Here is a 50,915-nt window from a genome sequence, read left to right on the forward strand (position 1 = left end):
CCGTGTTCGCGCCCTTGACATAGGTCGCGTGGTGCTTGGAGTGGTGCAGCTCCATGATCTTGCCGGAGATCGAAGGATCCAGCGCCCCGTAGTCGTAATCGAGCTCAGGAAGCGTGTACTCAGCCATGTGGATCATCCCTTCGTCGTGGTGGACGCAGGCCCAGCCGATGCGTGACCTGCCGTGCCATCCATCCTGCCACGACGGAGCGCGTGGTGGCAGGACGGGGAGGTGGGCGGTGCGGTCCACAATGGGGCGATGGACCAGTCCCTCCGGTCGCTCCCGTCGCCCTTCTCCCCCGCCACCCAGGCCTGGTTCGCGGAGTCGTTCGCCGCTCCCACCTCCGCGCAGGTCGCGGCGTGGGAGGCGATCGGGCGGGGCGAGGACACGCTGGTGGTCGCCCCGACCGGCTCGGGCAAGACCCTCGCCGCGTTCCTCAGCGCGATCGACCGTCTGGCACTGCCGCACCCCGCCGGGCCGACCGGTCGGACGGTCCCCGCCCCGGAGGCTCGGCGGGCGGGCACGCGCGTCCTCTACCTCTCACCGCTGAAGGCGCTGGGCGTCGACGTGGAGCGGAACCTGACCTCTCCCCTGGTGGGGACGGCACGCACTGCCCAGAGGCTGGGGATCTCGGCCACCACGCTCAGCGTGGGGGTGCGCACCGGCGACACCCCGGCCGCCGAGCGCAGGCGTCTGGTCTCCCATCCGCCGGACATCCTCATCACGACCCCCGAGTCGCTGTTCCTGATGCTCACCTCCCGGGCGCGCGAGACGCTCCGCGACGTGGACACCGTCATCCTCGACGAGGTCCACGCGGTGGCGGGGACGAAGCGGGGCGTGCACCTGGCGCTGTCGCTGGCCCGTCTCGATGCGCTGCTGGAGGCACCGGCGCAGAGGATCGGGCTCTCGGCGACCGTCGAACCGGTCCAGGAGGTGGCCGCTTTCCTCGCCGGCTCCGGCGGGTCCCGCGGGGCGACGGTGGTGAGACAGGAATCGACCAAGCGGTGGGATCTCACGGTGACGCTACCGGTCGCCGATCTGCAGGCGATCGAGCCGCCTCCCGACGCGGTGGACGACGAGGACGTCTCCGGCACGATCTGGCCGCACGTCGAGCGAGCCGTGCTGGACAGGGTGCTCGCGCACCGTTCGACGATCGTGTTCACCAATTCCCGCAGCCAGGCCGAGCGTCTGACCGGCAAGCTCAACCGGCTCCATGCACGGCGCCTCGCCGCCGAGCCGCCGTCCGGCATCGAGTCCCCGGTCACGGATCCGGCCACGGACCCGGCGGAGCCCGAGCTCGAGGACATCGCCCGCGCCCACCACGGCTCGATGTCCAAGGAGGTGCGCGCCAAGATCGAGGACCAGCTGAAGTCCGGGACCCTGCGCTGCGTGGTGGCGACCTCCTCCCTCGAGCTGGGGATCGACATGGGCGCGGTGGACCTGGTGCTGCAGGTCGCCGCACCGATGTCCGTCTCCAGCCTGCTGCAGCGGGTGGGCCGCGCCGGGCATGACGTCGGCGCGATCTCCCACGGCTCGCTGCATCCGCTGCACGCCGCGGACGTGCTGCGCAGTGCAGTCGCGGTGCAGGAGGCGATGGCGGGCCGGATCGAACCGCTCTCGGTGCCGCGCAACGCCCTGGACGTGCTCGCCCAGCACACCGTCTCCGCCGCGGCGATGGATGATCTGCAGATCGACGACTGGTTCGCTCTGGTCCGCACCGCGCATCCCTACCGGGCGCTGCCCCGCTCCGCCTTCGACCAGACCGTCGACCTGCTCGCCGGGAGGTATCCCTCCACCGCCTTCTCCGAGCTGCGACCACGGCTGGTGCACGACCATGAGACCGGGCTGCTGTCGGGCCGGCCGGGTGCCCAGCACCTCGCGGTCACCAGCGGCGGCACCATCCCCGATCGCGGGCTCTACCCGGTGCATCTGGTCGCGGGGGAGGACGACTCCCAGCCGCGGCGGGTGGGCGAGCTCGACGAGGAGATGGTCTACGAGTCCCGCCGCGGGGACGTGATCACGCTGGGCACCACCAGCTGGCGGATCGAGGAGATCACCGCCTCCCGGGTCACCGTCTCCCCCGCCTTCGGCATGAGCGGGCGGGTCCCGTTCTGGCACGGGGACGGGGACGGGCGCCCGGCGAGCCTGGGCCGGGCGATCGCCGCCGCGCAGGCGCAGCTCGCCTCCGCCGATCGCTCCGAGGCCACTGCGCAGCTGGCCGCACTCGGGCTCGACGACAACGCATCCGCCGTGCTGCTGGACCACCTGGCCGAGCAGCTGGCGGCCACCGGCACGGTCCCCGGACCGCAGCAGCTGGTGGTCGAGCGGTTCCTCGACGAGCTCGGCGACTGGCGGGTGGTGCTCCACTGCGCCTACGGACCGCGGATCACCGGGCCCTGGGCACTCGCGGTAGGGGCCCGGGTGGAGGAGCGGTACGGCCTGGACGGCCAGGTGATGGCCGCCGACGACGGCATCGTGCTGCGCATCCCCCACGGCGAGGAGCCTCCCGGCGCGGACCTGTTCGTCTTCACCCCGGAGGAGATCGAGCAGGAGGTGCGGCGCCTGGTCGGCTCCTCGGCTCTGTTCGCGGCGCGCTTCCGCGAGTGCGCGGCGCGCGCCCTGCTGCTGCCGAGACGGGACCCGACCCAGCGCGCGCCGCTGTGGCAGCAGCGTCAGCGCTCCGCGCACCTGCTCGAGGTGGCCCGCCCCCACCCCGATTTCCCGATCATGCTCGAGGCGGCGCGCGAGTGTCTCCAGGACGTCTACGACCTGCCCGCCCTGATCGAGCTGATGGAGCAGGTGGGGCGCCGCCGCGTCGAGGTGCGGGAGGTCGAGACCCGCTCCCCCTCCCCCTTCGCGCGCTCTCTGCTGTTCGGGTATCTCGCCCAGTTCATCTACGACGCCGACGCACCGCTGGCCGAACGGCGCACCGCCGCGCTCGCGCTGGACCAGGCCCTGCTGGCCGAGCTGCTGGGCTCGGTGAGCCTGCGCGAGCTGCTGGACGCCGGCGTCATCACCGAGGTCGAGCAGCGGCTGCAGGGTCTCACCGCCGAGCGGGCACTGCGCAGCGCCGAGCAGATCGCCGACGCGCTGCGCCGGCTCGGCCCGCTCACCCGGGACCAGCTGGCCGCTCGCGGCGCCGAGGATCTCGACCTCGGGGCAGAGCTCGACCAGTTGCACGGGGCGCGTCGGATCATCCCCGTGCGCCTGGCAGGGCAGGAGCATCTCGCCGCGATCGAGGACGCGGGCCTGCTGCGCGATGCGCTGGGCACCGCCCTGCCGCCGGGCATCCCGCAGCCGCATCTGGAGCCCGTGGACCGGGCGGTGGCCCAGCTGCTCTCGCGCTGGGCGCGGGGCCGGGGCCCGTTCCCGGCCGCGGCACCGGTGGAGGCCTTCGGACTGGCCCCCGGCGTCGCACGAACCGCCCTCGAGCAGCTCACCGCCGAGCGGGTGCTGGCCCAGGGCGAGTTCACCCCGGGCCGCGAGGGCGAGGAGTGGGTGGACGCGGAGGTGCTGCGGCGCATCCGTCGGGCGAGCCTGACCGCCTCCCGGCGCGAGATCGCGCCGGTGGCGGGCCCGGTGTACGCCCAGTTCCTCGGACAGTGGCAGCACCTCGTCCCCCGCCGTCCGGACGGCCGACGGGAGAGCGCGCACTGGCGGAGCGGCGACGGACTGCTCTCGGTCGTGGACCAGCTCACCGGCGTCTCCCTGCCGCTGTCGGCGTGGGAGACCCAGGTGCTGCCCGCGCGACTGCCGGAGACGACCCCTGCCCTGCTGGACGCGGCCTTCGCCGCCGGGGAGCTGGTGTGGACCGGGCACGGCCGCCTGGGCCGTGACGACGCCTGGATCCGTCTCCACCTCGCCGACGCCCTGCCGCTGGGGCTGGACGCCGATGTGCTCGAGGAGGCCGCGGCCGAGCTGCCACCGGAGTCCCCCGCCGCCCGCATCCTCACGCTGCTGCGCGGCACCCCCGGTGCGCTGCGGCACGGGGAGATCCTCGCAGCGCTCGTGGCCGACGGCGACGCGGTCGCCCCGTCCGAGATGCATGACGCCCTGTGGGATCTCGCGTTCCGCGCGCTGGTCACCAACGACTCCTTCGAGGCACTGCGCAGCTTTGGCCGCAGCCCGGCTCCGAGCAGGAGGTCACGGGCAGGCGCCCGTTCCCGTCCGCTGACCCGTCGGGGCGCGGCACGACTGTCGGCGGCGATGATGCGCCAGGGAGCGTCCTCGGTCTCCGACCTCGTGCCCGGCCCCGTCGGCGCGGGACGCTGGTCCGCAGTGCGGGTGGAGGGCGTCGACCCGGCGGCGCGGGCAGCGGCACTGGCGACCCTGCTGCTGGACCGGCACGGGGTGGTCACGCGCGGTGCGATGGATATCGAGGAGGTCCCCGGCGGCTTCGCCGCGGTCTACCGCGTGCTCGCGACGCTCGAGGAGAACGGCGCCTGCCGCCGCGGCTACTTCGTCGACGGGCTGGGGGCCTCCCAGTTCGCTCCGGTCGAGGCGGTGGACCGGTTGCGGGACCGGGACCAGGACCAGGCCCAGGAGGCGCAGTCCTCACAGCTCACGGAGCGAGCTGCGAACGGCGCGTCGACCGGCACCGCGACCATCGCGCTGGCCGCGACCGATCCTGCCAACCCCTACGGTGCGGCGCTGTCCTGGCCTCCGCTGACGATCCCACCTCCCGAGGGGGCCGCGGTCCGGCCGGCGCGGCGTGCCGGTGCGCTCGTCCTGCTCACAGGCGGGCAGCCCGGGGCGTTCGTGGACAAGGGCGCCAAGCAGCTGCTGTGGTGGGCCGAGGAGTCGGCGACGCCCGCCCTCGCCGCTCAGCTGGTGCGGGCCATCGCCGAGGACTCCCGCCTGCCCCAGCTGCGGATCGCGAGGATCAACGGCCACCCGATCGACAGCGCCCCGGTCGCCGCCGTCGGAGAGGCCCTGGAGGCGGCCGGCTGCTACCGCTCCCCGCGATCGCTCCGGCTGCGCGCAGGAGATCGCTGATGCCGGAAGGGGACACCGTCGCCCGGCAGTGCCGGGTCCTGGACGACGCCCTCGCCGGCGCCGTGCTCACCGCCTGCGAGCTGCGGGTGCCGCGCGCCGCGACCGCGGACCTCCGCGGCTGGACCGTGCGCGAGGTGCGTCCGCGCGGGAAGCATCTGCTGATGCGGCTGGACCCGCCCGTCCCCGGACCGGAACCGCTGACCCTCCACTCACATCTCATGATGGACGGGATCTGGCATGTGGACGGGACGCCCCTGCGCTCCAGCGACACCAGCGCCGGGCCTCGCCCGGCCCACACGATCCGCGTCGCCCTGACCGCCCGCCACCATGACGGGCAGGAGACCCGGGCGATCGCCTATGACGTGAAGCAGGTGCGGCTGGTGCGCACCACGGACGAGGACGCGCTCGTGGGGCACCTCGGTCCGGACCTGCTCGATCCCGAGTGGGGCGAGACGCATCGCGCGCAGGCGGTGCGGAACCTCGCCGGGGCCCCGGAGCGGCCGCTCGGCCTGGCCCTGCCGGACCAGCGCAACCTCGCCGGGATCGGGAACATCTACCGCAGCGAGCTGTGCTTCCTGCACCGGATCCACCCCGCCGCCCCGGTCCGCGCCGCGGGGGACCTCGCGGAGCTCGTCGACCTCGCACACCGACTGCTGGTGCTGAACTCGCAGCGCCCCGTCCGGGTCACCACCGGTGGCATGCTCGGCCGGGACGGAGAGCTGTGGGTCTACGGCCGCGGTGGGCGCCCATGCCGCCGCTGCCGCAGCCGGATCGCGCGCGATGAGCTCACCGAGCCGCGCCTCGAGGGCAGTGAGCCGCGGGCGCTGTGGTTCTGTCCGCGCTGCCAGGCGGGCCCGGGGGCTGCTCCATCGAAGCCCGTGCCTCCAGGGGACGGCCGCAGCGCGGCGCGGAACCGTCCCCTGCACCGACCCTCCACGGATCCTCGGTAGACTTCTGGCCCGTCAGCCTCCATAGCTCAATGGATAGAGCAACGGCCTTCTAATCCGTAGGTTGCAGGTTCGAGTCCTGCTGGGGGCACTTGCCTGGTCGTTCCACCGTGCACCTCGTGCACGTCTCGCGACAGAGGAGAGCGCCCATGGTGTGCGGCGGCCAGGGCCGGGGCGGGGAGCATCTCGGAGGGCCGCTGGCGGCAGTGTGAACGCTCAGCGGGACAGAACCCCACCCCGTGGCCTCGCTTCAGCGTAAAATCAGCGCTCAGGTCAAGGATGCTGCCGCGCCCGCATGCCCGGACGACATCGACGACCACCGGCGTCGTCGGACGCTGAGCAGGGACCCGTGCACTCGCCTTCGCCGACCGCACATCACCGCAGGAGGACCTGGAGGAGACACCATGAGGATCGCGACCATCGACGCCGATACCGGCAGAGCAGTCATCGAGGAGCGGCCCGCGCCGAGGAATGCGGCCACCGTGCTCGCCGCCTCCATCAATCCCATCGACCTCATCGTCGCGACGGGGAACTTCCCGCTGCGCAGCTTCTCGCCCGGCGATGCCCTCGGCTACGGCGGCGTGGCCGAGCGCGCCGACGGCACCCGGGCCTACTTCTACGATCCGCACCCCCCGGCCGGCTCCCTGTCGGAGCAGGTGGACCTCGATGCCGCACGGACCATCGACCTGCCCGCAGGGCTGGATCCGCAGCTCGGGGCGGTGCTCGGCGTTCCGGGCATCGCCGCGTACAGCGCGACGTTCAGCGAGGGGAAGGTCACCGCAGGGGAGACCGTCCTGGTGACGGGCGCCGCAGGATCGGTCGGCATGATCGCGGGACAGGCCGCCCTGGCGCGCGGTGCGCGAGCAGTGGGGCTGGTGGTCGATGAGCGCCAGCGCCAGGCGGTCGAAGCCGTCGGCATGGTCCCCCTGCTGCTGGACGCACAGGAGGAGGATGTCCCCGGCGCCATGGGCCGGGTGGCGCCCGACGGTGTCGACGTGGTCGTGGACAGCCTCTGGGGCGACCATCCCGACCGGTTCGTGCCGGCGCTGAACCACCGTGCCCGCTGGGTGCAGGTGGGCTCGAGCGCAGGCAACGCCGCCTCGATCACCGCTCCCCTGTTCCGCAACAAGCGCATCAGCTTCATCGGTCACACCAACTTCCTGCTCACCGCGCAGGAGGCTGCCGAGGCCTATCGCGGCATCGCCGAACTGACCGCGCAGGGCAAGATCACGCTGTCGTTCGAGTCGATCACCCTCGACGAGGTCCCCGACATCTTCTCCGGCCTGGCCGACAAGAGCCGCAAGGGCAAGTTCGTGGTCGCGTTCTGAGCGGGGAAGCCCGTTCCGAGCTGCGCGGCCGCAGGTCGCGCACAACCCGACCTCGTGCGAGGAGAGCCCCGCGATGCTGAAGGTGCTGTCGTTCGCAGGGATCGCCCTGCTGATCCTGCTGCGCATGGCCCGGACCGGGTTCGGTGCCCGCCTGCTCGGAGTCCCGCTGCGCGTGCTGGACATCACGCTCCTGGTCGTCCTCGTGGTCGCCGGGACCCTCGCCGTGCTCGTGGAGCAGTGGTTCCTGTTGGGCGTCGTGATCATCCTGCTGGCCCTCAGCATCATCGAGGAGCTGCGTCGTCCAGGGAAGCGGAACGGTCGAGGAGGAGGCGGACGGTCCGCGCGTGCGCAGCGGGGCGGTTGAGGCGCCCGGGAGCGCGCATCGGGCAAGAGGGTCCGCTCCTCGGCCTCAGAGCTCGCGGCCGTGGCGCGAGGAGCCCTCGTTCCACTCGGTGACCCACCGAGGCACCTCGAGATGGTCGGGCAGCGGCCCCACCAGGTCCAGCACCTCCTCCATCGGCACTGAACCGCCGGTCCGACGCAGGAAGCGGGCGCGCACGATCGCGTCGGCCACCACCGTCCCGTCGCGGCGGAAGACCTGCTCCAGGTAGATCCAGCGCTCGTCGTTCCCGATCACGCGGGAGGCGAGATCGAACGACTCCCACAGCTGGAGGGACCTGCGATAGGTGATGCTCTGCCCCGCCACCACCGGGTACCAGCCCTGATCGGTGATGCGCTGCCAGAACCCCGACCGGATCATGAGATCCATGCGCCCCAGATCCATCAGGGTGAGGTAGCGGCCGTTGTTCATGTGCCGCTGCACGTCGAGGTCCCCGGGGTTGACCCGGAAGCGCACGTGCGAGGTGCCCCAGAGGCTGAGGCGGCTGCGGAACCGTACCCGGACCATGAGCAGCAGCAGGCGGAAGTAGAGATTCACTGAAGGTCCTCCGGGGGCTCGCGTCGGCTCGTCGAAGAGCTCTGGTGACTGAAGGGTAACCGGTGGCGCCGCTCTCGATCGGGCTCTTCCCCCGCCCCCGCGCTACTGTGGTCCGGTGACTTCCAGCTCCACACGTGCCATCAACGACCGCATCATCTGGGTCGACTGCGAGATGACCGGCCTCGACAAGCAGCGCGACGCGCTCGTCGAGATCGCGGTGCTCGTGACCGACGCCGATCTGAACATCCTCGGGGAGGGTGTCGATCTCGTCATCAAGCCGCCGGCGGAGTCGCTGCAGGGCATGGATCCCTTCGTGGTGAACATGCACACCGCCTCCGGCCTGCTCGAGGAGCTCGACGGCGGGATGACGCTCGAGCAGGCGCAGGCGCAGTGCCTGGCCTACGTGCGCCGGCACTGCCCCGAACCCGGCAAGGCGCCGCTGGCGGGCAACAGCGTCGGCACCGACCGCGTGTTCCTGGACCGCGACGTGCCCGAGTTCGCCCAGTGGCTGTCCTACCGCACCATCGACGTCTCCAGCCTGAAGGAGCTCGCCAAGCGCTGGTTCCCGCGGGTGTACTACAACATCCCCGCCAAGCACGGCGGTCACCGGGCACTCGCGGACATCCGCGAGTCGATCCAGGAGCTGAAGTACTACCGCGAGGTGCTGCTGGTGGACGAGCCCGGCCCCACCACCGCGCAGGCCCAGGTCGCCTCGAGGACCTTCGAGCTGCGCGAGGAGCCGGTCGCCGTCCCGGCCCCCGGCCCGCACCAGCCCTGGCTGCAGCGCGCCTCCCACCGCTCCTGGCTCGAGGGCGAGTCCGACGCGCTGCTCGAGTTCGGCTCCGCCTCCGCCCGCGAGGACGGCGGCTTCGCCTGGCTGGACGAGGTGGGCGCGCCCGACCTCGCCCGGCCCTCGGAGCTGTGGATCACCTCCCGGATGACGCACAGCTTCGCGCTCGGCCATCTGCTGGGCCGCCCGGGTCTCGGCCACCTGGTCGATCACGGCGTGGACTCCCTGCGCGGCGTCTTCCACGACGACGAGCACGGCGGCTGGTTCTCCGCCGTCGCCGGCGGCGCCCCGGTCGACGACTCCAAGCAGGCCTACGCCCACGCCTTCGTGGTGCTCGCGGCCTCTTCGGCCCTGGCCGCCGGGCGCCCCGGGGCGGAGGAGCTGCTGGACGAGGCGCTCTCGGTGCTCGATACCAGGTTCTTCGAGGAGTCCGCGGGCATGAGCGTGGACACCTTCGACCGCACCTTCTCCACCTGCGAGGAGTACCGCGGGATCAACGCGAACATGCACACCGTCGAAGCACTGCTGGCGGCGGCCGATGTCACCGGCGAGCGCCGCTGGCTGGACCGCGCCGTCGGCATCGCGACCCGCGGGATCGATGAGTTCGCCCGCGCCAACGACTGGGCGCTGCCGGAGCACTTCGACACCGACTGGAATCCGCTGCTGGACTTCAACCGGGATCAGCCCGCACACCCGTTCCGTCCCTACGGGGCGACGATCGGGCACTGGATCGAGTGGGCGCGCCTGGTGCTGCATGCCCGGGCCGCGCTGATCGCGGCGGATGGCGAGGCGCCCGAGTGGATGCTGGAGGCGGCAACCGCGCTGATGGAGAAGTCCGCCGCGGCATTCGGCGCCGACGGCAACCCGGGCTGGGTCTACACCGTGGACTGGGACGGCACCCCGGTCTCCACGGAGCGGATGCACTGGGTGGCCGCCGAGGCCGTCGGCGCCGCTGCGGTGATGCATCAGGTGACCGGGGACCGGATCTGGGCCGAGCGCTATGAGCAGTGGTGGGAGTACATCGCCACCGACCTGCTCGACGCCGAGGACGGCTCCTGGTTCCACGAGCTCGATGCCACCGGTGCGCCGCAGGGCGTGACCTGGCCGGGCAAGCCGGACATCTACCACGCCCTGCAGGCCACGCTCATCCCGCGCCTGCCGGTGACGCCGGCCCTCGCCGCCGCGCTGCGCGACGGGAGGCTGGACCGGGACCTCTGAGAGGTCCGCACCGGCCGGCTCAGCGGCCCTCCATCCGGTCGATCGCGGATTCCATGCGCTCGACCTTGCCGTCGAGCTCGCCGGCGCGACCGGGCCGGATGTCGGCCTTCAGCACGAGGGAGAGTCGCGAGCCGTAGCGGCCGGCCTCGGCCGTGGCGCGCCCGAGAACCTCCATCACCTCGTCCCACTCCCCCTCGACCTCGGTGAACATCGCCGAGGTGCGGGTGGGCAGGCCGGAGTCGCGCACGATGCGCACCGCAGCGGCGACCGCGTCATGCACACTCGCATCGTCCGAGCCCTCCGCGAGGTCTCGTACGACAGCGGGATCCGAGGGCTCACCGGTGGGCTGGACGGAGAAGGCGATGATCATGCGGTCAGTCTCCCCCGGTGCCACGGACGGCGCAACGCGCTGTGCACCCCGTCGATGGCCCGGTCCTGCACGCGCCGGGAGGCACCGACCCGTGCGCAGGCTCGCAGCGAGGATCTTCCGTAGGATCGGCCCCGGTGGCCCGGACTCGGGCCGCTGTCACCATCGACCAGAATGAGGGCCATGACTGCGCTCCGGATCGGCATCGTCGGCTACGGGAACCTGGGACGCGGCGTCGAGATCGCCGTCTCCCTCCAGGAGGACATGGAGCTGGTGGGCGTGTTCACACGCCGTGATCCGGCCGCCGTGGACACCGTGCACGCACAGACCCCCGTGCATCCGATGGATGCTCTCGAGTCGATGCGGGGCGAGCTCGACGTGCTCGTGCTGTGCGGAGGGTCCAAGACCGACCTGCCCGAGCAGACTCCGCTGCTCGCGGAGCACTTCACGGTCGTGGACAGCTTCGACACGCACGCCCGGATCCCCGAACACTTCGCGAAGGTCGACACCGTCGCCCGCAGAGCCGGCACGACGGCGATCATCTCCACCGGATGGGATCCGGGCCTGTTCTCGATCAACCGGGTCTACGGGGAGTCGATCCTCCCTGCCGGGTCCACCTACACCTTCTGGGGCCGCGGCCTGTCCCAGGGGCACTCCGATGCGCTGCGCCGGATCAACGGGGTCGCCGCCGCCGTCCAGTACACGATCCCCTCCCAGGAGGCGATCGACCGCGTGCGCGCCGGCGAGCGACCCGAGCTGACCAATCGGGACAAGCACACGCGGGAGTGCTTCGTGGTGCTCCAGGACGGCGCCGACGCCGAGGCGGTGCGCCAATCGATCGTGACGATGCCGCACTACTTCGAGCCCTTCGAGACCACGGTGACCTTCCTCAGCGCCGACGAGCTGGCGCAGGATCACCAGAGCATGCCTCACGGCGGTTTCGTGATCCGCTCGGCGGAGTCCTCCCCCGGCACCACGCAGACCATCGAGTACCACCTGCAGGAGGACTCGAATCCCGAGTTCACCGCGAGCGTGGTGGTCGCCTACGCCCGCGCCGCTGCGCGGATGGCCGCTGCGGGTCAGCACGGCGCATGGACGCCGTTCGATGTGGCCCCGGGCCTGCTGTCCCCGAAGTCCCCCGAGCAGCTGCGCGCCGAGCTGCTGTGAGCGCCTGCGCCCCGAGAGCCCGCTGAGGGCCCGCGAGGAACCGGCCCGGTCCCGGCGCTCGATGCAACGTGTCTCACACCGTCGGGAGCCGGTTCGGACTGGGATGTGCCCTGGCGAACCGGTATATTGTTCTCTCGTTGCGGGTTTCGCCCCGCACATGGTGGTCGTAGCTCAGTTGGTAGAGCTCCTGGTTGTGGTCCAGGCGGTCGCGGGTTCAAATCCCGTCGATCACCCCTTGTGGTGTCTCAGGACATCGTTCGCGGATGTCTTGGGACATCGTTCGTGAGAAGAAGGCCTCGGTGAGTGTTCACCGGGGTCTTCTTCGTTGTGGTGGGTACCCGCGGTCGGGGTCGAGGTGCCGGCGGTCCTCGGCCGGGGCGACGATGTGCTCGTCGACGCCCGGTGCGCAGCAGGCCTCCTCGTCGAGGATCTCGAACCGCGTGCGAGGTCGTCGTCGCGCTCCGTCGGGAGGCCGGCGCACCCCGCCGCGAGCACGGTGCCCAGTCCCCGCTGAGCCGGGACGTGGATACTGGGGTCGACACACCGGGCGAAGGAGGACGTGGCCATGCAGCTGGAGAACAAGATCGTGATCGTCACCGGAGGCGCCGCGGGGATCGGCGGAGCGATCTCACGGGTTCTCGTCCGTCGCGGCGCGAAGGTCGTCGCGGTGGACATCGACGCCGAGGCAGGTGCTCAGCTCGAGACCGAGCTCGGAGAACAGGTGATCTTCCTCGACGGCGACGTCTCCCGCGAGGAGACCGCGCAGTCCGCCGTCAGCACCGCCACCGAACGGTTCGGGGGACTGACCGGACTGGTGAACAACGCCCATGCCTCCCGTCAGGCGCCGTTCCTCGAGCTCACGCCGGACATGTGGGACCTCTCGTTCTCGACCGGCTTCACCGCCACCCGGAACTTCATGCTCGCAGCCCATCGGCAGCTGGCGCGCTCCGGCGGATCGATCGTCAACTTCGGCTCGGGAGCCGCGCTGGACGGACAGCCGACCCAAGCGGCGTACGCGGCCTCGAAGGAGGCGATCCGAGGACTCTCCCGGGTCGTCGCGAACGAGTGGGCGCCGGAGGCCATCCGCGTGAACGTCGTGAGCCCGATGGCGCTGACCGCCGGGGTCGAGTCATGGAGCAAGGCCGCCCCGGAGCTCTACCAGAAATCACTCGCCAACGTCCCCATGGGCCGTTTCGGCGATCCGGAGACCGATGTGGCGCCGGTCGTCGCGTTCCTGCTCTCGGACGACTCGGCATACATGACCGGACAGACGCTGATGGCCGACGGCGGCGCGCACAAGCTCTACTGAGCAGGACCGGCGGCCCAGCGGGCGGCACCGCCGGGCTCGCCGAAGACGTACTCCGCCACCGGGCCCAGGTGGTCCACGGTGCCCGCGGGGTGGCACGCCCCTGCAGCAAGGAGCGAGCAGCGGATGCTCACCATGCGTCGCGCCATCGGCGGAATGGCCGTCCGGGCGGAGCCGGCCGGGAGCACCGCGTGGGCCTGATGCTCCACCCCTGGTCAAACACCCCGTGGAGGTCTAGCGTGAGCGGCCCACGGTGAAGCGGGAGGACCCCATGGCACAGTTGCCTGATCGTGCAGAGATCGTCGTCATCGGAGCCGGGGTGGTCGGCAGCGCCGCCGTCCACCACCTGGCGGAGCTGGGATGGCGCGACATCGTCCAGCTCGACAAGGGACCGCTGCCGGACCCCGGCGGCTCGACCGGCCATGCCTCGAACTTCGTGTTCCCCGTGGACCACTCCAAGGAGATCACCGATCTCACGGTCGACTCGCTGCGGCAGTACGAAGAGCTCGGGGTGCTGTCCGTCTGCGGCGGCGTCGAGGTGGCGCGCAGTGCGGAGCGGATGCAGGAGCTGACGCGCCGGATGAGCTCGGCGCGGGCCTGGGGCGTGGAGGCCCACCTGGTCTCCCCCGCCGAGATCCAACAGCTCGTGCCCTACTGCGACGCGAGCCTGCTGCGGGGCGGATTCCACACCCCCACCGGCGCGATCGTCGATGCCCTGCGCGCCGGGGAGCTGATGCGGGAGCACGCCCAGCGGCTCGGCGCCCTGCGCACCGTCGCCGGGACCGAGGTGCTCGATCTCCGCGTCGAAGGGGGTCGCATCCGGGCAGTGGTCACCGACCGCGGCGAGATCGAGACCGAGCGCGTGGTCATCGCCTGCGGGGTGTGGAGCCCCCGCGTCGCCGCCCTGGCCGGGGCGCGGATCCCGCTGGCCGCCGCGGTGCACCAGATGGTCGACGTCGGACCCATCCCCCAGCTCGCACAGACCGCGGAGTGGATCAGCTTCCCGCTGCTGCGCGACATGGACTGCCTGATGTACGAGCGCCAGCGCGGGCCCGATCTGGAGATCGGCTCCTACGCCCACCGCCCGCTCCTGCACCTGCCGGAGGAGATCCCGCCGGTCGGCGACCACCCCGGGCAGGCCACCCCCACCAGCTTCCCCTTCACCGAGGAGGACTTCGCCCCGCAGTGGGAGCAGGCGAAGCAGATGTTCCCCGCACTGCTCACCGACCCCCAGCCGCCTCGGCGCGCGGCGATCAACGGCCTGCTCGCGCTCACCCCCGACGGCGGGGCGCTGGTGGGCGAGACACCCGAGGTGGGCGGACTGTGGGCCGCTGCGGCGGTGTGGATCAAGGAGGCCCCCGGGGTGGGCCGCATGCTCGCCGAGCTGCTCACCGACGGTGCCAGCGAGATCGACCATCACGGCGCGGACATCGCGCGCTTCACCCCGGCGCAGCGCAGCGCCGAGCATGTGCGGGCGCGCGCCACCGAGGGCTTCCCGAAGACCTACGGGATCACCCACCCGCGGGAACAATGGCTCTCCGACCGGCCCCTGCGCACCAGCCCGTTCCATCCCCGCACCGAGGCGCTCGGAGCGCAGTTCTTCGAGGCCGCCGGGTGGGAGCGCCCGCAGTGGTACGAGTCCAACGCCGGACTGCTCCCGGAGCACGGCGACCGCATCCCTGCCCGCGAGGCCGAATGGGACCGCCGCTGGTGGTCGCCGATCATCGAGGCCGAGCACCTGGCGATGCGGGAGCGGGCGGCGCTGATCGATCTGGGCGCCTTCGCGATCTTCGACATCCGAGGGCCCGGGGCGCGGGAGTTCCTCGAGCAGCTGGCCGTGGCCCGGGTGGATGTCCCCGTGGGCCGCGTGGTCTACACCCCGCTGCTCACCCCGCGGGGCACCTTCCGCTCCGACCTGACGATCGTGCGCCGCGGTCCGGAGGACTTCCGGGTCATCACCGGCGGCGCGGAAGGAGGCCGTGACCTGGCCTGGTTGCGCGCCCACCTGCCCGGCGACGGCTCGGCCCAGCTGACGGAGGTCTCCTCGGCCGTCACCTCCCTCGGGCTGTGGGGCCCGCGGGCGCGGGAGGTGCTGGCCCGGGTGACCGACCATGACCTCTCGGACGCGGCGTTCGGCTTCGGCACTGCTCAGGACGTGCAGCTCGGCTCCGTGCCCGCCTCACTGCTGCGGATCTCCTACGTGGGCGAGCTCGGGTGGGAGATCCATCTGCCCGCCGAGCACGGACTGCGGGTATGGGACCAGCTCTGGACGACGGGCCAGGATCTCGGGCTGCTCGCCGCCGGGATCGGGGTGTACGGCACCACCGGGCGTCTCGAGAAGGGCTACCGCCTGATGGGTGCGGAGCTCACCGGGGAGTACGACCCCGTGGAGGCGGACCTCGCGCTGCCGAAGGTCAAGGCCCATGACTTCGTCGGCCGGGACGCCTATCTCGCCGCCCGGCGGGGCGACCCGGCGGCCCTGCTGTGCACGTTGGCGGTCGATGCGGGCTCCGAGCGTGGGATCGCCCGCTGCATGACCGGCGGCGAACCGGTCCTGTCCCGGGAGGGCGCATCGCTGGTGGATGCGAAGGGGCGGCGTTCCGCCGTCACCTCCGCCGGGCCCGGTCCGTCCCTCGGCCGCTACCTGCTGATGGCGTACCTGCCGCCGCAGCATGCCGTCGCGGGCACCGCGCTCCAGGTCGAGTACCTCGGCCATCGCCATCGGGTCACGGTGCTGACTGTCGGCCGCACTCCCGCCTTCGACCCGCAGGACGCGCGGATGAAGGGCTGATATGTAGGTCTTCCTGTCACGTGGGCAGGGGGAGCCGGGAACGTCAGCCGTTGACCTCGGCGCGATAGCCGAGCCGGCGCGAGATCTGCTCCGCCCCGCGCCGCAGCACCTCGGCCGCCCGCGGCAGATCCTCGGGCGCCAGCCGGTAGGCGGGTCCCGCGACGGAGACCGCCGCGACGACCTCCCCCTCCGGGCCGCGGATCGGGACCGCTGCGGCGTTCAGGCCGTCCTCGAACTCCTCCACCGCCTCGGCCCATCCCCGCTCGCGTGCCTCGGCGAACTGCCTCCGCAGGGTCTCGGCGGAGGTGATGGTGGCTTCGGTGAAGGACTCCCGAGGCGCCTCGAGCGCGGCCTCCAGAGTCGCGGCCGGCAGGTGCGCCATGAGCATCTTCCCGCTCGAGGTGGCGTGCAGAACCGTCCGGTACCCCACCCAGTTGTGCAGGGCGACGGTTCTCCCACCCTGCGCCTGGTGGACGTTGACGGCGGCGCCGCCCCGCAGCACCGCGACGTTGACCGTCTCCCCGAGCTCCTCGGCGAGCGCCTCGCACACCGGTCCCGCCTGGGCGGTCAGATCCATCCCGCTCCGAGCTGCCGCCGCGAGCCTCAGCACCCCCACCCCGAGACGCGACCTGCCGCCGTCCCCGTCGCGTTCCACCAGGTCGTAGGCCTCCAGGGCGGTGAGCAGGCGAGACGCGGTGGACCCGTGCACCCCCAGCTCCCGGGCGATCTCCCCGACCCCTGCCGTCCCCTCCCGCGCGAGGATCTCCATCACCTGCGCGGCCCGTTCGACCGACTGCACCGTCCCGTTCTCGACCATCCCCCATGGTAACCACATCACCAGCTAGTTTGCGCTATACGCAGACCATTGCGTATAACGCGCAGGGGTGGGAGAGTGGGGTACGGACCCGCCCAGGGAGGCCAATGATGACCGTGCACCAGGAACCCCGCGTTCTCCTCTACCCCCGCATCCGCAAGTCGCCGTTCTTCTACGCCTCACGGCAACACGGCGTGCAGATGTACAGCGTCTACAACCACACCTACCACCCCCGGCACTACGGCGACCCGGTCGCGGAGTACTGGGCGCTGCTGGAGGGCGTCACCCTCTGGGACGTCGGCGTCGAACGACAGATCGAGATCTCCGGTCCCGACGCCTTCGACTTCACCAACCTGCTCATCACCCGTGACCTCTCGAAGTGCGCGGTAGGGCAGTGCAAGTACGTCTTCCTCACCGATCAGCACGGCGGGATCATCAACGACCCGGTGCTGCTGCGCCTGGAGGAGAACCGCTTCTGGCTCTCCCTCGCCGACAGCGACGTGCTGCTGTGGGCCCGAGGGGTCGCCAGCCACGCAGGGATGGATGTGCGGATCGAGGAGGTCGACGTCGGCCCCGTGCAGGTGCAGGGCCCGAAGTCCTTCGCCGTGATGCGCGATCTCCTGGGCGCGGAGGTGGCGGACCTGCGCTACTACTATCTGCACGACTTCACGATCGACGGGATCGAGGTGACCGTCTCCCGCACCGGGTACACCGGCGAGATCGGCTACGAGATCTACGTCCATCACGCCTCCCGCGATGCCGAACGGCTGTGGAACCTCGTGCTCGAGGCCGGGAAGCCCCATGGCCTGAGGGTCATCGGTCCCTGCCACATCCGTCGCATCGAGGGCGGCATGCTCGCCCACGGCGCTGACATCACGGTGGAGACCAACCCCTTCGAGGTGGGGATGGGCTACGACTGGATGGTCGATCTCGAGCAGGAGGCGGACTTCATCGGCAAGGAGGCGCTGCGCCGCATCAAGGCGGAGGGACCAGCCCGCCGGCTCGTCGGTCTCGAGCTCGGCGGCGAGCGCCTGGGCAGCTACAACGACGGCTCGATGATCGATGCCTTCCCCGTCCGCCACGCAGGCGAGGTGGTCGGCGAGGTCACCTCCGCCTGCTACTCGCCCCGGCTGGAGAAGAACATCGCCCTCGCGCTGGTGCCGGCCGCGCTCTCGGAGATCGGGACCCGCTTCACGGTCGACGTCGGCGAGCGACTGGGGGCGCAGCTGCCCTCGGGCACGGAGCCGGTCGACGCGGTGGTGGTGCCCAAACCGTTCATCGATCCCACGAAGGAGCAGCCCAAGGGAGATGTCGCGGCCCTCGGCGCGGGCGCCCCGGTCGCGAGCGGCGGTGCCGGGTCCTGAGATGACGGAGTCCCCGCCCCCTGGCCCTGTGCCGCATGCCGCGGCGCAGGGCCGCGAGGTCCAGTTCGAGGTGATCCCGCTGCGCGGCATCATCGACGAGGTGAGCACGCACCTGCCCCCGGGGGCGAGGGTGACCGTGACGGCCTCCCCCGCCCTGGGACTCCCGGCGACGCTCGAGGTCGTCGGGGAGCTGGCACAGCGTGGTTTCCAGGCGATCCCGCACCTGGCCGCCCGCATGTTCCATGGCGCGGGCGAGGTGGAGGAGGTGCTGGCCCGTCTCACTGCGACGGGCGTGCAGGAGGCCTTCGTCATCGCCGGCGACGCCCCGCACCCGGCCGGTGATCTCCCGGGCGCTCTCGAGCTGCTCGAGGCCATCAGTGCGAGCGGATCCGGGATCACGGTGGGGGTCGGTGTGCACCCCGAGGGGCATCCCTTCGTCAGCGAGTCCGAGGCGATGCGGCTGCTGCGAGCGAAGGCGGAGCACGCCTCCTACGCGGTCACCCAGATGTGCTTCGAGGCCGCCCCGCTGCTGGCCTGGGTGCGTCGGCTGCGAGAGGGCGGCATCTCCCTGCCGGTGCGCCCCGGGATCGCGGTCCCTGCCGGCACCGCCCGCCTGCTCCGGATCGGCACCAGGATCGGGGTGGGCCGCTCGCTGCGCATGCTCAGCGGCGAGGATGCCGGCGTGCGGCGCCTGCTGGGGCCGGGACACTGGTCCCCGGGCCCCCTGCTCGAGGAGCTGGAGAGGGCACGTGCCGCGCAGCCCGAGCTGGGTCTGCACGGCCCTCACCTCTACACCTTCAATGCCGTGCGGGTGGCCCGCGAGTGCGCCGCAGGACTCTGACCTGCCGGTCCTCGCCTCCGTGCCTGCGGTCCACGGCGGCCCCACCGTCTCCCCAGCCGTCTCTGGCATCGTGTGGGGTCCTGCCCTTCTCGGAAGGAACCCCGCGACATGGACGACACGGCATCGGAGGAGTCCGCCCCGACGGACACCGGCACCGCGGAGGTGGTCACGGCCCTCGTGGCCGCGCAGCAGGAGCAGCTCATCCGCCCCGATGCCGACCCGGAGGAGCTGGCCGCGCGGATGCGCAGGGTCCATCACGAGCTCACCACGCTGCTGATGCACTACCAGTTCGGTATCGACGAGGTGCGCACGAAGGTCGACATCCTGCGACGCGAGTTCGAGCTGCTCCACGAGTACAGCCCGATCGAGCACGTCCGCACCCGACTGAAGTCCACCGAGAGCCTCATCGAGAAGGCGGTGCGCACCGGTGGCGACATGACCATCCCTGCCATCCGCGAGCGGGTCAAGGACATCGCCGGGATCCGGATCACCTGCAGCTTCGTCTCCGACGTCTACTGGATAGCGGACATGCTCGGCCGCCAGCGGGACCTCGAAGTGCTCACGGTCAAGGACTACATCGCCGCACCGAAGCCCAACGGGTACCGCTCGCTGCATGTGATCGTGCAGGTGCCGGTCTACCTCTCGGAGCACACCGAGCTGGTACCCGTGGAGCTGCAGCTGCGCACGATCGCGATGGACTTCTGGGCCAGCACCGAGCACAAGCTGTCGTACAAGTACCGCAAGAACCTCCCGGCGCCGCTGCGCGGCGAGCTCGACGACGCCGCGCGCGTGGCCGCGGAGCTCGATCAGCGGATGGAGCGGCTGCGTGATGAGATCCGCCCCCGCTCCCCGGGCACCCCGACGGTCGAGGATCCCACCTCCTGAGGGCATCACCGCGACCCGCTCGCAGCCCCGCCGCTCGATCTCGCCGGCGGAGCGCGCCCACGTCTCGCACACAGTGACCGCGGGCACATAATGGAGTCATGACGGACTCGACCATGACCCGACGCGTACTGATCACCGGAGCCGCCGGAGGCGTCGGCTCCCACCTCGCCGAGACCCTGGCCGGCCACTATGACCTGGTGCTCCACGACCGCAGCCAGGACCTCGCCCCGCCGGGCGTTCAGCTGAGGACCGCCGAGCTCGGGGTGTACGACGAGGTGCGCGCCCTGATGGACGGCATCGACACCATCGTCCACATGGCCGGCGCCGCCTCCCCGGAGTCGCCCTGGGACGCCGTTCTGGACGCGAATCTCATCGGGGTGCGCAACGTGCTGGAGGCCGCCCGCGACGCCGGGGTGCGCCGCGTGGTGCTCGCCTCCTCCAACCATGCGATGGGGATGTACGACCGCTACGAGCAGTGGCCGGTCTACCCCGACCAGCTGCCGCGGGCGGACTCCCTGTACGGCGTCTCGAAGATCTTCGGGGAGGCGCTCGGGCAGTTCTACCACGACGAGCACGGCCTGGACGTGATCAACCTGCGCATCGGCTGGTTCACCGATGATCCGCTCGCGGCGCAGGAGGACATCCTGCGCGCCATGTGGCTCAGCCCCGGCGACTGCACCCGGGTGGTGCGGTCCGCGATCGAGGCCGAGGTGACCTTCGGGCGGTACTACGCGATCTCCGACAACCCCAACCGTCGCTGGGCGATGACCAACACCCAGCTCGAGCTGGGCTACCGGCCGCAGGACTCCTGGACCCGCCTGCCCGGTGCCAGGGAGCACGTGGTCGAGGGCGGCGCCGACGTGCGGGACAGCTGGCCTCTCGGGTCGTGAGCCGGACGGCCGTCTCGACCTGCCGGTCGCGGGAGGTCCCGGCCATCGAGGCGCGGCCCGTCCTACGGTGAGGGGATGAGCACTGCGATCTTCGACCCCACGGGCCTCGAGCCCCGCACCGCGACCGACGAGCAGCGCGCCGAGGCGCCACTGGCCAGGACCCCGCAGGGGACCTGGGTGGTGCTCGGGCACGAGGAGGCGGTGGCGGTCGCGACCGACCACCAGACGTTCTCCTCCGCCGTCTCGAGGTTCCTGCAGGTCCCCAACGGTCTGGACGGCCAGGAGCATGCCGCGTTCCGTGCGGCGACGGACCCCTTCTTCAGCGCGGAGCGGATGCAGGCCCTCGAGCCGACCGTCCGAGGGGTTGCCGCAGAGCTGCTCGAGGAGCTGCTCGCCGATGTCGGCGCAGCGGGGACGGAGATCGATGCGGTCTCGGCGCTGGGTGCCGTGTTCGCGGTCCGCGCCCAGACTGCCTGGCTCGGCTGGCCCGCGCGGCTCGAGCCGGAGCTGCTGCAGTGGATGGTCGACAACCATCAGGCCTCCCGCTCCGGGGATCTCGCCCGGACCGCGGAGGTCGCCGAGCGCTTCGACGCGATGATCCGTTCGGTCGTGGCACCGCGCCGGGCGCTCGGCGCTGACGCCCCCGCGGATCTGACCACCGAGGTGATGCAGGTGCGGGTGCCGCTGCCCGATCCCGAGATCCCCGGGTCACGGGAACGCGCGCTGAGCGACGAGGAGATCGTCTCGATCCTGCGCAACTGGACCGGTGGGGATCTGGGTTCCATCGCACTGTGCGTCGGCGTGCTGCTGACGGCGGTGGCCCGTGCTCCCGAGCTCGCCGAGCGGCTGCGTCAGGGGTCGTTCGCCGAAGCCGCGGCGATCGTCGACGAGCTGCTGCGGATCGATGATCCCTTCGTGTCGAACCGGCGGGTCACCACCTGCCCGGTCACCCTCGCAGGGCAGGAGATCGGCGCGGGTGAACGGGTGCTGATCCATTGGACCTCGGCCAATCGCGACGAGCGTGTCGTCCCCGACCCCGACGATGTCGACCCCGAGGGCAATGCCCCGCAGAACCTGGTCTACGGCATCGGCGAGCACGTGTGCCCCGGACGGCCTCTGGCGACCCTGGAGCTGGTGGTCGCGATGCAGGAGCTGCTCGCCGCGGCAGAGGTGCACCCGGCGCCGACGCCCGGCGAGCGGGAGGTCGCCCCGGTGGGCGGCTGGGCCCATGCCCCGGTGGTGCTGGTCCCGCGCCGGTGAGGGCCACCGCCACGGCCGACGTCCGACCGGGCTCCCCGGGCTCACCCCCTGCCCGCGGCGCGATCAGTCGTGGCCTTCGGCGATCAGCGCCTCCAGCGCCGCGATCGCCTCCGGGTCCCCCTGGATGCGGACCGACTGCGCGCCATCGGCGAGGTGCTCGAGAGCCTGCTCGCGCCCCCACGCCCACAGGCACAGGGCGCGGGCGGAGCCACCGACACCGGCTCTCGGCAGCTCCTCCGCGGGCGGACCGTCCAGCAGGCGGCCGACGGGGACGTCGAACTCCTGGCCGTCTCGCGGCCGCGTGCCCGTCCAGCGACTGATGCCGAGCCACCGCGCCGAGCCGCCCTGGGGACGCACCTCGACCGCGGCCACCGGGGTGAGGACCGCCCAGTCGGGGATCCATTCATAGGCGGCCGGCCACATCACCTCCAGCACGTGGTCGAGGCCGGCAGCGGCGATACGGGAGTCGATCGCACTGACGGAGTGGCCCGCCGTCAGCTCGGCGTCCACCCGATGGATGGTCGCCTCGTGGGTCTGCATGCGTCGGGTGATGCCGACGCCCTGCTGCTCGGCGAACCAGAACCAGGCGGGCTCCTCATCGGCCCTCGCCTCGAGCTGGGCGAGCAGTGCCCCGGTCGCGGTGGCCCGCCTCTGCAGCAGGGCCTCGCGCTCGCCGGGACGCGCCGCCCTCGCCGCCCTGATCGCCCTCACCTCGTCCTCGGTGGTGGCACCGGTGGCCAGGATCTCGGCCCAGAACTCGTGGACCTCGGTGAGGTGCCACAGCAGATCGTCGGCGGTCCACTCCGGGCAGGTGGGAACCCGCTGGCCGGGGTCGACGAGTGTCAGTGCGGTGGCCAGCCGTTCCGCCTCATGCCGAATGGTGGTGATCGCGTCGATGTCCATACCCCATGGAAGCACTTTCCTGTGACGAGCAACACCTATCGACCGGATGCCGCCACCCCTTGCACTCCATACCCCTCGGGGGTATAAATGAGGGTAAAGGATACCCTGTTAGGGTATCGCGCCTGCGACGAAGGAGCCCCGATGAGCACGACCACCACCCAGTTCCAGGTGACCGGCATGACCTGCGGCCACTGCGAGATGTCGGTGCGCGAGGAGGTCAGCGAGGTCTCCGGCGTCCAGGCCGTCGAGGTCAGCCACGAGACCGGTCTGCTCAGCGTCTCTGCAGAGCAGGGCGTCGACGAGGCGGCGGTGCTCGCCGCCGTGTCCGAGGCCGGCTACTCGGCGGTCCCGGCCTGATGAGTGCCGCCTCCCGGGTGGCTCTGTACGGGCTGCTGCTGGCGGCGCTGTTCGTCGCCTCCCTGGTGCTGGGCGACCTGCTCGTCCCCGCCTCCTGGGTGGAGGCGTGGTCCAGCGCCACCGCGTCGAACCACTGACCCTCCCCCTCGTCACCGCGAGCATTCCGCTCACGAGAGAGAAGTCCGCACGATGACCACTCCCCCGGCCGCGCCCCAGCATCCCTCGGGCGTCGATATCGAGCTCGAGATCAGCGGGATGACCTGTGCTTCGTGCGCGAATCGGATCGAACGCAAACTCAACAAGCTCGACGGCGTCACCGCCGCGGTGAACTACGCCACCGAGAAGGCGCGGGTCTCCGCACCCACCGGCTACGACCCGCAGGACCTGGTCACGGTGGTGGAGCAGTCCGGCTACAGCGCCACCCTGCCCGCGTCCCGGAAGGAACCCGCCGTCGCGCACGAGGGGACCGAGCCGGAGGACCCGGAGCTGACCTCGCTGCGCCAGCGGCTGCTCGGCGCGGTGGTGCTGTCGGTGCCGGTCATCCTGCTCTCGATGATCCCGGTGCTGCAGTTCACCTACTGGCAGTGGGCGGCCCTCACCCTGACCGCACCGGTCATCGTCTGGGCGGCCTGGCCCTTCCACCGGGCGGCGGCGCTGAACCTGCGCCAAGGGGCGGCGACCATGGACACCCTGATCTCCGTGGGCACCCTCGCCGCCTTCCTGTGGTCCCTGTACGCCCTGTTCCTGGGCACGGCGGGGCAGCCCGGCATGACCCACGAGTTCTCCCTGGCCGTCGGCCCGTCCGACGGTGCGGCCAACATCTATCTCGAGGTCGCCGCCGGGGTGACCATGTTCATCCTGCTGGGCCGCTACTTCGAGAAGCGCTCGAAGCGGCAGGCCGGGGCTGCTCTGCGCACCCTGCTGGACATGGGCGCGAAGGACGTGGCCGCCCTCCGCGACGGCACCGAGACGCGGATCCCCGCCGGAGATCTCGTCGTCGGCGATGAGTTCGTGGTCCGACCGGGGGAGAAGATCGCGACCGACGGCGTGATCGTCTCCGGCACCTCGGCGGTGGATGCCTCGATGCTCACCGGAGAGTCGGTGCCGGTCGAGGTCGGTGAGGGCGATGCCGTCACCGGTGCGACCGTCAATGCAGGCGGTCGCCTGCTGGTGCGTGCGACCCGGGTGGGCGGCGACACTCAGCTGGCGCAGATGGCGAGGATGGTCGAGGACGCCCAATCGGGCAAGGCCGAGATCCAGCGCCTGGCCGACCGCGTCTCCGGCATCTTCGTGCCGATCGTCATCGCGATCGCCGTGGTCGTCCTCGGCGCCTGGATCGGGGCCGGCTTCCCGCTCGATGCCGCGTTCACGGCCGCTGTCGCGGTGCTGATCATCGCCTGCCCCTGCGCCCTCGGTCTCGCGACCCCCACCGCACTGCTGGTGGGCACCGGCCGCGGTGCCCAGCTGGGCATCCTCCTCAAGGGCCCCGAGGTCCTGGAATCCACCCGTGCGGTCGACACCGTGGTGCTGGACAAGACCGGCACCGTCACCACCGGGAGGATGACCCTGAGCGACGTCATCCCGGCCCGGGGCGTGGATCGCACCGAGCTGCTGCGCGCGGCCGGCGCCGTCGAGGACGCCTCCGAGCATCCCATCGCCCAGGCCATCGCGCGCGGCGCCGTCGCGGAGGCCGGCCCTCTGCCCGCCGTCGAGGAGTTCGCGAACCTCGAGGGCCGCGGAGTGCGGGGAACGGTCCAGGGCCGCACGGTCCTCGTCGGCCGTTCCACCCTGCTCGAGGGCGGGGCGCTGCCCGAGGAGCTGGCCGCACCGAAGGCGGCGGCGGAATCCCGCGGCGAGACCGCCGTCGTGGTGGTGCGCGACGGCGCCGCCCACGGCGTGCTCGTGGTCGCCGACGCGGTCAAGCCCACCAGCGCCGAGGCGATCTCGCAGCTGCAGGCTCTCGGGCTCACCCCGATCCTGCTCACCGGCGACCACCGCGCCGTCGCCGAGCAGATCGCCGGCGAGGTCGGCATCGAGGAGGTCATCGCCGAGGTCCTCCCGCAGGACAAGATCGACGTCGTCACACGGTTGCAGGGGGAGGGAAAGGTGGTCGCGATGATCGGTGACGGCGTCAACGACGCCGCGGCCCTCGCCCAGGCGGACCTCGGCCTCGCCATGGGCACCGGCACCGACGTCGCGATCGAGGCCTCGGACATCACCCTGGTGCGCGGCGACCTGCGCAGCGCGGCCGATGCGATCCGGCTGTCGCGTCGCACCCTGGCCATCATCAAGGGCAATCTGTTCTGGGCCTTCGCCTACAACATCGCCGCCATCCCACTGGCCGCGCTCGGGCTGCTGAACCCGATGCTCGCCGGCGCCGCCATGGCCTTCTCCAGCGTGTTCGTGGTGGGCAACAGCCTCCGCCTGCGATCCTTCCGCTCCCGCGCGCACGAGGTCCCTCCGTCGGACGCACCCGCCCCGCAGCCCGTCCCGACAGCCTGACCGCACCGTCCCCAGGAGTGACCACTCATGACGAGCACCGATCCGACCAGCACCGCACCGGCGGCCACCGCTCCCTCGGCCGCACCCGAGAGCGCAGCGCCCACCGAGATGGACACAGAGCACCACCACGGCTACATCTCCGACAAGTCCCGCTATCTCGCACGCTTGAAGCGCATCGAGGGCCAGGCTCGTGGCCTGCACCGGATGGTCGATGAGGAGAAGTACTGCATAGACATCCTCACCCAGGTCAGCGCCCTGAAGAGCGCGCTGAACGGCGTCGCCCTGGGACTGCTCGAGGACCACATGCAGCACTGCGTGCTCGATGCCGCCCGTGCCAGCGGCGAGGAGGGTGCGGAGAAGCTCCAGGAGGCCTCGGACGCCATCGCCCGCCTGGTGCGCTCCTGAGCTCCCCTCGCAGCAGCACCTCAGCTGGACTGGCTAGAGTGCATCCGGTCCGTCCCCCGCGAGAAAGCCCCTGATGCCTGCTTCTTCCCAGCTCACCGCCAACTCCCTGCATGCCGGGTATCCCGGCGAGGACGTGCTCCGCGGGATCGACCTCTCCGTCCGCGCCGGCGACCCGCCACTGGGGCTGCTCGGCCCCTCCGGGGCCGGCAAGACGACCTTGCTGGCGACGCTCAGCGGTGAGCACCGGCCGGATGCGGGCGGGGTCACCTGGGACGGCCGGGATGTGAGGAAGCTGCGAGGCACGGAGAGACGTCGCTTCCGGGCGGCCGTCCGCTTCGTCTCGCAGTACGCGATGACTATCTCCGATCCGCGCGAGACCGTCCGCTCGCGTCTGGAGCAGGCGGCGAAGGTCGCACGCAAGGGTGGGCGCACGCATGCCGTCTCGGCGACGGAGATGCTCGACTCCGTGGGGCTGGCTGAGCATCACCTCGCGCGCACCATGCGCACCCTCTCCGGCGGCGAGACCCAGCGCGTGGCGCTCGCGACCGCGCTCGCCACCCGGCCGGAGATCCTGGTGCTGGACGAGCCGATGACCGCTGTGGACCCGAACACCCGACGACGGATCAGCGACACCCTCGCCGCGACGATCCGACACCTGGGGATCGGCACCCTCATCGCCTCCCATGACGTGGAGCTGCTGCGGCGGCTGTGCCCGCAGATCCTGTTCCTCGGCGAGGGACGGATCCTCGCCCGCGGGAGGCTCGAGGAGATCCTCTCGCACACCGAGCACGAGGAGATCCGCGATCTCTCGGAGAACGCCGCGGTGGCCGTGCAGCACTACCGCTGAGACAGGGTGCTGGGCAGGCCTGTACGGCTCACGTGAGTCGATCGGCGTGAAGCTCGAGGAACTGCCAGGTCCGGCCCGGGGAAGCGCTCGAGCGCCCTGCAGGACCCTCCCGTTGTTCGCTCGCTCACAGCACGGCTCCTCGAGTTGGACGCGAGAGGACTTGGGGGTAAAGTTCTTTTCTGTTCGGCGCCATTAGCTCAGTTGGTTAGAGCGGCTGACTCTTAATCAGTAGGTCCGGGGTTCGAGTCCCTGATGGCGCACCAGCAGTCGAAGCCCCACCGGTCACCCGGTGGGGCTTCTTCGTGTCCCGGAACAGGCCGAGGCCATCGAAGAGGTCGCCCACCGGTACATCGAAGTACCGGGCAAGGGTCGCGACCTCACTGGCTTTCCACGAGGTCTCCCCCTTCAGCTTTGCGAACACGGACGCGCGGTGGACACCTAATACAGGTGCCAGCTCGGCGTTCTTCAAACCGGTGCCGGCGGCCAACGCCCGCACCGCGGCCGAGATTCGGGCATCGTCGTTGGCAGCCTCATGCGCCTGGGGTCGATCATTGGTAGCACTCATGCATAGATGCTACCTCTCAGGACCGCTCACATCCACATCAGTCGTCCTCAGTGGTTGTTAGGTCGTGAAAACACGACTACAGTCACATGCCATGAGAAGCCAGGCGCCGTACGCAGACCTCCTCCTACACCAGTTGGGTCACGGGGGTCTGTGGGAGTGGGCGATGGAGCAGCGTCGCTCTGTCCGGCCGCCGAACTGGGCCGAGCTCGCAGAGCGGCTTGCTGCAGAGACCGATGGTGCAGTGATCGTCAAAGGCGAGATGCTCCGAAAGTGGCTGCTCACCGCTGAGGACGCCCGAACTGACGCGCACGAGAATTTGCGCCGGCATGGGGCGAGATCATGACCGCCCCTTCAGGGACCGAGGCGGCGGAGTTCCGCCAGGTGATGCATGCCCTGGCCTCCGATCCCCAAGGGTGGAGCGGCCCGGCTGGAGACGAGTTCGTTGCTCTGATGAAGCGTGTGTTCGCTCGCAAGATCGCGGGCAGACACCGAGGATCGCGTGGCGGCGCCGTTCTGTTGGATGGATCAGACGCCGCCTCTGAAGCCGTGCTGGTGGTCGAAGGGCCTGCCCGGTTGTCTCTGTCACAGAACGTGCACCGGATCCTGGAGATGGAGAAGCCGCTCGGCTATGTCGTCGGCGCAGTGGCCGCGAACCTCTCGCGAGCCGAGCTGGCGGGTCGCATGGGTGCCGGCTCGAGGCAGGTCACTCGCGGATCAACTCGGGTGCTGCATTTCGATGATCTGGCTCGCTTGCCGGAGAACGACCCGTTGGACCGGTTGGCAGCTCGGCCTGCATGGGCGCGCGAACAGTGCGAGGGCTCCGCGGAAGCGCGCCTTGTCGTGAGCGCATTCGTCGGTGTTCTCGCGCAGAGGTTCCAGGTGCGGCCCGAAAGGGTCCGGCGAGGACTCGAGGTGGCTGCGACGGCTGCGGTGGCGGGAGATTCCGGAGTCGGCATAACGCCGGCGACGGCGCGGCGCAGGGTCGGGCTCTTCATGAAGGAGATGCCTGCGCTGCGGGGGACATTCGATCGGACGCAGGCGCAGGCGTTCGCATGGCTGCTCTTTGGGACGGAGAGGCATCCGGAGTGGTCGATGTTGGCGGAGTGTGCTCGCGCCGTTCGCGAAGGGGACGCGGTGAAGGTCTCTCCGTGGCAAGCCCGGCACGCGCGCACCGTAGCGACGCGTCCGGGCCAGGTCCGGCGCGAACCCGGTCGTCAACCTGCCCTATTCCCCGCCCCTCCCCCGGCGGAGAAGCCCCGGCGCTTATCGGCATAGACAAACGGAGCGCCGGCCCGAGGGCCGGCGCTCCGGAAAAGCGGATTCGGAACTTCAAGGTTTTGGCGGCCTGTTCCGAGTCCTGAACCCCCATCAACCAATGAGAGGTACTTGCTCATGATACGTCGAACGGTGACAGAGGATCAAGAATGCCAGTGGGTGCTGGGTGTGTTGATCGCGGGCCGGTCCCGCGTTCGTATCGGGCGCTGGGACGGCCGTAAGAGCAAGTGGCAGTACTCCACGCGCGACGAGCGGGATCTGACGACTGAGGTCCCGAGCAAGCCTGCCGCGGTGCTGCTGTACAACTCACAGGCGCTGTGCCGGACGCTGGTGGTCGATGTGGACGTGCCCGGCGCTCCCGGCCGCGAGCTGGTGCACCGAGTGGTGGCCCTGCTGGAGCGCTGCGGGGCGCGGGTCGTTGTCGATCGCTCCCCGGCAGGCAAGCACCACGTCTACGTGCCCGTGCGCGACGGGCTGAGCGTTGAGGAGTCGGGGGCGCTGGCGAAGGCGCTGGCGCGCCGGTTCCCGGGCGTTGATCCGCTCCCCCACACCACGGGTGCGACCTCGGGCTGCATCCGCACGCCGGGCTCTCCCTACAAGGACGGGAGCGGCTATCAAGAGCTGGTCACGCCGCTGGACACCGCGCGGCGGGTGCTGATGATGCGCAACGGCTCCGAGGTGATCGGAGCGCTACGGCGGGAGCTGAGCGAGGAGCTGGCCACCGGGGCGCGGGAGGCGATGACGCTGGCGCGGCCTCTGGAGGAGCTGGAAGGGGAAGCAGCGGTGCTCAATGCCCCGTTCGCCGGGCGCGTCATGGCGCCGCGCTGGGTGAACCTCGCGCAGGAAGGGCTGTACCTGGAGGCGGGCTACGGGGACCGGTCCACGGCCCGCATGGCGATGCTGTGCGCTGCTGCACGGGCTGGTATGCGGTTCGAGGATGTAGCGGCGCGCGTGGAGGACGGCCGCTGGGCGGGAGTGGTCGAGCTGTTCCAGAACGCGAACAAGCCGGGGCAGCTGCTCGGGAAGGAGTGGCGCAAGGCGGTCGCCTTCGTGGCGAACAGTCAGCGCATGAAGAAGTCTGTCCGTCACTGCAACACAAGCGAGGCAGTTGAAGTCACGAGGGGGGCACCCCAGGCGCGCACGAACGAAGAAATCACGATTGACGAGCATCGCTTCATCCGCCGCTGGAGAGCTGTCCTGGGAGAGGCTGAGGGACTGGAGCTGTCGGGGCCTCGGGGGATGCACGCACGGTTCCTGCTGCGGGCTCTGGCGGCTGCTGCGCATCAGAAGGGCTCACGACACATCGAGTTCGGCGTGCGGTCCCTGTCCCTGTCTCTGCCCGTCCAGCCTTCAACCGTCTCTCGGGTTCTTGCGGAGCTGCGATCGGCGGAGGACCCGTGGATCGCGCTGGTCCGGGAGGGAGAAGGAACCAGGGCTGACCTGTACGAGCTGCGCATCCCGGAACGCCACATTGAGCGAGCGCAGCGAGTGGAGCTGCCGGGCGGGAAGATCCACGCCCTGCGTCCGGTGTTCCGCGAGCTTGGCGTGGTGGCGGCGCTGGTGTTCGAGGCGATCGAGCTGGGGGCACCCTCGATCGAGACCGCCCGGGTGCGAGCTGCGGTGTCGAGGTCAGCGGCCTACGAGGCACTGGAACTGCTGGAGGCGTGGGGATTGATCGAGCGCGACGACGGGGGCCGGCTGGTCGCGGTGCCGTCCCGCCTCGGGGAGGTGGCCGAGCGTGTGGGCGCGGCCCTCGTCGTCGGGCTGCTGGTCGAGCGGTTCCGTACGGAGCGACGCGCATGGATCGAGCACCTGGCCCGACATGCCGTGTCGGGTGAGTGGTGGGCCGCGGTCATGCGGGATGGTCCGCCGGCTGATGTGGGCCTTGAACCGGAGCTGGTGAGCGTCGCGTAGCGCCATGTCGTGGTGCGCGCGCTTGTCGATGGGGACAGAGAGACGAAGGAGCTGCCATGTGGATTTTCAGGGTGCGCAAGGTGCAGATCGCCTTGGCTGCCGCGGGGGTGCTCGTTCTCGTCGTCGCCGGACTCGCGGTGGTGGGGCAGTTCTCCACCGTGCCGGAGGAGGAGAGGATCGAAGTGCAACCCACGAGCGAGGAACCCAGCGCGGCTGGTGTGGAGGGTCCGACACAGGAGGCGAACCCAGTGGTGCTGCCGCTGCCGAGCACGAGCGAGCCGCAAGAGTTGGCGCCGGCGGTCGCGGAAGTGCTGGGCAGCGCGGATACGGCCCGGTTCCAGGAGGCGTACTACGTGGCGACCATCGCGTCGGCTGCGCCAGAGATCCCGAACGAGGGAAAGGCCGCGACCACGCCGAAGCAGTGGGCGCAGCAGATCGTCGCCACCGCATGGAAGTCGGACCCGTGGGCGGATCGAGCGCAATACACGACGACAGACACGTTCACGGCGCAGAAAGTGACCACGGTCGATGCCGGGAAGTTCCTGGAGTACTTCGCGCCGGCCTCAGCAGAGGGCTCGGCGGAGGCGCGGGAGTACCTGACCAGTGAGGGTCTGGTGGTGATGGAGGTCGAGGGAACCCTCCTGCGTGAGCTGACCGACCCGGAGGATGGGCTGCGCAAGCAGAAGGTCATGGGCACCGTGAGCTGGACAGTGGCGATGCTGTGCGACGAAGGAGAGGACTGCAAGGTGTTCCTCGCGGTCCCCGGCTCTCTTGACGAAGCTGCGGAGGAGGGCTGAGCGATGGGTGATCTGCTAACGGACCTCGCAGAAACGACCTGGAAGGTTGGAACCGGCCCGGCGTCCGCCGGGGTGACTGCTGGCAGTGCAGGGATGAGCCTGGTGGGGGATGCCGCCAAGGACGCGGTGGGAGACGCGATCGAGTCACAGGCCGAGGAGTTCCTGTGGAACTTCGCGCAGAGCGTCGTGGATGGAACACAGATGATCTTCCACCTGGTCATCGACCTGCTGCTCCAGATGACAGAGCCCCAGGTGACGGGTGAGTTCATCTACACGATGGGCGGGAGGATCTTCTTCATCAGCCTTCCGCTGATCGTCGCATTCGCGGCGGTACGCATCATCGCGGCATCACTTCGAGCCCAGGCACTCACCGGAGCACGAGACGCCTTTGTCGGCGCAGCGGCGTCGGTGCTGGGGACCGTGGCGCTGGTGCCCTTGACGGCAGTCGCGGTACGAGCAGTAGATGCGGTAGCGGACGGAATGATCAGAGCGACGCTAAGCGACGGTGACAAGTTCGTTGATGACGTCATGGCAGCGGTCGTCCAACTGGGGACGATCATCGGGAATCGCGCCAGTGGGGAGGAAGTATCTGGCCCGATCGCTCCGTGGGACGTGGCTGCTGGTGGGGTCATCGCCACTGCACTGATCTGTATTGCCGCGGGCTTGTTGTTGCTGGTCGCGTGCGCTGTCATCGGCCTGGCGTTGGTGGCGCGGAACATGCTGCTGTACATCGTGATCGTGGTCGGGTCGCTGTGCCTGTCGGGGCTGGCATGGGGTCCCACTCGGCGGTGGGCGTCGATCTGGATGGGCTGGATGGTGGCGCTGATCTTCACGAAGCTAGCGATCGTGGTCGTGATGGGCCTGGGAGTCCTCGCGGTCACGGCGACGATCCAATCCGGTGAGATCGTTTCCGATCCACTGCCTGGGTTTACCACGGTCCTGTCCGGGATCTTGATGCTGATTCTGGCGGCCTTCATGCCTGTGGCCTGCTTCGCTCTGTTCGGGTGGATGGGCGAGGCCGGCGTGCGAGAGCTCCAGGGCGCTGCCGATGGTGCACAGGGGATGCTGACCTCGACTCCTGCCGCGGCGCTGTCCGCCTCGCAGACCGCGGGCGGACGACTGTCCTCACTGCTGGGGGCCGGGGAGGGCGGCAGCGGCTCGGGTAAGGGCGGCGATGCGGGGCTGGCCAACGCGGAGCCAGGCGGTACTGGTGGCGCTACCGAAGCATCCACAGCGGCGGAGACCGGCGGCACCGGTGGCGCTGCCGAAGCTGCTACAGGGACAGAGACCGGCGCGGCCACCGGTGCGGCGGCTGCGACCGGTGGGATCGCCGCCGGCGCTGTAGCGACTGCCGAGGTAGGAAGCAAAGCCAAGGACGCTGGAGAAGCTGTCGGGGAAGAGGTCAAGGGCAACATCGCCGGCGCGGTCTCGGAGACGACCGACTCGGCTCGTGAGCAGCCCTACTCCTGGGAGCAGCCCGCCCCGGGCGAGAACCCTGGGGACGGTGGTAGCGCCGCTTCCGCGGTCGCCGATGAGTCGATCAACGGTCACGGGCCGGCCGCGGCAGAACCCGCGCCGGTCGATGCGACGCCGGCGGCGGATCAGATGCCCGTGCCTGAGCCGGCGCCGGTCCCTTCGGACACGGGAGCTGCGCCGGAGGTGCCGGTGGGCGAGGCTCCTCCTGCTCCGGTGAACGCGCCGCTGGAGGTTCCGGTGACTGGGGAGAACGCGGACGGGGGTAAGTGACGATGGACCACAACGAGACGGGACCGGCGAGGCCACTGGTTCCTATCAGTGACGGGATGGACTCAGCGCGCGAGCTGCTGGTGTCCGTCGCCGGGACGATCGCCAACGCGGCGATCCTGGCGACGGTCGCGGGGGTAATCGTCGGTGCGGTTCTGTGGGGTTTTGGGATTGCGGTGCAGCGTCCCGGAGTGAGCCAGAAAGGGGTGCAGACTCTTGTCGGGGCGGTGGTGTGTGCGATCGTCGCGACGGGCTTGAACACCTGGATCGCGTGGTTCGGGCAGCAGTCGATCTCCGTCTGGAACTAATGCAGCCCGAAACAGGATTGCTGGGCCTCAGGGAGCCCCGCGACCCCGGGCCCAAGACCGAGCGCATCGGTCTTCCGTCCGCGCCGGGGTCGACCTCGATTCGCTCGAAGTAGACCAGCACGATCGAGGACAGGCCACCCGGACCGACCTGGATGGTCTCCCCGCAGCCAATGAAAGACGGAACACCGTAGTAGCGCGGCCCGAGCACCTGGTGAACGGCCAACGCAGCTACGCACCGCCTGGGGTGCGGAGGCGGAACTCCCGCACGTCACCAACGCCTAAGCCCTCCGCGCGGGTATGCTCGACGACCTGGTGAGTGCCCCGGGGATGCACGGCATAGGTGATGAGCGTGAGCCTCGTCAGCCGGTTGATGCTGAAGGGCTTCGGCAGATCCTCCTGCTTCCGCTCCGGGTCGGCCCCGATCAGCTAAAGGTAGTGCTGGCGCGGCCCGTTCACGTCGACAGCCACCAGCGCGCTGGCGGTGCCAGCGGGGTGGGTACCGCCGAGAGCGGCGGTGTCTACGGCTTCGGCCAGGTCGGGGCCGGCAATGACGACGTCGTCCAGCTGATGGGGACGCTATGGCATCTACTCGGGAGGGGTCGAACCTGGTGAGGAAGCGCCACGGCGCGCGGGTAGCGGGCACCGTCGGCGACGGTGTCGACGGTACCCGCCGATGACGGCCCGCGCAGCCCAAGCCTTCAGCGTCCGCTAGGGTCGCGCCTCAGCTCGCCTGCGCCGGCGCGAAAACGGAGGCCAGCTCCGGCCATGCCGCGGCGCGGACGTAAACTGGGATTACTTCCCGCGGAACCTCGCGCGTGACCAGCAGGCCCTCACCATGCACGGTGCCCGCGGCTAGCTCGCCGGTCCACGCGTCCACCCAGTCCCCAGCCGGGAGGTAGGTGGTCCAGGTGCTCGCGCCCTCCTCCGTGACGGGGTGGATTAGCAAGTCGTCGCCCAGCTGGTACTGGTCGGCGTGCTCCCAAATCGTCTCGTCGTGCGCGTGGTCGACGAACAGGCCGCGCATGAGCGGCGTGCCCGTGGCGATTGCACGACCTGCCTGCTCGGCGAGGTATGGGACGAGCCGCTCGCGCAGCTGCACGTACTCGCGGAACACCTCGACGACATGCGGGTCGTCGTGAGCTTCGGCGACATACCACGGTGTGCGGTCACGCAGCGGGCGCTTGTGGTGGTTGAACTCGGAGTGGTACTGCATGATCGGGCAGAACGTCGCCGCGGCGACGCCGCGCAGGTACAGCTCCGGGCCCGGGACGGGGCCGGAGAAGCCCGCCAGGTCCCAGCCCCAGTAGACGATGCCGCACGCCGAGGCGGTGATGCCGGCGTTCATCGACCAGCGGAATGCCTCCCAGGTGGAGTTCTCGTCCCCGGCCCAGTGGATGCCGTGAGCCTGCGAGCCGGTGAAGCCCGCACGGGAGAAGGTCACCGGGGCCTTCCCGTTGCGGCGCAGCAGGTCGCCGAAGGCGCGCGCGTAGTGGACGGCGTTGAGATTGTTGCCCTCGTCGCCGCGGCGGCCGTCGGCGTAGCGCAGCTCATCGCCCCAGGCGTGCTCGCCACCGTCGGTCTTGAAACCGTCCACGTCGAGGTCCTCGACGAGGTATTGGCGGTGCGCGGTCCACCACTCCCGACCCTCCTCGGTGGAAAGGTCGGCCATGAGCGATTGCGGGAACCACCAACCGCGGTTGTGGTAAGGGCTGCCGTCGGCCTCGCGCACCGCGTGACCTGCGGCGGCCATGGCGCGTCCGTCTTGGAGTACCTGGGCGTCCGAAGGCACCGAGGTGCCGAGGTCGTGTTCGGTCTTCAGCAGCGGAATTTGCCATAGGATCACCTTCACGCCGCGGGCGTGGAGTTCGTCGATCATGCCCTTGGGATCCGGCCAGGCGCCGTCCGCGGGGTAGGTGAAGTCGGCGCCGGTGTGCGGGGCGCCATCGGCGGTGATCTCGTACTGGGCGTCGCGGAAGATCGTGATGCCTTCCTCGTCGCTCCACGCCTCGATGACAACGGCACCCACGGGTACCTCGAGGTCCCGATGCGCGTCCATCTGCTCCATAACGAGCTGCTGGCTGTTCCATTCGTTGCCCGAGGCCCAAAGGCGCAGCACCCAGTCGGGCAGTTCTTCGGCCCGGCCCACCTCGTCACCGAAAGCGCGCAGCACCTCGGCGGGGGTGCCCGAGTAGACGGCAACATCGAGCGCCGGCTGCTTACCTAAGAGTGCCTCGATCACAAGCCGGTCCGGGGTCGAGGCTCCGACGTCATACCAGGTGCGGCGCGAGGTGCGCACGTGGAAGCCCCAACCCTCCCCGCCTACGACGTGCGCGAAGGGCATCGGCAGGTAGGTGCGGCCGGTCGCACCCTGAGACTTGTACTGCTCGAAAACGACCGCGTCGAGGCGTCGACCGCGCTGGTCGACCGCGTCGAAACGCTCACCGAAGCCCACCACGTGCTCGGAGGCGTCAAGTACGAAGGAGAAGCGCACGCGACGCGCGGCGTCGGCGTCGGTCCACCACTGGACTGACTCCGCGTCGACCAGCGGGTGCTCACTCGCAGGGACGCCGCCGACGGTGATGTCGGCGCCGGCAGACGGGGCGGTCGTGGTCCATTCCCCCGCGCTGACCTCGAACCACTCGGTAGAGGCGTCCTCGGCGAGGAACCGATAGCGGACGCGGCGCCCTGCCTCGAGAACGGGGCTCTGGACATGCCAGGCACCGTCGGCCTCGAGCTGGCCAGCCTGGGCCTCGGCGAGGTGACCGTCGCCGCCGGCGAGCGCGGCGGCGTCCGCGGGAGAGGCCGAGCCTGGGGTGGCCTCGAGCACGACTGTCTCTGCGCCGTCGTCCCATTCACAGGTGACGCGGGCGGTCTCCGGAGCGTCTTCGAGCACGACGCCCAGCGTCACGGAGGTTCCGATAGCGGGGTGCACGGGCACCCGCTGGTCCGCGGAGGCGGCGTAGGGGTGGCCGATGCCGGAGGGACGGTGGATAAGGCGGGTCATGAGAGCGTCTCCGAGGTGTCAGGGATGAGGCCGAGCTCGTCGGCGAGGATCAGATACATGCCGTGGGACCAGAGCAGGGGCTCGGCGACCGGGCCCCAACGATCAAGCCACTCCTGGCGGAAGTCGGGATGTCGCAGGTGGTCCGGGACCTGCTCGGGCATCTCCCCGTCATCCGTGGCGTGCGCGGCGATCCAGCGCAGGTGCCGCCAGGCCTCGGCCTCGCGGCCGGCGCGGGCATGGTTCCAGCCGAGCAGCGCGGACAGCAGCAACCACTGACCGCCCCCGTAGAACACGTCTGCCTGGAAGCGGTGCACGCCGCCGTCCACCTCGAGGTCCCGCGCGACCGCCTCGAGGGTCGCCTCGGCGACCGCGGAACCGGGCTCGACTAGCCCGAAGGGGACCACGCACGCGGCAAGGGAGGCGTCGACCATCTCGGAGCCGAACCACTTCGCCAGGTGCGCGGCCGACGGGTCGGAGGCGCGGCCGGAGGTCATGGCCTCCTCGGCGACGAGAGCGCTGATCTGCTCGGCGACGGCCCGGGAGCGCTCGACGCGCTCCCCGTCGAGCAGGGCGGTCCCGTCGGTGCCGTGCGCCGCGGCGACCGCGAGCAGGCCAGCGCGCACGGGGGCGAGGGTCGAGGGATGGCGTTCCTCGACGTGCTCCTCCCACCAGTCGTAGCAGGGCTTCGACCAGGTGGCCAGCAGGTAGTCCACGGCCACCGCGATCGCTTCGCAGTGGGGCTCCAAGGGCAGGCCGTGGCGGCTCGTATGTTCGACCAGCTGCCACAGCCACATGCCGTAGCCATCGGTCTGGAAGTCCCACCACGGGTCCTGGCCGTCGCTGCCGTCGAAGCGGAAGCGGGTGGGGAGCATGTCCTCCACCGGGAGCTCCTCCCCGGCGTCGGCGCGGCGCAGCAGGGCCGCCACCTGTTCGGCGCGCGAGAGCAGGAGGTCCCCCGCCCAGCGGTGGAAGCGGTCCACGGACTCCACCTGACCGGCGCGGGACATCCCTTCGGCGATGAAGGAGCCGTCGCGGAACCACGCGTAGCCCTTGTAGGCGCTGAAGGTGGGCGAGGCCGGGTAGGCCCCTCCCTCATCCTGGTGGCGGGCGATCACCTCCACCGAGGTGCGGACCAGGGAGAGCAGATGGTCTAGATCGGCGGGGGTCGTGGAGGTGGTGGTCATGGCGTCCTGTGGGTGGGGGCGGATGCGGCGGCGGCAGGGTGCCGCCGCCGCACAGAGGGACAGAGGGCTGCTCAGCCGAGCAGCGCACCGACCCGGTCAGCGGCGTCGGCGAGCGCCTGCTCGACGGTCTTGCGGCCGTCTGCGGCATTGGCGAGCTCCTCGTTGATCGCGTCCTGCATCTCCTGCTGGGAGGAGATGACGGGCGGGAGGGCGACGTCCTCGAGCGCGTCGAAGACGGCCTGGCGGTTCGCCGGCAGCGGCTGGTCGATGTAGGGGGCGAGCGCCTCCTCATCGGCGACGGGCGGCAGCTCCCAGGAGGTTGCGAGACGCGTCTCGACGGTGACGTCCGAGGAGGTGAGGAACTGGGCGAACAGCTGCGCGGCCTCGGGTTGAGCGGACTTCGCGGTGACGGCGACGCCGTTGGCGAAGAGCGCGGAGCTCTTGGCGACGTCGCCGGGCTCGACAGCGATGTCCCAGTCCAAACCCTCGGTCTGCGAGAGCACGTCGAACATCCAGATCCCGGAGTGCCACATGGCGAGCTTGCCGGAGGCGAAGAGGTCCTTGTCGAAGTCCGGGGTGCTCGCGCCGTCGGCCTCGGTGGGCATGACGGTGCCGGGCTTCTCGACGAGCCAGGTCGCCGCGGCGATTCCCTCGGGGCTGTTGAACGCTAGGGCGGTGCCGTCCTCGGTGAAGAAGGAGCCACCGGCCTGCTGGAGCACCTTGTAGAACTCGTGGAAGGTGATGGGCTGGAAGTCGCCGAACACGCCTGCGCCTGTGTCGGTGAGCGCGGTCGCGGCCTTCTGCTCGTCCTCCCAGGTCCAGTCAGCGGCGGGGTAGTCGAGGCCGGCAGCGTCGAACAGGGCCTTGTTGTAGAACAGCACGACGTTGGAGAAGGAGGACGGCAGGCCGTACTGGGTGCCCTCGTAGCTGAAGGACTCCACGAGCGACTCCTTGTACGCCGAGGTGTCCAGCCCCTCGAGCGGAGCGAGCGCACCGGACGAGGCGTAGGAGACGAAGTTCTCGTAGTTCAGGTCCACGACGTCCGCGGCTGTGTTCCCGGCGAGCGAGGTCTGGAGCTTGGTGAAGTAGTCGTCGAAGGGGAGGGTCTCGACCTGGACGTCGATGTCCGGGTGCTCCTCCTCGAAGGCGGCGACGATCGTCTCGAGGTCCTGCTCGTGGCCGTCGTTCGCGGTGAAGTTCATGTATCGCACGATGGTGCGGCCGTCGGTGCTCTCCGTCCGGGTCGCCGAGCCCTGGCTGCACCCCGCGAGTCCGGCGGCACCGATGAGGGCGAGGGGGGCGAGCGCCACTGTGCGCCTGCTGAGCTGCTTGGTCATGAGTGTGTTCCTTCGGTGTGAGGGGGGTGAGGGCTACTTGAGGCCGGTGTGGGACATGCCGGCGATGATGTGCCGCTGGGCGAGCATGTAGACGATGGCGATGGGCAGGATGGAGACGACGGATCCGGCCATCACCACGTCCCACTGGGTGGTGAACTGCCCCTTCAGGGTGGCCAGCCCCAGCGGGAGGGTCATCAGCTCCGGGGAGCGGATCACCACCAGCGGCCACAGGAAGCCGTTCCACGAGTTCATGAATGCGAACACTGCGAGGGTCGCGAGAGCGGGCCTCACCAGCGGCATGATGACCAGGCCGAAGATCCGCAGGTGCGAGGCGCCGTCGAGGGTCGCCGCCTCATCGAGCTCGCGCGGCACCCCGTCCACCGCCTGGCGCAGCAGGAAGATGCCGAAGGCGGAGGCGATCGACGGTGCCAGCAACGCGAGGTAGGTGTCGTTCAGGTTCAGCCAGGTCATCTGGATGAACAGCGGCACCACGAGCACCTGGAGCGGGATCATGAGCGTGGCGAGGTACGCGGCGAAGAGGACTCCGCGGCCGCGGAACACCAGGCGGCTGAAGCCGTAGGCGGCCATCGAACCGGTGATCATCTGCAGCACGGTCGCCACTATCGCGATGCCGAAGGAGTTGGCGATGATGCGCCACATCGGCAGGGACTCCATGAGCACCCGGTACGCGTCCAGCGTCGGGTCCTCGACGATCAGCGAAGGCCCGCCCGAGAGCGATCCGCTGGGAGTGATCGAGGTGATCACGGTCCAGAGGAACGGGAACAGCATGAGGAACGCGCCGATGCCGACGCCGGCGTACAACGCGATCCGTCCCAGAAGGCGGCGCTTGGTCGGCGATGGAGTGCGGGGCTCGACGGGGGTCTCGGTGGTCATCTCAGGCATGGTTCACCCACTTGCTCTGGCCGCGCATCTGCACGGCGGTGACGAGGAGGATCAGGATGAACAGGATCCAGGACAGGGCGGAGGCGTCCCCGGCGCGGCCGAAGCGGAAGGTGAGGTCGTAGATCTGGCCCACCACCACCTGGCTGGACCCGGACGGCCCGCCGCCGGTCATGACGTACACCTGGTCGAACACTTGAAAGCCGTTGATCAGCGAGATGACCAGGACGAAGAAGGTCGAGGGGGACAGCAGCGGGAAGGTGATCCGCCAGAAGCACTTCCATGGGCCCGCACCGTCCACCCGTGCGGCCTCGAGGACATCTCCTGGGATCGACTGCAGCCCGGCGAGCAGGATGATCATGATGAAGCCGAGGTCCTTCCACGCCGAGGCGAGGATGATCGAGGGCATCGCCCACTGCGGGTCGGTCCACCAGCCCGGCGCCGTCATCTCGGTGCCGAGGATCCCGTTCAGTGCGGTCAGGACGGGTGTGAGCAGCTCGTTGACCAGGCCCTGGGAGGGGTTCAGCAGCCACTGCCACACGACGGCCACCACGACCCACGAGGTCACGACGGGCAGGAAGTAGGCGGCACGGAAGAAGGTGCGGCCTTTGAGGGAGCGGTTCAACAGCAGCGCCAGACCGAGCCCGCCGAGGTACGCCAGCGGCAGGTAGCCCGCGATGTACCACAGGGTGTTGCCGAGCACGCGCAGGGTGTCCGGGGAGGTGAGCAGGTCGGTGTAGTTCCCGAGTCCCACCCACGTCATGGGCGAGACGAGGTTCCAGTCGTGCAGGCTCACCCACAGCGAGCTCACCATCGGCACGAGCGTGAACACGAGCAGCGGGAGCGCGCTGGGCAGCAGGAAGAGCAGCACCCAGCCGCGGTTGCTCCAGCGCTTTCGGGCGGAGGTGCGGCGCGACGCGCCGGTGCCGGTGCGGGGGACGTCTGCGTGGCTGACGGGTGCCGTGGCGGTTAGTGACATCAGCGAGTCCTCCCCGTTGTCGGTGCGGAGCCGGCCTCGTTCTGCATCCGGGCCATGATCTGGCGGCCCTGCTCCCCCGACCTGTCGCCGGAGCCGAACGGCGCCGCGAGGACGAGAGCGGCCGCTCCGAGGGCCCAGCGGCCCTCGTCCCATGACTCGACTTCGAAGGGGATCGCGCGGCGCGAGGGCAGCAGATGCCCCCGGAATGCAGCCTCGAACCCGACGCGCCAGTGCGGCCAGGCAGGAGTGCCCTCGCCGAGCAGGACCACGAGCTCAGGGTCCACGACGTGGACCACGCCGGCGAGGGTGCGGCCGAGGGTGCGGCCGGCCGCGGCGTAGAGCTCCTGAGCGGAGGTATCGCCGCAGTCGGCGAGGGCGAGCAGGTCCGCGACGGTGCCATCCGCCCCGAGGATCCCTGCGGCGATCGCGCGGTCGCGCAGGGCTGCCTCGCCGATCAGCGACTCGAGGCAGCCGTGGTTGCCGCACTCGCACAGCGGGCCGTCGTCCACCACCGGGACGTGGCCGATCTCGCCGGCGCCGCCGGTGGCGCCACGACGGATCCCCCCGTCCACGACCAGCCCAGCGCCGATGCCGCGGCCGATGGTCAGGACCAGGAACGATGAGTGGCCGCCGCCCACGCCGTAGAGGTGCTCCGCGGTGGCGAGGGTGTTGACGTCGTTCTCCACCAGCACGGGCACCCCGAGGGCGCGGCGCAACGAGTCGCCGACAGGCACTGAGATCCAGCCCAGCGTCGGGGCGGTGACCACGCCCGAGGCCTGGTCGTCCACGGAGCCGGGGATGCCCACGCCCACGCCGAGCACCAGCCCGTCCTCCGCGTCGACGGCGTCTCGGAGGATGCGGCCGAGGGTATCGAGGCTGTCCGGCCTAAACGGGTCGAAGGGGCGCGCGGACTGGACATGCTCGACACCGTCGAGACCGACGGACACTATCGCGACGTGCGCCGCAGTGACTTTCGCGCCGATCGCGCGCACGGCGGCGGGTTTGCGCAACCCGAGCATGCGGGAAGGGCGACCACCACCGCTGGGCACTGACTCAAGCTCGACGACAAGTCCTCGCTCCACGAGGCCCTTGATGATCTGCGTGACCGTCGCGGGGCTGATGCCCAGCTCCCGGGCGATCATTGTGCGGCTCATCGAGCCGCGAGCTCCCAGCAGCGCCAGTGCTGCGGCGGCGCCGGAGGCGGTACGACCAGTGTTCGTGGACATCCGCTCCTCCTTATTTTTGGACTAAATTTAGCTATACAATAAAGAGGAACAGGAGCGGTGTCAAGCGATGCAGGACAGAAATAGCGCGCCCCGCAGGGGCGCGGCGTCTGATCTCCCGTCTAAGGCACAGGGGGCACTGTGGAGCCCAAGAATCTGGGCCGCGAGCCGCCTGGACTCGCACTGAGCAGCTCTCCCTCGGCGGGCTCTCGGCAAGGGCCAGCCAGCTGGTCGACGGCCATGGTCTGCCGCTGGTGATCTCCTGCGGACCCGGCAAGCAAGGAGCTCCCCAATCCTGGGCTCCATATTCGATTGGCTATCCGAGGAGCAACGGGGGTGTCTCGGCGGAAGCCGGGCCCCCCTCGTTGCGTGTCGTGACGGGCTGGCTTGTCCCTTCATGAGCGGTGAGAGGCACCGCTGTTGAGTCGTGAAGGAGCCGGAGATGTTGGACGAGCTGATGGCAGGAACCGACCCGGGTGTCAGGCCAACGTGGGACGCGCTGCCCCCTGGGGTGCGGACGTTCCTGGTCGATGTGGTGGGAACGCTGATGAACATCGGCATCCTCGCGGCCGTGGCCGTGGTGATCGCCGGAGCGATCGTGTGGGGCTTCGGTTCGCTGAGCAATCGTCCTGGCGTCGGCAGCGTCGGCGTGAAGATCCTCGCTGTGGCTGCGGCCGTCGCGATCATCTGCGCGGGTGCCAACGCCCTGATCGGGTTTTTCGCGGGCCAGGGCGCGGCGGTCTTCTCCTGACCGGGAGAGCAGAAGAAGAAGGAGGAGGAGGAGACCGGTATGGCTGTGGATACTAGCGAGGAACACCGGGTCACTGCGCGGTTCCCGAGGTTGTCGGGCCGCGGCATCATCATGGGCCTTGGCAGGGCGCAGCTCGCCTTGGTCGGTGTGGCGTTCGTGAGTCTGATCGCGGCGTTCATGACCGGGTACTGGCTGTTCTTTGCGGCCGTCATCGTCGTGTCGTTGGCGCTGGTGCCCACCTGGTTCACGGGTCGGCCGCTGGTCCAGTGGGTGCCGCTGCTGGGTCAGTGGGTCCGTCGCAATGTGCGGGGTCAGGCGTCGTACCGAGTGCGGCCGCTGGCTCCTCGTCCTGCGGGGACGCTGGGCCTGCCGGGTGATGCGGCGCGGCTGCGGGTGCTGGTCGATGAGCGCACCGGGGCGGGGCTGCTGCATGACCCGAGTACGCGGTCGCTGACGGCGATCGCCAAGGTCGAGCCGATGGATTCGTTCGCTCTGGCGGAGGGGACCCGGCAGGACGTGGTGGCTGGGGCGTGGGGGTCGTTGCTGTCGAGCTTCTGCACCGACTCCTCCAACGGCGTGACCCGGGTCGGGGTGTTGCTGCGGGCCGTCAGCGACGGCGGCGAGGAGATCAATGCGTGGTTCCAGGAGCACGGCAGCGATCAGGTCTCCCCGGCCGCGTACGAGGCGTACGCGGACTATCTTTCGCGCTCGCGCACCGATTCGATCCGGCACGAGTCGTTCATCTCGATCACGCTGGACATGAAGGCTGGTGGTGTGGCGGCGTTGATTCGGCAGGCCGGTGGCGGCGTGAGCGGTGGTGCTGAGGTGCTGCGCAGTCGCATGGAGTACGTGCGGAGCCAGTTCTCGGAGGCGTCGCTGTCGTTCGTGTCCTGGGTGGCCTCTGATGATGTGGCGGTTCTGGCGCGCAGTGCCTATGACCCGGACGTGCAGCCGGAGCTGGAGGCTCACCGGGAGGTCGGCCGGTCCCTGGCCGGCGCCGGCCCGATGGGGCTGGATGAGTCCTTCACCTATCTGCGGACCGAGGCGGGGTATCAGCGAGTGCTGCTGGTGGTGGAGTGGCCGCGGAAGGCGACCACGGCCGGGTTCCTCCAGCACCTCGTGGTCGCGCAGGTGCGTCATACGTTCGCTCTGATCTGTGAGCCGATCCCGACGAGGAAGGCCATGGCGCAGGCGCGGCGTGCCTCGACCTCGGCGGAGACCTCCCGGATGTGGGAGCGGAAGTCGGGAGCTGTGGACTCGGTGGAGCGCAAGCGTGAGCGTTCCGCTCTGGCTCGTGAGGAGGAGGCGTTGGAGTCCGGGCACGGGGCGCTGAACTTCGCGGGCCTGGTGACGGTCTCGGGGAACACGCTCGATGAGTTACGTATGGCGACTGAGCAGGTGCGCACGGCGGCGCTGCGGTCGGGGTGCGAGCTGCGAGTCATTGGTGGAGAGCAGGCGTCGGCGTTCATCGCCGGGGCGCTGCCGTTTGGAAGGGGTCTGTGATGGTGGAGGAACGCACGAAGCGCCGGGTGATGCGATCCCGGTTCGGGGAGCTGTCGAAGCCGGAGCTGCGCGAGCTGCGCAAGGCTGAGCGGCGCCTGGTCACCGATGCGTACAAGGAAGAAGCGGCGCAGCGGTCTCGGGTGGCGGAGCAGGAGAAGGCCGCGTGGAGGTCGCGTGACTTCCTGCCGGCGGCGGGTGAGGCGGGGCCGGCTGCACTGCACACACCGCGGTCGTTCATCGCTCCGTCGCATCGCGCGGATTCGGGGATTCTGGGGCTGGCGTATCCGTTCCTCGCGGACCCGGGCCTGGGGACCAAGGGGACGATGGTGGGTCGGAACCTGCTGGGTGGCAGCGCGTTCGTGTATGGGCCGTTTGAACTGTACAAGGAAGGGATCATCTCTGATCCGAACATCATCATCAGCGGTAAGGTCGGGGAGGGAAAGTCCACGCTGGTCAAGGTGCTGACCTCGCGCGGGGCAGCGTTCAACAATCGCTCCTATGTCCCGGCTGATGTGAAGGGCGAGTGGACCGGCCCGTGCCGTGCGATCGGGGGATCGGCGTTCGAGATCGGTCCGGGAATGTTGGCGAGGATCAATCCGCTGGCCAACCCGATCCGCCGGCCCGCGTCGATCAGCGAGCAGGAGTGGGTGGTCACCTCCCGGAACCGGCGCGCGGTGCTGCTGGAGTCCATCGCGGAGCGGCTGCTGAATCGGGAGCTGTGGGCGATGGAGCGCAGCGCTCTGTCCTTCGCGCTGGAACAGGTCGAGCGGCGCGAGCAGGAGGAGCCGACTCTCGCTGAGGTCGTGCACGAGCTGTTCAACCCGGAGAAGAACAGCCACGGTCGCGTGCCGGAGGGGTTCGGCCGCATGACGGAGGTCGCCGCGCATTCACGCGAGGTCGGCCATTCGTTGGCGCGGCTGACCACCGGGGCGCTGGGCGGTGTGCTGGATCGTCGCTCCGAGGGGGTGCAGTTCAATCCGTCCGACCCGATGGTCTCTGTCGATGTGTCGCGGCTGCGGGGCAGTGAGCTGCTGGACGTGGTGATGACGTGTACCTCGTCGTGGATGGAATCGGCGCTGATGGACGGCACCGATTCGCAGCGGTACATGATCTATGACGAGGGCTGGAGGGTGTTCGCTCGGCCCCCACTGCTGCGGCGGATGCAGGAGCACTGGAAGGTTGCTCGCAACTGGGGCATCTCCAACGTCCTGGTGATGCACGGCTTCGGAGACCTCCAGACCGCGGGCGACGGCGGGGAAGCCTCCCGCGCCATGGCCGCGAACCTGGTCAATGACTCCTCCACGGTCATCTCGTTTCGGCAGTCCGGCAAGGCGGTAGCGGCTGCTCAGGAGATGCTGGATCTGACCGATACGGCGTCGAGCCTGCTGACCCGGCTGCGGCGGGGGCAGTCGTTGTGGCGGGTCGGGCAGCGGATGAGCCTGGTTCAGGTCACTCGTACCGAGCGAGAAGCGGCCCTGTTCGATACCGATGAGCGGATGGTGGCCCATGGCGCGGCGTGACACGAGAGAAGAGATGCGGCGTCGAGCTGGAGGGCTCGAGGCCGCACTGCCGTATCTGCTGCTGGTGGTGCTGGTGCCGCCGGTCCTGCTGTGGGTGGCCGGCTGGATCGTCGCCACGCTCTCGGGGCGTGCGTACAGTGCCGGCCCCGGTGAGCTGTGGGCAGCGGTCACCGGTCCCGGTGGAGCCGGCGCCGCTCTCGGTGCCGGCTCCACTGCGGCCGTGTGGACGGTATTTGTCGTGCTGCTGGTCGTTGTGGGGTTCCTGGCGGTGGCGATGTTCCGCACCGTGCGGGGCCAGCGCGAGCAACAGCGGCAGGAGATCCAGAAGGAAAAGGGGCTACCTGACAAGCGCGTGGTCGCGCGGGAGTACGGGCAGCGGTCGGTCATGGCGCGCCGGAAGCAGATTCGGCCGGACTTCGTGGCCGAGGGGCGGCGCCCCCAGGTCACCGACTACGCCTTCTACGACGGGCGGTGCCAGGGCGTGAAGGTGTACACCACGTTTGAGACGCCGACGATGCTGCTGGCTCCGAGCCGCGTGGGTAAGACCCAGAACGTCATCGCGCCGCGAGCGATCGAGGCTCCCGGCGCCGTGCTGTCCACCTCCACCAAGACGGAGCTGGTGCGATTGACGTGGGCCCAGCGAGCGGAGCTGGGTGGTCCCATGCTGATCTGTGACCCGGAGGGGGTGGGAGCAGAAGCCGGCCTCCCGGGCACGGTGCGTTGGTGCCTGTGGTCGGGGTGCGAGGAAGTGACCGAGGCTCTGTCGCGGGCGAAGGTGCTCGCTGCCGGTGGGGCCAGTGGTGTCCAAAACGGTGATTTCTGGGAGAACGTCACCAAGCGCGTATTCACACCGCTGCTGCACGCCGCGGCCGTTGACGGTGAAGTGAGCATGACCGATTTCCAGCGGTGGTGCTTCGATCCGAAGTTCGCCGAGGACGCGCTGACGATCCTCCAAGACCGGGCGGGCGCGGAGGATCTAGCGGCGATGCTGGAGTCCGTGGTGAAGATGGATGATCTGGAGACCCGCGCGAATATGTGGGCTCCGGCCGCGAACCTCGGCACCGCCCTAGTCGATCCGCGCATCCGAGACACGTTCGGTCCTACCGGCGAGCAGCTGAACATTGATGACTTCCTGCGCCGCTCCGGCACGATCTACCTGATTGCGCAGGAGAACGGCAACGCTTCTGCGCTGGTGCTGACCCTGGTGGATGCAGTGTGGCGGCGGGCGGTTGTCCAGGCCAACAGCGCTCCGGGCGGAAGGATCGAACCTCCCATGCACCTCAGCCTCGACGAGATCGGGAACATCGGCACGCTGCCGGTGCTGCCGCGGATGATGAGCGAGGGCGGCGGAATCGGTGTGCAGACCACGGCCGGGTTCCAGTCCCTCGCCCAAGCGGAGCTGCGCTACGGCGCCGCCGGCGCGCGGGCACTGTGGGAAGCATCCACGCAGCGTTTCGTGCTCGGTGGCGTGGTCGATGACTCGGTACTCAGCTCCCTGTCCCGCATCGCCGGGACTCGGACGATCGTGCAGGAGTCGGTGAGCAGTGGTCGGCGGGGCGAGAAGGCTGGCCGGTCCTACTCCGAGCGCGAGGAGAACGTGCTGGAGAAAAGCCAGATCGAGACCATGCGGCGCGGCCTGGCCTGCGTCGTGGAAGCAACGAAGCATCTGATCGTGGTGGAGATGGAGCCGGCCTTCCGCAGATACGCGAAGCAGAAGGATCAACAGAAGCGGGCCACTGGATCGGTGGGGGCGGCAGCAGTGCCGGAACCTACCAAGACCGCTACCGAGACCGCGAAGGGTGAGCAGTGATGCCGAAGCAATCACGCGAGGACTATCTCGCAGACAGAGCCCAGCGGGTCGAGCAGCTGACCGAGGCTATGGCCGATCGCGTATCTGCGATCGCTACCGGGTCCGAGGCGCGCGAACTGGTGGAGTTCGTGGCGCAGTTCCGCTCCCGGTCTCCCCGAAACGCGATGCTGATCTACCAGCAGTGGGGGGCGCGCTGTCAGGCACAGGAGGACCCGGAACAGCGGCCGGAGCGCCCCAGCATGATCGCGGGATACAAGCAGTTCCAGGAGATGGGCCGGCAGGTCCGCAAGGGCGAGAAGGGCTATCAGATCCTCTCCCCCGTCACGGCAAAGTTCGCCTCGTCAACGCCGAAGGACGCGGACTCGTGGCGGCGCCTGGCTCCCCGTGAGAAGCCAAATCCGGGAGAGCGGGTGGAGTCAAAGATGGTCGGGGTGAAGCCCGCGACCGTCTTTGACATTGCCCAGACGGACGGGCCGGAGATCCCGGCGCTGCCCTCGTGGGAGCCATTGGCTCCCGGTCTTGTCCCAGAAGGACTGCGCGAGGCAGTGGAGGCAGAAATCGCTGAGGAGGGATACACCCTCGCGGGCACGGCTGATGGGCAGACCGGAGAGGAAGGGGCGACGAACTTCCGCACCAAGGTAGTGACCTTCGATGCGAGCCGTGGCGAGAACGAACAGGTGGCGACGTTGCTGCACGAGCTGGGCCACATCAAGCTCCACTCCCCCGAGGCGGGGTCCGACATGCTCGACAGCTCCGCGCATCGAGGGCAGATCGAGTTCGAGGCGGAGACCTTCGCGCACGTCATCGCGGGCCTGCACGGCATGGACACCTCAACCTCCTCCGATGCGTATGCCGCGGGCTGGACGTTCGGCCAGAACCGCGCCGATCCGAGCCTCACGGCAGAGATGACGGTCAATGCAGCAGACCGCGTGATGAAGGCGGTCAACGGCACTGTGGATCGAATGCCGGTAGGCGGCGACCTGGGCACCGGAGCCCCGCCGAAGCCGGAAGGGAAGGAAGCACCCACCAGCGACCAGCGGCGGGTGCGTAATGCGTTGCGTATGGAAGCACAGGTGCCGGCGAAGATCCGCGAGGAGTCACCGGTGGATGAGGGGCCGCGGCCCACGCTGCGCGCCCGGCGATGAAAGTGAGGAGACCGGACGATGAGGATTCCAACAGAGAAGCCTGCCGATACCGCCGAGAGCGTAGGGCAGCGCTGGCCGGCACGCTTTGAGGCCGAGCATCAGGAGCAGTGGGAGGGGTTCAAAGCTCGTTGGAACGACCACAGCGAAGCAGTGTCGGGGCCGCTGGAGGTCCAGTGGGCACAGCTGGATCGTGAGCCACCTTTCGCTGTGGTCGGCCGGGAGGGGTCGGAGGAGAACATCACGGTAGCGCTGGGAAGGAGCGACTCTGCGCTGAAGTTCATCCGCACTGAGGGAGGGCGGAACCTGACGCTCCCGAGCGCTGCCCGCGCCCTTGGAGTTGGTCGTGTCGAGATGGATCGGGCGGCGGCGGCGATACTTGACGGGCTGGAGCAATCAGAGCGGATCGCTGGCCGATCCCCTGCCGATCCCGTGTTGACTGACTGGGTGGACCTGCGGAAGTTCGATCGCTATCTGTATGCGCTGGAGTCGGGGTACATCACGGCCACGAAGACCCTGGCGGACGAGGGCATCAACGCGGACGCAGTGCGGCCAGACTCCCAACTGTCCCTCTCTGATGACGCGGTGCAACGGTTTGCTGTGCTCGGACGTAGCGCGACGGCCAATGCGGCTGCCGTCCTGGCGCGCGGTGACGAGGCCGAGGACTTGATGGTGGCTGTCGAGGTTCTGACCGGGAACCCGTGGGAACGATCGAACGAGCGCGAAGAACTGGAAGAACAGCTCAACACGCGGTTGCGCGGTATCGGGCTCCATGAGATCGCAGAGCAGTCGCGGCGGACCTTCAACCGCGCGAGGGTGCACGGAATCGGGATCGCGGGCGGCCAGATCAGCGGCATGGTCGCTAACGGCGCTGCGCCCCACCGGGCGGCGCGTGAACCGATGAGGAGAGTTCGAGCTCACGCCGTGGTGGGCCGACAGCGGGCACGGCGCCGTACCCAGTACGCCGAGTACATGGCCTCGGGGGCATGGCACAAGCGGCGGCGGCGCTGGATCGAGGAGGAGGAGCAGCGCACCGGAGAGCCGGTGCGCTGCGCCGTGTGCGACAGCGAGGAGTGGGACGACTTGCACCACCTGACCTACGACCGAATGGGCCAGGAGCGCCATGGGGACATGGTGGCGCTGTGCCGGCCTCACCATGACTACATGCACCGGGCCTACGACGCTGGCCGGTGGCGACACATGAGCTACGACGCGGTGATGCGGCGCCTGCTGCGACTTGCGCGCGAGGACCACGAACGGCGGACAGCATGACGCGATGGTGGATGCGCGAGGGGGCGGGTCTGGTCGAGGACCAGGGCCGTCCCGCTGTCCCGTTCCATGCGCTGCACCCTTCCAGCGACATGGCCGATGCGCAGTCATGGCTAGAGGTTCCCGGCACCCGTTCGGGACAGCGGCACCGGGAGCTAGCCGCCCGAGCCAACTTCAACCACCTGGAGAAGGTGTACCCCTTCGTACAGCGTGTGGCTGCTGTTGATGAACAGTGGCGCTGCTTGATCGTGCGCGACGTGGACACCTGGCGGTTGGACAGCATGATGGGGGTTCTGCACGACGGAGGTGCGGTGAGCCAAGCGGCGCTGTCGGCGCTGCTGCGGCGGTTGCTGCGCGCTCAGGTCGAGCAGGGCGAAGCACTGGAAGTCTGCGCTGAGCTGCCGGGACTGCTGAAGCAGGCGGAGGCAGTACGCGCGGCTCGCGCCGTCGAGGGGTCCCTCGATGAGGAAGCGGTGGTGCGCGCGTATCTGACGCTCGCTGCCGATTCCTCCCCGGCGCCGGAGGTCGATGCGCTCGGGGCACGGTTCCCCGCGCATGAGGTCGTGGTGGAGCGGCTTGTACAGGCAGTGACGAAGAGACCGGAACTGGTCATGATGGGCGCATCGTTGGGTGGAGCCCCGTCGTGGCAGACGTACGAAAGGTGGGTGTTGGGATGAGTGACCACGAGGATGACTTCTCGGACGGGGCCTGACCCTTGTTCGTGGACACGCTGATTCCAGCATTTGCTGGGGAAGCGAGATCATGAACCATGGCCAGGA

General features: G+C 69.8%; 40 protein-coding genes, 3 tRNA genes and 2 pseudogenes. 33 read left to right on the forward strand and 12 right to left on the reverse strand.

What is annotated here, in order from left to right:
- Positions 1–127 (reverse strand): annotated as a pseudogene (locus ACHUEU_RS14220) (superoxide dismutase); the annotation flags it as partial.
- Positions 128–256: 129 nt separating this feature from the next.
- Between ACHUEU_RS14220 and ACHUEU_RS14225 the strand changes: the two are divergent.
- The 5 genes from ACHUEU_RS14225 to ACHUEU_RS14245 all read left to right on the forward strand — a co-directional run bounded on the left by ACHUEU_RS14225 (position 257) and on the right by ACHUEU_RS14245 (position 7,632).
- Complete coding sequence (locus ACHUEU_RS14225; RefSeq protein WP_394216785.1) at positions 257–4,993, forward strand: ATP-dependent helicase; 4,737 nt, start codon at positions 257–259, stop codon at positions 4,991–4,993.
- Complete coding sequence (locus ACHUEU_RS14230) at positions 4,993–5,943, forward strand: DNA-formamidopyrimidine glycosylase family protein (protein WP_394216786.1); 951 nt, start codon at positions 4,993–4,995, stop codon at positions 5,941–5,943. The genes ACHUEU_RS14225 and ACHUEU_RS14230 overlap by 1 nt, the downstream gene beginning before the upstream one ends.
- Before the next feature lie 15 nt (positions 5,944–5,958).
- Positions 5,959–6,031 (forward strand) — tRNA-Arg (locus tag ACHUEU_RS14235).
- A 313-nt stretch (positions 6,032–6,344) separates the two neighbouring features.
- Positions 6,345–7,268 carry a quinone oxidoreductase family protein gene (locus tag ACHUEU_RS14240; RefSeq protein WP_394216787.1) on the forward strand — a complete coding sequence of 308 codons (924 nt, stop codon included), beginning with the start codon at positions 6,345–6,347 and terminating at the stop codon, positions 7,266–7,268.
- Positions 7,269–7,341: 73 nt separating this feature from the next.
- Complete coding sequence (locus ACHUEU_RS14245) at positions 7,342–7,632, forward strand: hypothetical protein (protein WP_394216788.1); 291 nt, start codon at positions 7,342–7,344, stop codon at positions 7,630–7,632.
- A 45-nt stretch (positions 7,633–7,677) separates the two neighbouring features.
- On the opposite strand, the gene ACHUEU_RS14250 is transcribed toward ACHUEU_RS14245, so the two are convergent.
- Positions 7,678–8,205 carry an acyl-CoA thioesterase gene (locus ACHUEU_RS14250; protein ID WP_394216789.1) on the reverse strand — a complete coding sequence of 176 codons (528 nt, stop codon included), beginning with the start codon at positions 8,203–8,205 and terminating at the stop codon, positions 7,678–7,680.
- 115 nt (positions 8,206–8,320) lie between these two features.
- On the opposite strand from ACHUEU_RS14250, the gene orn reads away from it, so the two are divergent.
- The gene (orn, locus tag ACHUEU_RS14255) at positions 8,321–10,213 is read left to right on the forward strand and encodes an oligoribonuclease (RefSeq protein WP_394216790.1); all 1,893 of its coding nucleotides are present in this window, start codon (positions 8,321–8,323) and stop codon (positions 10,211–10,213) included.
- A gap of 19 nt (positions 10,214–10,232) precedes the next feature.
- On the opposite strand, the gene ACHUEU_RS14260 is transcribed toward orn, so the two are convergent.
- Positions 10,233–10,583 (reverse strand): thiamine-binding protein, encoded by a 351-nt coding sequence (locus ACHUEU_RS14260; RefSeq protein WP_394216791.1) that lies wholly within the window; start codon positions 10,581–10,583, stop codon positions 10,233–10,235.
- A 180-nt stretch (positions 10,584–10,763) separates the two neighbouring features.
- Here ACHUEU_RS14260 and ACHUEU_RS14265 point away from each other — a divergent pair, with 180 nt between their 5' ends.
- The 4 genes from ACHUEU_RS14265 (at position 10,764) to ACHUEU_RS14280 (ending at position 15,844) form a co-directional block, all read left to right on the forward strand.
- A complete protein-coding gene (locus ACHUEU_RS14265; RefSeq protein WP_394216792.1) occupies positions 10,764–11,747 on the forward strand; it encodes a diaminopimelate dehydrogenase in 984 nt (327 codons plus the stop codon).
- Positions 11,748–11,907: 160 nt separating this feature from the next.
- A tRNA-His gene (locus ACHUEU_RS14270) sits at positions 11,908–11,980 on the forward strand.
- Between the two features lie 332 nt (positions 11,981–12,312).
- Entirely contained in the window at positions 12,313–13,056 is a 744-nt protein-coding gene (locus ACHUEU_RS14275) for an SDR family NAD(P)-dependent oxidoreductase (protein WP_394216823.1), read from the forward strand.
- A gap of 268 nt (positions 13,057–13,324) precedes the next feature.
- On the forward strand, positions 13,325–15,844 hold the full coding sequence (locus ACHUEU_RS14280) for a GcvT family protein (protein WP_394216793.1): 2,520 nt from the start codon (positions 13,325–13,327) through the stop codon (positions 15,842–15,844).
- A gap of 43 nt (positions 15,845–15,887) precedes the next feature.
- On the opposite strand, the gene ACHUEU_RS14285 is transcribed toward ACHUEU_RS14280, so the two are convergent.
- Positions 15,888–16,661 (reverse strand): IclR family transcriptional regulator, encoded by a 774-nt coding sequence (locus tag ACHUEU_RS14285; RefSeq protein WP_394216794.1) that lies wholly within the window; start codon positions 16,659–16,661, stop codon positions 15,888–15,890.
- Between the two features lie 104 nt (positions 16,662–16,765).
- Here ACHUEU_RS14285 and ACHUEU_RS14290 point away from each other — a divergent pair, with 104 nt between their 5' ends.
- From ACHUEU_RS14290 to ACHUEU_RS14310, 5 genes are all read left to right on the forward strand, one after another.
- A complete protein-coding gene (locus tag ACHUEU_RS14290; RefSeq protein ID WP_394216795.1) occupies positions 16,766–18,022 on the forward strand; it encodes a glycine cleavage T C-terminal barrel domain-containing protein in 1,257 nt (418 codons plus the stop codon).
- A 28-nt stretch (positions 18,023–18,050) separates the two neighbouring features.
- Positions 18,051–18,863, forward strand: a complete 813-nt coding sequence (locus tag ACHUEU_RS14295; protein ID WP_394216796.1) for a methylenetetrahydrofolate reductase — start codon at positions 18,051–18,053, stop codon at positions 18,861–18,863.
- 108 nt (positions 18,864–18,971) lie between these two features.
- Positions 18,972–19,748: a GTP pyrophosphokinase gene (locus tag ACHUEU_RS14300; protein ID WP_394216797.1), complete on the forward strand. Its 777-nt coding sequence runs from the start codon at positions 18,972–18,974 to the stop codon at positions 19,746–19,748.
- 98 nt (positions 19,749–19,846) lie between these two features.
- Positions 19,847–20,638 carry an NAD-dependent epimerase/dehydratase family protein gene (locus ACHUEU_RS14305; RefSeq protein ID WP_394216798.1) on the forward strand — a complete coding sequence of 264 codons (792 nt, stop codon included), beginning with the start codon at positions 19,847–19,849 and terminating at the stop codon, positions 20,636–20,638.
- Positions 20,639–20,713: 75 nt separating this feature from the next.
- Positions 20,714–21,898, forward strand: coding sequence for a cytochrome P450 (locus ACHUEU_RS14310; RefSeq protein WP_394216799.1), 1,185 nt, complete (start codon positions 20,714–20,716; stop codon positions 21,896–21,898).
- 63 nt (positions 21,899–21,961) lie between these two features.
- On the opposite strand, the gene ACHUEU_RS14315 is transcribed toward ACHUEU_RS14310, so the two are convergent.
- A complete protein-coding gene (locus ACHUEU_RS14315; RefSeq protein WP_394216800.1) occupies positions 21,962–22,801 on the reverse strand; it encodes a maleylpyruvate isomerase N-terminal domain-containing protein in 840 nt (279 codons plus the stop codon).
- A 141-nt stretch (positions 22,802–22,942) separates the two neighbouring features.
- Here ACHUEU_RS14315 and ACHUEU_RS14320 point away from each other — a divergent pair, with 141 nt between their 5' ends.
- The 6 genes from ACHUEU_RS14320 (at position 22,943) to ACHUEU_RS14345 (ending at position 27,175) form a co-directional block, all read left to right on the forward strand.
- A complete protein-coding gene (locus tag ACHUEU_RS14320) occupies positions 22,943–23,158 on the forward strand; it encodes a heavy-metal-associated domain-containing protein (RefSeq protein ID WP_394216801.1) in 216 nt (71 codons plus the stop codon).
- Positions 23,158–23,295 carry a hypothetical protein gene (locus tag ACHUEU_RS14325; protein WP_394216802.1) on the forward strand — a complete coding sequence of 46 codons (138 nt, stop codon included), beginning with the start codon at positions 23,158–23,160 and terminating at the stop codon, positions 23,293–23,295. Before ACHUEU_RS14320 ends, ACHUEU_RS14325 begins: the two co-directional genes overlap by 1 nt.
- Before the next feature lie 52 nt (positions 23,296–23,347).
- Positions 23,348–25,660: a heavy metal translocating P-type ATPase gene (locus ACHUEU_RS14330; protein ID WP_394216803.1), complete on the forward strand. Its 2,313-nt coding sequence runs from the start codon at positions 23,348–23,350 to the stop codon at positions 25,658–25,660.
- 27 nt (positions 25,661–25,687) lie between these two features.
- Positions 25,688–26,065 carry a metal-sensitive transcriptional regulator gene (locus ACHUEU_RS14335; protein WP_394216804.1) on the forward strand — a complete coding sequence of 126 codons (378 nt, stop codon included), beginning with the start codon at positions 25,688–25,690 and terminating at the stop codon, positions 26,063–26,065.
- A 73-nt stretch (positions 26,066–26,138) separates the two neighbouring features.
- Positions 26,139–26,912, forward strand: coding sequence for an ABC transporter ATP-binding protein (locus ACHUEU_RS14340; protein ID WP_394216805.1), 774 nt, complete (start codon positions 26,139–26,141; stop codon positions 26,910–26,912).
- 186 nt (positions 26,913–27,098) lie between these two features.
- Positions 27,099–27,175 (forward strand) — tRNA-Lys (locus ACHUEU_RS14345).
- Between the two features lie 74 nt (positions 27,176–27,249).
- Here ACHUEU_RS14345 and ACHUEU_RS14350 read toward each other — a convergent pair.
- Positions 27,250–27,477, reverse strand: a pseudogene (locus ACHUEU_RS14350) (helix-turn-helix domain-containing protein); the annotation flags it as partial.
- Between the two features lie 339 nt (positions 27,478–27,816).
- Here ACHUEU_RS14350 and ACHUEU_RS14355 point away from each other — a divergent pair.
- The 5 genes from ACHUEU_RS14355 (at position 27,817) to ACHUEU_RS14375 (ending at position 33,514) form a co-directional block, all read left to right on the forward strand.
- Entirely contained in the window at positions 27,817–28,752 is a 936-nt protein-coding gene (locus ACHUEU_RS14355) for a hypothetical protein (RefSeq protein WP_394216806.1), read from the forward strand.
- Positions 28,753–28,884: 132 nt separating this feature from the next.
- Positions 28,885–30,666 (forward strand): hypothetical protein, encoded by a 1,782-nt coding sequence (locus tag ACHUEU_RS14360; protein ID WP_394216807.1) that lies wholly within the window; start codon positions 28,885–28,887, stop codon positions 30,664–30,666.
- 56 nt (positions 30,667–30,722) lie between these two features.
- Complete coding sequence (locus tag ACHUEU_RS14365; protein ID WP_394216808.1) at positions 30,723–31,463, forward strand: hypothetical protein; 741 nt, start codon at positions 30,723–30,725, stop codon at positions 31,461–31,463.
- A gap of 3 nt (positions 31,464–31,466) precedes the next feature.
- Entirely contained in the window at positions 31,467–33,209 is a 1,743-nt protein-coding gene (locus ACHUEU_RS14370; protein WP_394216809.1) for a type IV secretion system protein, read from the forward strand.
- A gap of 56 nt (positions 33,210–33,265) precedes the next feature.
- Entirely contained in the window at positions 33,266–33,514 is a 249-nt protein-coding gene (locus ACHUEU_RS14375; protein WP_394216810.1) for a hypothetical protein, read from the forward strand.
- A 721-nt stretch (positions 33,515–34,235) separates the two neighbouring features.
- Here ACHUEU_RS14375 and ACHUEU_RS14380 read toward each other — a convergent pair.
- The 6 genes from ACHUEU_RS14380 to ACHUEU_RS14405 all read right to left on the reverse strand — a co-directional run bounded on the left by ACHUEU_RS14380 (position 34,236) and on the right by ACHUEU_RS14405 (position 42,144).
- Positions 34,236–36,518, reverse strand: a complete 2,283-nt coding sequence (locus ACHUEU_RS14380) for a glycoside hydrolase family 31 protein (protein WP_394216811.1) — start codon at positions 36,516–36,518, stop codon at positions 34,236–34,238.
- Entirely contained in the window at positions 36,515–37,702 is a 1,188-nt protein-coding gene (locus ACHUEU_RS14385) for a glycoside hydrolase family 15 protein (RefSeq protein ID WP_394216812.1), read from the reverse strand. The genes ACHUEU_RS14380 and ACHUEU_RS14385 overlap by 4 nt, the downstream gene beginning before the upstream one ends.
- 71 nt (positions 37,703–37,773) lie before the next feature.
- A complete protein-coding gene (locus ACHUEU_RS14390) occupies positions 37,774–39,039 on the reverse strand; it encodes an ABC transporter substrate-binding protein (RefSeq protein WP_394216813.1) in 1,266 nt (421 codons plus the stop codon).
- Positions 39,040–39,072: 33 nt separating this feature from the next.
- Positions 39,073–39,933: a carbohydrate ABC transporter permease gene (locus ACHUEU_RS14395; RefSeq protein ID WP_394216814.1), complete on the reverse strand. Its 861-nt coding sequence runs from the start codon at positions 39,931–39,933 to the stop codon at positions 39,073–39,075.
- Position 39,934: 1 nt separating this feature from the next.
- On the reverse strand, positions 39,935–40,918 hold the full coding sequence (locus ACHUEU_RS14400) for a carbohydrate ABC transporter permease (RefSeq protein WP_394216815.1): 984 nt from the start codon (positions 40,916–40,918) through the stop codon (positions 39,935–39,937).
- Positions 40,918–42,144, reverse strand: a complete 1,227-nt coding sequence (locus tag ACHUEU_RS14405) for an ROK family protein (protein WP_394216816.1) — start codon at positions 42,142–42,144, stop codon at positions 40,918–40,920. The genes ACHUEU_RS14400 and ACHUEU_RS14405 overlap by 1 nt, the downstream gene beginning before the upstream one ends.
- Positions 42,145–42,583: 439 nt before the next feature.
- On the opposite strand from ACHUEU_RS14405, the gene ACHUEU_RS14410 reads away from it, so the two are divergent.
- From ACHUEU_RS14410 to ACHUEU_RS14440, 7 genes are read left to right on the forward strand one after another with little or no spacing between them, the layout of a single operon-like run.
- A complete protein-coding gene (locus tag ACHUEU_RS14410; RefSeq protein WP_394216817.1) occupies positions 42,584–42,892 on the forward strand; it encodes a hypothetical protein in 309 nt (102 codons plus the stop codon).
- 39 nt (positions 42,893–42,931) lie between these two features.
- Complete coding sequence (locus tag ACHUEU_RS14415; protein ID WP_394216818.1) at positions 42,932–44,395, forward strand: SCO6880 family protein; 1,464 nt, start codon at positions 42,932–42,934, stop codon at positions 44,393–44,395.
- On the forward strand, positions 44,395–45,915 hold the full coding sequence (locus ACHUEU_RS14420; RefSeq protein WP_394216819.1) for an ATP-binding protein: 1,521 nt from the start codon (positions 44,395–44,397) through the stop codon (positions 45,913–45,915). Before ACHUEU_RS14415 ends, ACHUEU_RS14420 begins: the two co-directional genes overlap by 1 nt.
- Entirely contained in the window at positions 45,902–47,725 is a 1,824-nt protein-coding gene (locus ACHUEU_RS14425; protein WP_394216820.1) for a type IV secretory system conjugative DNA transfer family protein, read from the forward strand. Before ACHUEU_RS14420 ends, ACHUEU_RS14425 begins: the two co-directional genes overlap by 14 nt.
- Entirely contained in the window at positions 47,725–48,870 is a 1,146-nt protein-coding gene (locus ACHUEU_RS14430) for an ArdC-like ssDNA-binding domain-containing protein (protein ID WP_394216824.1), read from the forward strand. Before ACHUEU_RS14425 ends, ACHUEU_RS14430 begins: the two co-directional genes overlap by 1 nt.
- 18 nt (positions 48,871–48,888) lie before the next feature.
- Positions 48,889–50,139: a hypothetical protein gene (locus ACHUEU_RS14435; protein ID WP_394216821.1), complete on the forward strand. Its 1,251-nt coding sequence runs from the start codon at positions 48,889–48,891 to the stop codon at positions 50,137–50,139.
- Complete coding sequence (locus ACHUEU_RS14440; RefSeq protein ID WP_394216822.1) at positions 50,136–50,813, forward strand: hypothetical protein; 678 nt, start codon at positions 50,136–50,138, stop codon at positions 50,811–50,813. The genes ACHUEU_RS14435 and ACHUEU_RS14440 overlap by 4 nt, the downstream gene beginning before the upstream one ends.
- The last annotated feature ends 102 nt before the right edge of the window (positions 50,814–50,915 follow it).

Origin of the sequence: Brachybacterium vulturis, from assembly GCF_043641765.1 — a bacterium.
Taxonomy (GTDB): domain Bacteria; phylum Actinomycetota; class Actinomycetes; order Actinomycetales; family Dermabacteraceae; genus Brachybacterium; species Brachybacterium vulturis_A.

What these genes read in the sequence shown, in the direction of transcription:
- ACHUEU_RS14340 (WP_394216805.1), top strand. Translation starts at nt 26,139, where the DNA reads ATGCCTGCTTCTTCCCAGCTCACCGCCAACTCCCTGCATGCCGGGTAT.
- ACHUEU_RS14370 (WP_394216809.1), top strand. Translation starts at nt 31,467, where the DNA reads ATGGGTGATCTGCTAACGGACCTCGCAGAAACGACCTGGAAGGTTGGA.
- ACHUEU_RS14435 (WP_394216821.1), top strand. Translation starts at nt 48,889, where the DNA reads ATGAGGATTCCAACAGAGAAGCCTGCCGATACCGCCGAGAGCGTAGGG.
- ACHUEU_RS14280 (WP_394216793.1), top strand. Translation starts at nt 13,325, where the DNA reads ATGGCACAGTTGCCTGATCGTGCAGAGATCGTCGTCATCGGAGCCGGG.
- ACHUEU_RS14390 (WP_394216813.1), bottom strand. Translation starts at nt 39,039, where the DNA reads ATGACCAAGCAGCTCAGCAGGCGCACAGTGGCGCTCGCCCCCCTCGCC.
- ACHUEU_RS14420 (WP_394216819.1), top strand. Translation starts at nt 44,395, where the DNA reads ATGGTGGAGGAACGCACGAAGCGCCGGGTGATGCGATCCCGGTTCGGG.
- ACHUEU_RS14305 (WP_394216798.1), top strand. Translation starts at nt 19,847, where the DNA reads ATGACGGACTCGACCATGACCCGACGCGTACTGATCACCGGAGCCGCC.
- ACHUEU_RS14240 (WP_394216787.1), top strand. Translation starts at nt 6,345, where the DNA reads ATGAGGATCGCGACCATCGACGCCGATACCGGCAGAGCAGTCATCGAG.
- ACHUEU_RS14395 (WP_394216814.1), bottom strand. Translation starts at nt 39,933, where the DNA reads ATGACCACCGAGACCCCCGTCGAGCCCCGCACTCCATCGCCGACCAAG.
- ACHUEU_RS14405 (WP_394216816.1), bottom strand. Translation starts at nt 42,144, where the DNA reads ATGTCCACGAACACTGGTCGTACCGCCTCCGGCGCCGCCGCAGCACTG.
- ACHUEU_RS14365 (WP_394216808.1), top strand. Translation starts at nt 30,723, where the DNA reads ATGTGGATTTTCAGGGTGCGCAAGGTGCAGATCGCCTTGGCTGCCGCG.
- ACHUEU_RS14355 (WP_394216806.1), top strand. Translation starts at nt 27,817, where the DNA reads ATGACCGCCCCTTCAGGGACCGAGGCGGCGGAGTTCCGCCAGGTGATG.
- ACHUEU_RS14430 (WP_394216824.1), top strand. Translation starts at nt 47,725, where the DNA reads ATGCCGAAGCAATCACGCGAGGACTATCTCGCAGACAGAGCCCAGCGG.
- ACHUEU_RS14225 (WP_394216785.1), top strand. Translation starts at nt 257, where the DNA reads ATGGACCAGTCCCTCCGGTCGCTCCCGTCGCCCTTCTCCCCCGCCACC.
- ACHUEU_RS14310 (WP_394216799.1), top strand. Translation starts at nt 20,714, where the DNA reads ATGAGCACTGCGATCTTCGACCCCACGGGCCTCGAGCCCCGCACCGCG.
- ACHUEU_RS14290 (WP_394216795.1), top strand. Translation starts at nt 16,766, where the DNA reads ATGATGACCGTGCACCAGGAACCCCGCGTTCTCCTCTACCCCCGCATC.
- ACHUEU_RS14330 (WP_394216803.1), top strand. Translation starts at nt 23,348, where the DNA reads ATGACCACTCCCCCGGCCGCGCCCCAGCATCCCTCGGGCGTCGATATC.
- ACHUEU_RS14320 (WP_394216801.1), top strand. Translation starts at nt 22,943, where the DNA reads ATGAGCACGACCACCACCCAGTTCCAGGTGACCGGCATGACCTGCGGC.
- ACHUEU_RS14415 (WP_394216818.1), top strand. Translation starts at nt 42,932, where the DNA reads ATGGCTGTGGATACTAGCGAGGAACACCGGGTCACTGCGCGGTTCCCG.
- ACHUEU_RS14300 (WP_394216797.1), top strand. Translation starts at nt 18,972, where the DNA reads ATGGACGACACGGCATCGGAGGAGTCCGCCCCGACGGACACCGGCACC.
- ACHUEU_RS14400 (WP_394216815.1), bottom strand. Translation starts at nt 40,918, where the DNA reads ATGTCACTAACCGCCACGGCACCCGTCAGCCACGCAGACGTCCCCCGC.
- ACHUEU_RS14245 (WP_394216788.1), top strand. Translation starts at nt 7,342, where the DNA reads ATGCTGAAGGTGCTGTCGTTCGCAGGGATCGCCCTGCTGATCCTGCTG.
- ACHUEU_RS14265 (WP_394216792.1), top strand. Translation starts at nt 10,764, where the DNA reads ATGACTGCGCTCCGGATCGGCATCGTCGGCTACGGGAACCTGGGACGC.
- ACHUEU_RS14380 (WP_394216811.1), bottom strand. Translation starts at nt 36,518, where the DNA reads ATGACCCGCCTTATCCACCGTCCCTCCGGCATCGGCCACCCCTACGCC.
- ACHUEU_RS14285 (WP_394216794.1), bottom strand. Translation starts at nt 16,661, where the DNA reads ATGGTCGAGAACGGGACGGTGCAGTCGGTCGAACGGGCCGCGCAGGTG.
- ACHUEU_RS14275 (WP_394216823.1), top strand. Translation starts at nt 12,313, where the DNA reads ATGCAGCTGGAGAACAAGATCGTGATCGTCACCGGAGGCGCCGCGGGG.
- ACHUEU_RS14425 (WP_394216820.1), top strand. Translation starts at nt 45,902, where the DNA reads ATGGCGCGGCGTGACACGAGAGAAGAGATGCGGCGTCGAGCTGGAGGG.
- ACHUEU_RS14440 (WP_394216822.1), top strand. Translation starts at nt 50,136, where the DNA reads ATGACGCGATGGTGGATGCGCGAGGGGGCGGGTCTGGTCGAGGACCAG.
- ACHUEU_RS14375 (WP_394216810.1), top strand. Translation starts at nt 33,266, where the DNA reads ATGGACTCAGCGCGCGAGCTGCTGGTGTCCGTCGCCGGGACGATCGCC.
- ACHUEU_RS14410 (WP_394216817.1), top strand. Translation starts at nt 42,584, where the DNA reads ATGTTGGACGAGCTGATGGCAGGAACCGACCCGGGTGTCAGGCCAACG.
- ACHUEU_RS14325 (WP_394216802.1), top strand. Translation starts at nt 23,158, where the DNA reads ATGAGTGCCGCCTCCCGGGTGGCTCTGTACGGGCTGCTGCTGGCGGCG.
- ACHUEU_RS14385 (WP_394216812.1), bottom strand. Translation starts at nt 37,702, where the DNA reads ATGACCACCACCTCCACGACCCCCGCCGATCTAGACCATCTGCTCTCC.
- ACHUEU_RS14315 (WP_394216800.1), bottom strand. Translation starts at nt 22,801, where the DNA reads ATGGACATCGACGCGATCACCACCATTCGGCATGAGGCGGAACGGCTG.
- ACHUEU_RS14335 (WP_394216804.1), top strand. Translation starts at nt 25,688, where the DNA reads ATGACGAGCACCGATCCGACCAGCACCGCACCGGCGGCCACCGCTCCC.
- ACHUEU_RS14230 (WP_394216786.1), top strand. Translation starts at nt 4,993, where the DNA reads ATGCCGGAAGGGGACACCGTCGCCCGGCAGTGCCGGGTCCTGGACGAC.
- ACHUEU_RS14260 (WP_394216791.1), bottom strand. Translation starts at nt 10,583, where the DNA reads ATGATCATCGCCTTCTCCGTCCAGCCCACCGGTGAGCCCTCGGATCCC.